Genomic DNA, 57671 nt, shown 5'->3' with positions numbered 1-57671 from the left:
AATGCATGGCAAGTCGTCCTATATTCAAATCAATCAGGAGAGCCCACTATTTGACGGAATTGCCGCACCGATGCAAGTGGCACGATATCATTCTTTAATTGCACAAAAAGAATCAATTCCTGAATGCTTAAAAGTTATCGCAAGTACGAATGAACAAGAAATAATGGCTGTGGCGCATCAAAATTATCCCATCTTTGGGGTCCAATTTCATCCCGAATCAATTCTTACACCCAACGGCCGAAAACAATTAGCGAATTTTATTCAATTTGCGCAAAACTATACACCAAATACAGTATTGGAGGAAATAAAATAATGATTCAAGAAGCGATTAAAAAAATTGTCGATAAACAAGATTTAACTTTTGATGAGGCTTATCAAGTGATGAGTGAAATCATGAATGGTCAAACCTCCCCTACTCAAAATGCAGCCTTTTTAGCAGCTTTGTCCACCAAAAGCAGCCGCAGTGAAACCATTGAAGAAATTTCTGGTTGTGCCAAAGCCATGCGAGACTGTGCAACCTTAATTCATCACCCATTTGAAGTCATGGACATTGTCGGAACAGGTGGCGATGGCTCTAATAGTTTTAATATTTCGACGACCGCTAGCTTTGTTGTTGCAGCTAGTGGCATCAAAGTAGCAAAACACGGCAATCGGGCAGCATCCTCTAAAAGTGGCACGGCCGACTGTTTAGAAGCATTAGGACTCCCCTTAGCCAAAACCCCTGAACAAAATATTGAAATGCTAGAAAAGACTAATTTTTGCTTCTGTTTTGCGCAAAGCTACCATCCTTCCATGAAATATGTGGGGGGTATTCGTAAAGAACTGGGAATTCGTACTGTCTTTAATATCTTAGGACCCTTGACCAACCCAGCCAAGCCAAGCTATCAACTACTTGGTGTCTATGACGAATCCTTACTAGAAATCTTAGCACATACCTTAAATGAACTCAGTCTGAAAAGAGCCATGGTCGTCTATGGGCAAGATAAATTAGACGAAATATCTTTAAGCGCCCCTACTAGCATCTGCGAACTAAATGAGGGACAAGTCACACGTTATACCTTTAACCCTCAATCCATTGGTTTTACCTACTGCACCAAAGAAGATTTACGAGGGGGCACGCCAGAAGAAAATGCGCAAATCACCAAAGATATTTTAGCCGGAAAAATCAAAGGACCAAAACGCCAAGCTGTCTTGTTAAATGCTGGAGCCGCCCTTTATCTTGGTGGTAAAGCAGCAACTTTTGCAGAAGGTATCGCTAAAGCTGGTGAATTGATTGAGTCTGGAGAAGCCTTGGCCACTTTATTAAAAGTCATTGATTTTGCTCAAATACAGGAGGCTCGTCATGACTGATATCTTACAAACAATCGCTACTAAAACGAAAGAACGAATTGAAAAGCAAAAAGCGCTCCACCCTCTAGAAGAATTAAAACAAGCTTGTGCCAAATTACCAATCAATCAAGATTTTCCTTTTGAACAAGCTTTACGCAAAGAGGGATTGAGTTATATTTGTGAATGTAAAAAAGCTTCCCCATCGAAAGGATTAATAGATGAAAATTTTCATTATTTACAGATTGCCAAAGAATACGAAAACGTGGGTGCTCGTGCGATATCTGTCCTAACTGAGCCCGAATTTTTCTTAGGTAGTGATCAATATTTACAAAAAATTGCCCAAGAAGTTAAGATTCCCTGCTTGAGAAAAGATTTTATTATCGATGAATATATGATTTATCAAGCAAAACTATTAGGTGCTCAAGCTATATTATTGATTGTCTCCTTATTAGATACACAAATTTTAAAACAATATCTGGATTTAGCCACTTCACTAGGCTTATCGTGTTTAGTCGAAGCCCATGACGAAGTAGAAATCAAGAAAGCCATTGAAGTCGGCGCAAAAATTATCGGTGTAAATAATCGTAATCTTAGAAATTTCCAAGTCAACGTTGAAAATACCTTAAACTTACGCCAAGCTATTCCTAAAGAGATTCTGATGGTGGCTGAAAGTGGGATACAAAATCGGTTAGACATTGCTTTACTTGAAAAAGCCCAAATCGATGCCGTACTGATTGGTGAGACATTGATGAAAGCCAGTGACAGACAAGCAAAGATGGCCGAGCTTAGAGGTGAAAAGAATGAGCAAAATTAAATTTTGTGGTATCCAACCAGATAGCGACTTAGATTACATCAATCAATTAGCTCCAGATTACATTGGAATGGTTTTTGCGCCCAAAAGTAAACGCGTCGTCACTTTTGAAGAGGCCAAAAAAATCAGCCAAACACTTAAACCTGAAATTACGAGAGTCGGTGTCTTTGTCGATGCACCCGAAAGCCTAATTGCAAAACTTGTAAACAATCAAGTCATTCAGGTCATACAATTACATGGCGCTGAAGATGAAGCAACCATTCGTCACTACCAACAAACGCTTAAAATACCAGTAATCAAAGCCTTTGGGATTCAAACGCCAGACGATGTAAAGAAGGCTATACAATCCTCAGCCGATTATTTACTTTTTGATTACAAGGTAGCTGGTAGTGGCAAAACTTTTGACTGGCGCTATATCCAAGAAGTTAAACGCAATTACTTTCTTGCAGGTGGAATCAATAGTGAAAATCTTAAAGATGCGCTATCCCTTAATCCCTATGCCATTGATTTAAGCTCAGCCATCGAAACAAATGGCCGTAAAGATAATCAAAAAATGACCACTATTATAAATATCATGAGAGGATGAAGACAATGACAAATCCAAATGGACGCTTCGGTATCCATGGCGGTCAATATATTCCCGAAACCTTAATGAATGCCGTCATAGAACTTGAAGAAGCCTATAATCACTTTAAAAATGATCCAACTTTCCAAAAAGAATTAAAAGAATTATTCCATGACTATGCCAATCGTCCAAGTAGACTCTACTACGCCGAAAAACTGACGAAAAAACTAGGTGGCGCAAAAATCTATCTCAAACGCGAGGACTTAAATCATACTGGCGCCCATAAAATTAACAATGTATTAGGACAAGCCTTATTAGCGAAGAAAATGGGCAAAACACGTCTCATCGCCGAAACAGGTGCCGGTCAACACGGAGTTGCCACCGCCACCGCCGCTGCACTTTTAGATATGGAATGTGTGGTATATATGGGGAAAGAAGATACCATTCGTCAAGCCTTAAATGTCTACAAAATGCGCTTATTAGGAGCAGAAGTCGTGCCGGTTACGAGTGGTACAGCAACTTTAAAAGATGCTGTATCTGAAGCGATGCGTGAATGGACGAGCCGCATTGAAGATACGCATTATTGTCTTGGATCCGTGATGGGGCCTCATCCATTCCCAGTAATTGTCCGTGATTTTCAAGCAGTTATCTCTCAAGAAATCAAAGAACAAATGCTAGAAAAAGAAGGCCGGCTCCCTGATATTGTGATGGCTTGTGTAGGTGGCGGCAGTAATGCAATTGGGGCTTTCTACCACTTTATCGCGCATCCTGAAGTCCGTTTAATCGGGTGTGAGGCAGCAGGACGCGGCATTGATACCTTTGATACGGCAGCCACCATTGCAACCGGGAAGCTTGGGATTTTCCACGGGATGAAATCTTATTTTTGCCAAGATGAATACGGACAAATCGCCCCTGTCTACTCTATTTCAGCTGGGCTAGATTATCCCGGAATTGGCCCAGAGCATGCCAATTTACATGACCAAAAACGAGCAGAATACGTCGCTATTACTGATGAAGAAGCTGTCAACGCCTTTGAATTATTAAGTAAAACAGAAGGAATCATCCCAGCAATTGAATCCGCTCATGCAGTAGCTCATGCAATCAAAATCGCCCCTACCCTAGACAAAGATAAAATTATTGTTGTGAATTTATCTGGACGTGGCGATAAAGACTGTGCAGCAATAGCAAGATATCGAGGTGAAAACATCCATGACTAAACAAACCAGACAACAACGAATTCAAAAAGCTTTTCACCACAAAGCTTTTATTCCCTTTATTACTTGTGGTGACCCAGATTTAGCTACTAGTAAAGCCATTATCCGCACATTAGCAGCAAATGGTGCAGATATTATCGAACTAGGTATTCCTTTTTTAGATCCAACCGCAGAAGGACCGGTTATTCAAGAAGCAAATTTACGCGCTTTAAAAAATCAAGTAACCACAGATGATATCTTCCAAATGGTAGCAGATTTACGCCAAGATTTAACCGTACCAATGGTCATTATGACTTATGCCAATGTGGTCTTTTCCTATGGTATCCAACGCTTCATTCAAAAATCCCAAGAAGTCGGCATTGATGGCCTAATTTTGCCAGATGTCCCTTATGAAGAAAAAGAAGAATTCAATCAAGTTTGCCAACAATATGGTTTAGCCTTTATTTCCTTGATTACCCCTACTTCCCATGAGCGTATTGCAAAAATCGCTAAAGAAGCAAATGGTTTCTTATATTGCGTTTCTTCTTTAGGGGTAACTGGGGTTCGTAGCCAAATTAATACGGATCTTGGTAGTATGATTGCTGCTGTACGTAAAGCGAATCCAACTATTTCTGTGGCGATTGGCTTTGGAATTGCCACAAGCGAACAAGCCAAACAAATGAGTCAACTCTCAGACGGGATTATCATCGGATCGGCCATCGTCAAACAAATTGGCCAACACCAACAAAAAGCTCCAGAAATTTTAGCAGAATATGCCAAAAGTATTATCCAAAATATTCGGTGAACATGAAACAATAGAAGCAAAAAATCAGCGTGAAGCAAAAAAACCTCACGCTGATTGATTTTTCATTTCATTTTTCGTCCTAAGTAAAATACGGGAATGCCTAGTAAAGTCAGTCCGATTCCGGTTAAAGCAAGCTGGGTTGAATAAACAATCGTCATCACTAAAATAAACCCACCACCTAATATCGCAATGAGCGGTAAAACTGGATATAACGGAACTTTATATGGTCGCGGTAAGTCCGGTTGTGTCTTGCGCAAAACAAAAACTGCCGCAAAAATCAAAATGCTGAAAAACCACATCACAAAGACTAACATATCCGTTAATAAATCAAAATTTCCTAAACACATCATCACAATGGCAATGGCTAGTTGAAACAAAGCAGCAACATAGGGAATCGCAGTATGTTTAGAAAGACGTTTGAAATAGCGACTCAAAGGCAATTCATCTTCTTTCGCTAAAGCATAAGGCACGCGAATTCCGGTCATTGTATAGCCGTTTAGTGCCCCATATACTGAAATCAAAATCCCAATCGTCACTAATTTTCCTCCAAAACCACCAAACATTTGGATAGCCGCCAAATTCGCTGCATTTAAGTTACCAGCAATCTGCGCAACCGGTAAATTCTTCAAGAAAGCCCAGTTAATCAACACATAAACTAAAGTTACAAAACTAAGTCCTAAGATAATCGCTTTAGGCAAATCTTTTTGCGGATGCTTCATTTCACCTGCGACATTTCCTACATTTAACCAACCATCATAGGCAAATAAAGTAGCTAGTAACGCAGCAGCAAAATTATGGGCAGCATTGGTTTGACCAAAAAAGCTTGCATCCACTAAAGCTATTTGCACCTGACCTTGTGTAAATAGTCCTGCTAGAATAATTAAACTAATCGGTAGCAATTTTACAATAAGTGTTACTGATTGCACATTGGCCGCTACCTTTGTGCCTAACAAGTTAATCCCCGTAACACTCGAACCTACTAAAATCGCTAAGGGTAGTAATATAGAAGAGGACAAATGAAATAGATTGATACACTGGGTAGCAAAGATAATGCTTAATGCGGCAATATTTGCTGGAAAATAAACAATCATTTGCGCCCAACCGAGTAAAAATGAAGGCAACTTACCATAAGCTTCTTCAATATAGCGCACCGCTCCACCCGTTTTAGGAATCGCTGTGGCTAATTCAGCAACCGTCAAGCCCCCACAGATTGTTAATAGACCAGCCAAAGCCCAGGTAAATAAAGTAGTCGAGGCATTTTGCGTATGATTGACGACACTGGCCACTTTGAAAAAGACCCCTGCACCAATTACTGTACCCATCACTGTTGACAAGGCACCTACTAAATTAATTTCCTTTTTTAAATGTTTTTGCTCCATCCATTAACCTCATTTTCTAAATATAATGAAAGTATACAGAAAATAATCACAAAAAACCATAGACTTTTATTTAAAATTTTTTTCATATTAGAAATTCGTTGTATCTGGATCAGTAGCTAAACTCTTAACCCCTTGTAATGCATCCATCGCTGCCATATCTTGGGCATCAATTATGAAATCAAAGACTTGGAAGTTTTGCTCAATCCGTGATGGCGTAACAGATTTTGGTAATGGTAAGAAACCTTTTTGTAAACTCCAACGTAATAACAATTGTGGCACACTCTTTTGATATTTCGCCGCAATCTTTTCTAGCTCTGGTAAACCAATCAAATTCCCTGTGCCTAGTGGACTATAAGCTTCACTTAAGATGTTGTGCGCATTGTTATAGGCTACCACTTCTCTTTGTTGGTCAGATGGGTTAAGGTAAATTTGATTCACAACTGGTCGAATTTTAGCTGTTGCAAGCAAAGCATCTAAATGGTGAGCTCTAAAGTTCGAAACACCGATAGATTTAATCTTGCCTGCTTCAACCGCTTCTTCCATTGCACGCCAAGCTTCACTATTAGCTTCTTGCCAATTTTCACGAAAATGAACTGGATTTGGCCAATGAATCAAATAAAGATCGAAATAATCTAAGCCTAAATTTTGTAAAGACTGATCAATGGCTTTTTTCGCTAATTCATAACTATGATCCGTGTTCCATAATTTTGTCGTTACAAATAAATCTTCACGAGCGACCCCACTTTTTTGAATGGCACGACCAACAGAAACTTCATTGCCGTAAATCATCGCCGTATCAATATGACGATAACCACTTTCTAAAGCTTTCAATACAGATTGTTCGGCCACATCCCCATCAGGAGTTTGCCAAGTACCAAAACCTAGTACCGGAATTTCTTGACCATTTGCTAACTTGTAAGTTGGAATTTTACTCATAATATGTACACCTCTTTAAATATGTATTACACCTTTAATTTTACAACTAATACTGCATTTTTTCATGTATCTTGTTTAAAAAGCTTTAGCAACATCTGCTTTTCAATCGTGCAGAATCTATTTCATAAAAATTATTTTAAATAACTATATATTTATAATTAGTATAAATAAAATAATTTACATATGCACGTTAAATGCAATAATTATAGTACATTATGAAAAAATTAATAATTTATATATTTCCATACAACTATTGAGAAATAATTTTTATCGTGTATAATTTTAAACAAAATAATAATGAAAAGAGAAAAAAATATGACTCGAAATACATCTTATTATGACAAAGAATCCTATAGAGAATTAACCCATATTCAAAAACTACTTTTAGCTGATGAACCATTTACTGTATCAAAAAGAATTCATGCGGCTAGACGTGGTCGCTTACAAGAACCCTTTCTTTCTATCGACCAAAATCGTATGCCTAATTATTTCAAACGATCCATCCGCCTATAAAAAAAGAGAGTCACACCACGACAAATGGTTGACTCTTTTTGATTATCTTCTATGATTTGATTGTTGCATCATCATATAAGCGCGATATTTTTCATCTAATGTAGCAAGATCACTCTCTAGTCTTCCGCGCTCTCTTGCATGAATACGCTTTGAGGCTGTCCATGATTTAGATGCAGCATTCAATGTTAATAATTTTGCAAACTCAAATGGTTGATTCTCAGCCTGTACTAGTGAATTTTCACTATCCAACGTAAAATATTGTATTTCTCGAATAGACCCCATACCATTCCCCTCCAATATTCTTTCATTCCCCATGTTCATTATACAACCACTTACTAGGAAAATACAAGAATAATTATCAATTTTCGACAATTTTTTTAATGAATTATATTTTAATAATCAAACACAAATATGTAAACATTCGTATAAATAAATATTTACATACGTAGACTATTTTAAATTTTATGTTTCCATGTTTGTCTAAATACTATTATTTCAAGCTTATCAAACGAATAACAACTAAACACAAGCTTCTTTTTATAATAATTTTAAATTAAAACAATGATACTAGATACTCTATCTATGAAATCACATATAGAATCCATTGTTTTTTATACAAGTTATAAATAATATAATTTTTTTATTTTATTTTCAAAACTTTATCTAGGACAAGCACTTGCGTAGATATTATTGTTTTATTTCGTATTTTGCTTACAGTTAATATGATTAATCTATTATTCCTTTTCATTATCTACTTCCTTTAAAACATACTCCTTTTCATTCAAAATAATGGATTAAATGTCAAGATAGGCTGTTTTGGTCTATTCCAAAAATAAAAAAATAGCATACTTCATCTTATTCGCAAGATTTTTTTGATTTTTTTTGCATTTACCCCTTTTCATTTTGAGCATTTTATAAGATAATGAAGTATGTAAAGATTGTAAATATATTTTGCCGTTTATCTTTACATATATGTTTACCGTTTCAAGTTAATGTAAATTATCTTTTCCCATATTCCAATGAACGCACATGTCTTTTAGGCATGTGCGTTCATTGTTGTGTTAAAAAAAGGCATTGGAGACAACACTCCAATGCCTTTTGATTATTTCACCCAAGCTTTGACTTTTTCCGGATTGGCTTTGATCCAATCTTTTGCTGCTTGCTTTGGCTCTTTCCCATTTTGAATGTCCAACATCACACTTTCCATGTCTTTGGTACTCCAATGGAAATTATCTAAAATTTGATTGGCTTTTTGATGTTCTTTGGCAAAGTCTTTACTTGTCATTGTATGAATTTCTTCAGCTGAACCCATAATCTTCTTATCATCTTTTAAATATTTCAAATCATATTTGGCAAACATCCAATGCGGAGACCAACCAGTGATAACGATATCTTCCTTATTTTTAATTGCTTTATCTAAGGCCACGACCATTGCACCTGATGAAGAAGTCTCTACTTGCCAATCACTTAAATTATCATAAGCTTTGACTGTTTTCTTAGCACCAGCAACAACTCCAGAACCTGGCTCGATTCCGGTAATCTTCTTACCAGATTCATCGGATAAATCGCTAATGGCATCGACTGTCATATAACTAGGAACAACTAATCCCACTTTTGCCCCTTTTAAATTGGCCCCTAAATCCACCATTTGATCCTTGTATTTTTTATATTGGCTCGCATGTGTGTTTGGTAACCAAGCTGCCACCATCGCATCGGCCCGTTTATTGGCCACGGCTTCCCACATGACAGCATTATCTAAAGGAGTCATCTCTACTTGATACCCTTCATCTTCTAGCACTTGTGCAATCACATTGGTTGAAGCCACCTCAGTATCCCATTGCACATAAGCTAAACGAATGGTTTCTTTGTTTTGCGTACCTAATACCACATTTTGGACAATAGCTCCGATTGCTAAAACAGCTAAAACGGCTGAAGTTAAAGCAATTTTTTGTTTTTTAGGCATTTTTTGATGTGCGTGTTGTTTTTCGCGGTTTGTGTATTGGATAAAGCGGTCAATCATAATCGCTAAAATAACCAGTGCCAAACCACTGACAAATCCACTACCGATATCCGCTTTTTGTAAGGCTGCCAAGACATTGCGCCCAAGACCAGGTGCCCCAATCATTGAAGCTGTAACAACCATTGATAAAGCTAGCATCGTTGTTTGATTGACCCCGGCTAAAATCGTCTTTTTCGCTAAAGGCAATTCTAACTTCAATAATTTTTGCCAAGCGGTGCCCCCAAATGAATCTGAAGCTTCTACTAGTTCTGTTGGAATTTGTTTAATCCCTAAATGTGTGAAACGTACAGTAGGTGGTAAAGCGAAAATTACTGAAGCGAAGACCCCTGGCACCATCCCGATACCAAAGAACGCCACGGCTGGAATTAAATACACAAAACTTGGCATACTTTGCATAAAGTCTAAAATAGGGGTTAATACTTTTCTGACCGTCTCACTTTTTGCCATCCAAATACCTAGTGGCACCCCGATAACAATCGAAATCACACTAGCTACTAACACCAATGTAGTCGTTTGTAAAAGTGCATCCCATAGACCTTGGTTAGCAATAAAAACTAATCCTAAAAAGGTAAAAATCGGTAAACCTTTTTTCTTGTTCGTAATGATATAAGCGATCACTGTCAGTAACACAATCCACACTGGAATAGGTACTAAACCTAATATTCCCGTAATTGTGTCCATCACTTTTTGACCGACAGTTTGTAATAAATTAAATAGCCCAGAAAAATGAACCGTCAACCAGTCCGTCAGCTGCTCAATTACTTTAGCAACGGGCCATGTATTTGTTAAATTATCCATTGACAACTTCCTTTCCTTGCTGTGTTTCTGCTAATGCTTCAATGACCGAACCACGAATGACTACTCCTAAAACTTTACCATTTTCGACAACTGCTAAAGGTGTCTTGGCATCATATAAAACATTAAAAATATCGGTAACCAACATATCTTTATCAATCGTTGGCATCTGTTCATCAAGTACTTCTTGTAAACTTAATTTCTCATTTCTAGCTCTTAATGCGGCGTCGGCAGTAATAATTCCCTTTAATTGACGTTTGCGATCGACTGCGACTAGCATACTAATTTCTTCTTTACGCATACGATTTAAAGCAACATTTGGACCATCTAATTCAATATTGGTCGTAATTGCTGGGACCATAATGTTTTGGGCGGTTAAGACTTTAGTACGGTCCACATCTTCCACAAACTCGCGAACAAATTGATTTGCTGGATTGGTTAAGATTTCTTCACCCGTACCTATTTGCATAATTTGCCCATCTTTCATCAAAGCAATTCGGTCGCCAATTCGTAAAGCCTCATTTAAATCATGAGTGATGAAAATAATCGTACGTTTTTCTCTTGCTTGTAGATCCAACAATTCATCTTGCATTTCGCGACGGATTAATGGGTCTAGCGCAGAGAAAGCTTCATCCATTAATAAAATTTCTGGATCGTTAGCTAAGGCGCGGGCTAGACCTACACGCTGTTGCATCCCACCTGATAATTGTTCTGGATATTGATCAGCAAAATCTAAAAGTCCAGCATTGTCCAACGCTTTTTTTGCTCTTTTTTCGCGTTCTTCTTTAGTAACACCTTTAATTTCCAAACCATACTCGACATTTTCTAAAATCGTACGGTGTGGGAATAATCCAAAACTTTGGAACACCATATTAATTTTGTGACGTCGAACTTCTCGTAAACCTTCTTTATCTAATTTGGCAATATCTTGACCATCAATAAAAATCTGGCCATCTGTTGGTTCAATTAAACGATTCAGCAAACGAATCAACGTAGACTTCCCACTACCAGATAATCCCATGACAACGAAAATCTCACCTTCATTTACTTGAAAGTTTGCATCATAGACCCCGACAGTTGCGCCAGTCTTGGCTAAAATTTCCTTTTTACTTTTATTTTCTGTAATCATATTTAACGCTTGGTGGGTTTTGCGTCCAAATATTTTCGTTAAATGCTTAACTTCTAATTTACTCATTCATTTCCCTTCTTTCTGATTTCTTTAAGTGACTACTTTACAATACCATAATGTTGTCACTTTGTCAAAAAGGATGCTTTCCTAATAAATCGTACAAAAAAAAGACAGTTAGACCATTCTTCTAACTGCCTTTTTCAATGAAATATTTATTGCTTACCATTAAATCTAGCCTCTACTCGATAAATTCTTTGCCCGCGGCTAGAAAATTTCTCTTCGTATTCCGTCATGATATTGCCTTCATAATTACTATGATGCAAATCTAGCCAGACTTGTAAAATCGTCATGCCATACTGTGAAAAACTAGCTAATGAATATTCAAATAAGCCTTGATTATCGGTTTTAAAATGTATTTCTCCAGCTGGTTTTAAGATTTGCTCATCAACAGCTAAGAAACTCTTATAAGTTAAGCGACGTTTTTCATGACGTTTTTTCGGCCATGGATCAGAAAAGTTCAAATAAATTCGATCTACTTCACCATCTGCAAAATATTCTGTCAAGCTTGACCCATCAACATGCAATAATTGTACGTTGGGCAATTCTTCAGCCAAAACTTTATCTAAGGCAAAAGAGACCACACTGACTTGAATTTCCACACCAATATAGTTAATTTCTGGATGTGCCTTAGCCATTTCCGTAATAAATTGACCTTTTCCCATCCCAATTTCAATATGAATCGGATGGTCATTGCCAAAGCGCTCATGCCACTTTCCTTTAAAAGTATGGGCTTGATCCACCACATATTCTGGATGAGATGAAATCAATTCTTCTGCCCCTTTACGTTTTCTAACTCGCATCTTTTTTCCTTTCTTTTTCGCAGCCAACTTTATCTTCCTAAAGAAATAGACGGAAATCTATGTTTTTGAGAATTCCGTCTATTAAGAGCGATATAGTCTTTTTAGTTGGATAATTTCGCGGTTGGTCTGGCGATAATCACTTTTTAATACATTCTTTTTAATTTCTTGTAAAATACTCAATAAAGCATACCAATAGATTTTTTCCATATAGTCACTTTCAGGCTCGATACCATAGCTTAATAACCAAGCACTCCAACTAGCAACTGGTACATAAGAGCCTAGGATGGTCGCGATATCTACTGCTGGATCAGCAAACATAATCGAATCCCAGTCTACCAGATAAAGATAATTTTGGCAGACAATCCAGTTTTTATAATTCACATCTCCGTGGACTACACAGGCATCACGCACATCAAAAAGCGGGATATGCTCATGTAAGTAACGAATCACCATCTGTAAAAATGAATTTTGGGCAATCTCTTTTGGTAACTTCTCACAATAATTTTGCAACATCAATTCAGGTGGGAAAAGTTGCCCTCCCGTTTTTTGGAGCATGGACTTTAAAGAAGGTGAATGGTGTAAATGATATAACACATCAATCACATCATTGCGTTTACCAATTTCATCTGCTTGTAAAATTCGTCCATCTAACCATTCTTGTGCTGTTAAAACATCTCCTGAACCCGTGCGTTTCGTCCATACTAACTTAGGGGCAATTCCCTCTTTTGATAACGCCGCAAGCATCGGAGTGGTATTTCGTTTGATAAAGACTTTTTCTTTTGCACGCATGCCGACAAATGCTTTACCCGTATCGCCTTTTAATGGTTGCATACGCCATTCATTATCAACACGAATCTCCATCAAATTTTACTCCCTTCATTTTAACAGTAACTATAATTGTAGCCCCTTATATAAAAATCGTCAATAGCTGAAAAACAATCAGTTACGCATTTTCATCACAATTTCATTTTACTTGAGAGGCTGATACTATCTCTTTATAACATGGGCAAAGCAACACATGATCATTGATGACACCAATTGCTTGTAAATAGGAATAGATAATCGTTGGACCGACAAAACGAAAGCCTCTTTTTTTCATATCTTTACTAATTTTTTGGGAAAGTGCATCTTGACTAGGAATTTCTTCTTCATTATGCCATTGATGATGAATCACTTGAGAATTCGTAAATGACCAGATATAAGCATCAAAACTACCAAATGTTGCTTGCAATGCTAAATAAGCCCGCGCATTAGCAACGACTGCTTGAATTTTCATGCGATTGCGGATGATTGATGGATTTTGACAAAGAGCAGCAATTTTTTCTTCATTATAGGTAGCGATTTTTTGAACATCAAAATCATCAAATGCCTCTCTAAAGCCTGCTTGTTTTTTCAGGACAATAGCCCACGAAAGACCCGCTTGCATCATTTCCAGTACTAAATATTCGAATAATAGTCGCTCATCATGACAAGCTCTACCCCAACGTTTATCATGATAGTCTTGCATTTGTGGACTCTGCAACGCCCAACTACATTTTTCCATCCTCATTCACCTCAAGTTCATTGTACTAAAAAAACAAAGTCAATACTATTTCTTTTTAAATCAAACAAATCCAAACAATTTCATACATTTGCATAGTCTTTAGGATAAATTTGTTACAATAACTTGAATTTATACCATCCCCTCTCTTTAAAAAGTAAACGTTTTCTAGTATAATGGATGGCGTAAGGAGGAAATCAAGATGCAACTACCCAAATCCACACAAGCGATGACTGATTTTGCGAACTTAGTCACTTATGCTTTTGATAAAACATTATCTGTCTTAAATGAAGAAAAATTTCATTCCCGTTATCAGCACGGATTATGTTTTGGCTCTTATCATAATGACCAGTTAACCAATGGCCTGATGATTAATCTATTTCCAAGTTATCTAAATCATCAAAAACTACAAATGGCGGGTGTAGGTTATGTAGCAAGTGATCCAATTTATCGTGGACAAGGGAGTATCAAAGCCCTTTTTGCCGAAGTTTTGCAATACTTATATGAAAAACAAGTAGCCTATGCGCAACTCGCTCCGTTCTCGGCAGGTTTTTATCGCCAATTTGGTTTTGAAGAAGCCTTTTATCAAAAACAATATCGCTTTAGTTTTGACGCATTTGAACGCACCAATTTTCAGCATGACTTGCACTTAAAACGCGGGAGTTATGATGAACTGTTAGTAGATATCCAAACCGTTTATCAAAAAGCACATCAAGGGGGGCTCTGGCGTGAAGATTGGTGGTGGCAAAGACTACATATTTATTATCCTAATCGCTTTTATGTCGTAATTTATGACGAGACGCATCCAGTAGGCTATCTCATCTATCGTAAAATGGGCAGCACCTTTCAAGTAGAAGAGCTGATTTATCTTCACTTAAATGCTCTGAAAGCAAGCCTGCAATATATCAAGTCCCATCAATCGACCTTTCAAGAAGTGACCATTTGTGCGAGTATCCAAGAAAGATTAGAATGGCTCTTTCCTGAACAAAAGCGCATTGAAATCAAGATTCGTCCTTACATGATGAAACGTATACTCCATATTGAGCAAATTCTCGCTCAATATGAAGCATTAAATTCCCTAGTGATTCAGGTGACGCAAGATGATATCTGTTCACAAAATGTCGGCTATTGGCAATATCATGGTGATAGTTGGCAAAAAACAACAGTTAAGGAAGCGGATTTAAGCGCAGATATCACCACCTTTAGCGCACTCTTACTAGGGGAACTTACCGTGGATGAGGCAATTTTCACCCAGCGTTTACAAGCAAGTGCTAAAGCGCAAAAATTGAAATTACCTTCATTAAATCAGCAATTTTTTGATTATTATTAATTATCAATGTCTCAAGCGTTGATAGAATTTAGCAAAGGAGAAAAAATAGTGGTATCTTAGCAGCTGTGAACTTAGCGGTTTCTACTTTAATCTATGCACCATTTGTCATCATGACAACGATGCAAGAGCACCAAAAAGAACAAAGTGCTAAATAATTAAGGTAAAAAAAGGACGTTGTTTTCACATTTGAAGACAACGTCCTTTCTTATTTAATATTGCATTTTCTTTAAACGCATCGGTACATACGCGCCCTGTAAGATAACTACAATGACAATATTTCCCAATACAACAAAAGGTACTAGGTGTAACTGGATAGTCAGCAAACTAACCAATATGAAAATCAACGCACTCATACTTAATACCCATCGTAAAATCGCATAGAAGTTCTTTTCTTTGATTTCTTTAGCTACTGGATAAAGTCTAGTAAGCACTTGACTTTGATATTGCGTCATCAAAGGAATTATTTGGAAAGTAATTAAGTATAAAAATAAGCCACTAACAACTAGACTAAAGTGCCAATCATCCACTGCCAACAGACAAACGCCTCCTAGGAGTAATAGACGTACAACTTGACCAAAATACTCATCACTACGCATGAAGCGATGGATAAACAAATAGCTATAAGTCTGTGTTTGCTTTTTCGAAACGCGCTCGAACAGCCATTGTGCCCCACGCATCTTGCGCATTTTACTTTCGATAAACGGTACATCAGTAAATAGATTAATAAAGCGATAAATCCGATACATCCGCTTTTGCTCACTATCAATGGTAAATTCCCAATCTATCAAACTCGTTTGTAGGCGTTTTTGTTGACTGAAAAAATGCAAGTTGACTAAAAGAACTATCAAATAAAAGATAAGCCAATGTACAAAAAATAAACCGACTAAAGCCAAAATAGATCCTATCCACCAAACTGTGCGCACCATTTGTCGTTTTTGTTTCGTCAATTGATAAACAGCTTGACGTTTGGCCTGTAAATCGGCAAATTTTAAACCAATTAAGCCAATTAAAATCATCGGATAGCTTGCTAAGTCCCAGCCGAGTGAAACTTTGATTAAGGGCATCAAAAAGCCTAGCCCAAATGCTAAGACAATCGCCGGTAAAATCAGCGAATAATTTCGTGCTTGATCCAAAAAACGATTCATCTCTTGTTCTTTAGGTAAGAGGAAGAGTCGGTCAGCCGGTTTTAATAAAGTAGCTAGCTTGCCGACTAATAATAAAAGGATACAAATCGCTAAAGCCACAAAACGACCTAGAAAAAAAGGTGTAGGCAATTGTTTTAAGATTTGCGAATAGTATAAAGTCGCACCACCAAATAAAAAAGTTAAAATCACGACAAAACTATCATTCAAAATATAGCGTAAATATTTTTGTAGTTGGCGATGATGGTTTGCTAAACGCCTTGAAAACAACTGATTCATCGCGCTTCCTCCAATGTTAAGGCTAGGTACAATTCATCCAACGAAGCATCTGGCATAGAAAATTGTTCTTTGATTTGGGCGAGTGTTCCTTGAGATTTGATTTGTCCCTCATGTAAGAAAATAAAACGATCACAGTATTTTTCAGCTGTGGACAAGACATGAGTAGACATCAAGATGCTTTTGCCTTTTGCTTTTTCTTCTTTTAATAGCTCTAATAAGGCATGAATCGCTAAAGGATCTAATCCTAGAAATGGCTCATCAATAATGTAAAGGCTCGGTTCGATTAAAAAGGCGCAAACAATCATGACTTTTTGCTTCATCCCTTTAGAAAAGTTTGCTGGAAACCAATCCAAACGTTTCTCCAATCGAAAGGTCTTTAGCAATTTATCTGCTCTTTGCATCGCCACATCCATCGGAATATCATAAGCCATGGCCGTCACTTCAATATGCTCTCTTAAAGTTAATTCCTCATATAGCACTGGACTTTCTGGAATAAAACCGATTTTTTGACGATATTGACTCGCTGACTTATTTAAAGATAGACCATCAATTTCGATACTGCCACTAGTTGGCTTCAATAATCCGATAATTTCTTTGATAGTTGTGCTTTTCCCGGCACCATTTAATCCGATTAAAGCAACTAACTCCCCATTTTCAATTTCAAAATTTAAATCTTTTAAAACAGGATGCTGAAAATAGCCCCCTGATAAATGCTTCACAGTTAATGTCATCTTCAATCCTCCAAAATAGACTACCTACATTATAACAAAAATCTTATGAAGAAAATATGAACTTTCAAGCAAGAAAGATATCCAACACGAAATGATTCGCATTGGATACCTGATTACGTCTATTAAGCTAACTCTTCTTGAAACTGACTATTATATAAATCAGCATAGAAACCATTTTTCGCCATTAAAGCGTCATGGTTGCCCGTTTCGACAATCGAACCTTGATTCATCACAATGATATTATGGGCATCGCGAATGGTGGATAGACGGTGCGCCACGACAAAACTTGTACGATTTTCTAGCAGGCGATTCATTGCTTGTTGGATTAAGATTTCAGTACGAGTATCTACACTAGAAGTCGCTTCATCCAAAATCAAAACATCTGGGTTGGCTAAGAAAGCACGGGCAATTGTAATTAATTGACGTTGACCTTGGGAAATATTGCTTGCTTCTTCATTTAAAATCGTATCATATCCTTCTGGCAACTTACGAACAAATTCATCCACGTGGGCTGCCTTGGCTGCGGCGATTACTTGTTCTTTCGTGGCCGATTCATTACCGTAACGAATATTGTCATAGATACTACCCGTAAATAACCAAGTATCTTGTAACACCATCGAGAAGTGACTACGTAATTGTTCACGCGTCATATCACGGGTATCTTGACCTTCATAACGGATACTTCCACCTTTAACATCATAAAAACGTTCAAGCAAGTTAATCAAGGTCGTCTTCCCTGCGCCGGTTGGTCCGACAATCGCCACCATTTCACCCGGTTTCACATCTAAATTAAAGTCTTTCATTAACATTTTATCTTCAGTATAGCCAAATTGGACATGTTCAAAACGGACTTTATAAGGTGAATTTTCTTCTTTAGCTACCCCGCTTGGCACATCTTGCATTTCTTCTTCGTCTAATACTTCAAAGACCCGTTCTGCTGAGGCAATGGTTGATTGAATGGTATTAATTAAACTTGCTAATTGAGTAATTGGTTGTGAAAATTGGTTCGTATATTGTAAGAAGGCTTGGACATCCCCTAATGGTAATTCACCATGAGCCACACGTACGCCACCAAGTACAGCTACAAAGACATAGCCTAAGTTTTTCACGAAATTCATCAATGGCATAATAATCGCTGAAATAAATTGTGCCTTCCAACCAGCTTTATAAAGTTCTTCATTTTCTTTTTCAAAAACTTCTTTATCGCTGGCTTCATGGTTGAACACTTTAACGACTGTATGACCACCATATGTTTCTTCAACTTGGTTATTCAATAAACCCAAACTCTTTTGTTGGGCCGCGAAATACTTTTGAGATTTAGGCGCAACAATCATCACCACAATCAAACTAAGTGGCACAGTAGCTAAGGCAACTAGCGTTAATTGCCAACTAATGGTTAACATCATGTATAAGACCCCAACTAAAGTCACGATACTCGTTACAAATTGAGTTAAGTTTTGTTGTAAAGTCGCTGCGATATTATCCATATCATTGATAACCCGTGACATGATATCACCATTGGTATGCGTATCATAATAAGAAATGGGTAAACGTGACATTTTATGATCTAGATCGCGACGCATTTCATAAACTGTCCGTTGAGAAACCCTGGTCATAATGAATTGTTGTAGAAAACTAAAGACAGCAGAGATAACATACATGCCAATCGCAATCAAAATAATCTTTTCAATCTTATCAAAATTAATTGGGAACTTATCAATTTTTAGTCCCATTTGCATTTGGGCATAACCTTTCATTACACCTTTAAAAATTTCAGTTGTTGCTTTCCCTAAGATTTTTGGTGTTTGGATTTGGAAAATGACCGAAAGAATGGCTAAGACAAAGACCGCACCAATTGCCATTAAACGCTTAGACATGTAGCCAAATAGTCGTTTGGTTGTCTTCCAGAAATTTTTAGGTTTTTCACCTTTTGCCCGAGTGCCATGACCCGGACCGTGACCTGGACCTGGACGGCGTGGCGTTTGTTGTTTTTGTTTTTCTTCACTCATGCCAAATCCTCCTCTCTTAATTGGGAATGAACGATTTCTTGGTAAGTGGTATTATTGGCGAGTAACTCATCATGGGTCCCTTTACCAACTACTTTTCCTTCATCTAAGACTAAAATCATATCCGCATCCATGACTGTACTTACTCGTTGAGCGACAATAACTTTAATCTTATCATGCATTTGTTCTTTCAATGCCTTACGTAATTTGGCATCAGTCTTAAAGTCTAATGCTGAGAAAGAATCATCAAAGACATAGATATCAGCTTGTTTCACTATAGCACGGGCAATGGCTAGACGTTGTTTTTGTCCACCAGAGAAGTTGCCGCCACCTTGTTCGACATGATGATCCAGCCCATCTTCAAATTTTTCAACAAAATCCTTCGCTTGGGCAATTTCTAAGGCTTTCCAAATCACTTCATCACTGGCATTTTGGGCACCATACTGCATATTTTCACGAATCGTACCAGAAAATAGTACGGCTTTTTGTGGAACAAAGCCAATCACTGAACGTAAATCATGTTGTTTCACTTGACTTATATCTTGGCCGTTAATCTTAATCGTACCACTTTCAATATCATATAGACGTGGAATCAAATTAATCAAGGTTGATTTACCTGAGCCTGTTCCACCGATAATAGCTAAAGTTTGGTTCGCACTTACTTTAAAGTCAACATCTTCTAAGGCCAATTTTTCAGCACCGGTATAGCGATAATTCACATGTTCAAAAGCTAGTTCACTCTTTTTACCAGCTAAGGCAATTTCACTAGGTTGCATAACATCTGGCATATCATCTGGTAATTCAAGCACTTCATTGATACGTTCAGCTGAGGCCTGCGCACGTGGCACCAAGACGAAAATCATCGACAACATCATGAAGCTAATTAAAATTTGCATTGCATAAGTCATAAAGGCAATCAAGTTACCGACTTCTAAGCTCTTATCAGCAATCAAATGTCCCCCAAACCATGTGATGGCAATATTCGTCCCACTCATTACTAAAGTCATAAATGGAATCATAAAGGCAACAATCGTATTAACTTTAATCGCGGTTTGAGTGTAATCAGTATTGGCATCATCAAAACGTTTCTTTTCAAAATCATCTTTTCTAAAGGCGCGAATGACACGCACCCCAGTTAAGACTTCACGAAAGACTAAGTTTAGGCGGTCGGTTTTCTTTTGCATGCTCTTAAATAGCGGCACTGCAAAAATCATCAAAAGGGCTATAAAGACGACCACGATTGGAATCACGAATAAGAAAATCTTCGTTAATTCCGCATCTTTTCGATAAGCTAGAAAGCTCGCTCCGACTAAGGTAATCGGTGCATTAATCATCATTCGTAAAAACATTTGTGCCACCAATTGAATTTGGTTCACGTCGTTGGTAGTACGAGTAATTAAAGAAGCAGTCCCGAATTTATCAAATTGGTGTAAAGAAGAACGCTCCACTTTTTCATAAATCGAACTACGTAATTCCTTCCCTAATTTTTGTGATTCACGGGTCGCAAAATACGTATTACAAATCGCGGCAACAATACTGATTAATGAAAAACCAATCATCACAAAACAGTATGCCAAATATAATCAATATCGCCTTTAGCTACCCCGTTATTAATGATATCAGAGGTTAAATTAGGCAGATATAGATCCGCTAAAACTTGGACAATCATGAATAAAAACGCCATAATCGCAGAAATGACTGACACACGTTTCATTAATTTAAACATCTATTATTCCTTTCTGCTAGCACCCATCTCTAGCCAATTTAATTTTTTCTCATAGCGGGTAATGATTTTTTGAACATCCACTTTTTCTTGATCCTTTTGACTACGATACCCTTCCACAACACTCGAGAAGAAAGCATTCATAATCATTTGAATTAATAATTCCAAATCTTCCTGCGAATCAAAAACCAGTAAATCAAAGTTCACATACTGTTGAAAAATCTGATTATGCGATTCTTTATTCGCATGCATTTTTTCGTGATGCTTATGGAAATTTGCCGTAAATTTTTTGGAAGAACGGTAATTCATATTCATAAAGGAAAACTTAAAGAAATTCGCATACTTGCTGTCAAATAAATGCGGAATCGCCTGTTTAAAAAATTCACGATAAGCCGAAAATAAATCGCCTTTTTGTTCAATCAGCATCTCTTTTAAGAAGTCAAATCCAATACTTTGAACCGTTTGAAAACAATAGAAATAGACATCTTCTTTATTTTCAAAATACTGATAAAAACTCCCTCGCGGAATTTCCGCATTTTTCACGATATTAGCAATTGATGCTTCTTCTAATGGGACACGGGAAAACTCTTGAATGGCCGCGTCAGTAATTCTTTTTCGCTTTTCATCAGGTAAATGTAAAAATGTTTCTGTTGGCATAGGCTCACCTCATTTCACTCAATAATGACACTCTGTCACATGACACGTTGTCATAATATACCCAATCTCGAAAAAATGCAAGAAAAAAATTCAATCAATTGATAAAATTTAAGAAAAACAAAAAACATCTGACATTCAATCGTTTTCAGTCAGATGTTTGCTATAATGAAAGAAAAAAGTAGGTGAAAATAATGGAAACACTGATACTGCTGATTATGGGGACGTGTATTTTAGGTATGGTGATACAATTTCTGCAAAAAGAAGTCAATGGCAAAGTGTTTGGCTATGCAGCGATGTTTTTATTTATCCATACTTGCACCTCAATGTTAGCTGGCTTTTTGGTCGACGAAGGATTATTGACTAACCAAAAGTTAATGGGTCTATCACAAATACTTTCAGGGATATTGATTATAGCCATTAGCATCAAATACTACCTACAATTACGGAAAAAAGCCAAAAATGAATAAAAGTCCAGCGATGTAGCAATTTTGCGCATCGCCGGAATTCTTTTATTCCTGTTTATTCTAATAGCAAGAGTTCATCAAATAAAATCTTGCCAATAACGGCAAATAAGCCATCAAAAAGTATTAAGCTCATATTTACTGCTAGAAATAGGGCGCACCGTTCAAAACCATTTTTGATTTTTTTGTGCTTCATAAATAAATAGGTTAAATAATTCGCCAGATAAGTAACAATTGTTAATAGAATAATCATCTTTTCAAATAGTACCATTTTTTAATCCCTCTTTATCGGCTACAACCTACCTATTACAACCCTTAAATTAGCTATAGCCTTTTTCTTTTAACTCAATTGATTGACAATTTTACGCATTAACTCGGCTGTTTCTTGAGGCAATGCATGATAGCCGTCTTTTAGATGATCTTGCGCTCGAATAAAGTCCAAACGAGTTTCCATTCTATCTTTTAAGCGTTCACAATAAGCTTTATCCTCAAAATCAACTGGATAGCCATCAATTGCTAAGTATTCTACATCTTCAATCGTGCCAAATGGTTTGAATTCGCCACTTTCAGCAATAATCTTTTCAATACTTCCTAAAGTGACTTCTTTCGTAACCTTCTTACCATTGAATTCATCCGTGTTTAATACGTAACAAGCTGTATGTTGGTTTGCGAATAATTCACGGAAAGCAAGATAGTCTTCAGATAATTTATAACTTCTGAATGGATTTGCATATGGTTCAATAACCAATTGATCACGGCGAACTTTACCGACTAAGTTTTCTGCCGTTGAACGTTTAGTAGCTAAGGTCAAGCCAAACACAGCGGCTAACGTAGGATTATTGATTTTAATCACTGGTGGCAACGTATTATCTTTCATAATCCAGAAGATGGCATCGATTTTTTCAGATAAATGGTCTACACGATTTGGTGTAACATAACGAGATTTTACTGTACGACCATTACCATTACGCACATCTTCAAGGACTAATACTTTCTTACCCTCTTCGTCTAAGGTAATACCGACATTTTGACAAGTTAAGAAATAATTCACCGCATCATCGGTCAATGGATAATCTTGCACTTTATCAAAATAAGATGGTTCCAAAGCAGTGGTACTTCCTGTCGCACGATTAATGACAAACGCATCATCATGCAATACTTCTACTTTCGAATTTTCATCATGGTGCTTAGCCAAAGTAATGGTTGATTTACCTGAGCCTGATAAACCGAACGCTGCCATCGTAAAGGTCTTATCTGGCAAGTGATATTGCTTCATTCCACCATGGCAAGCCACAAAGCCATTGCGATGTGCCGTTGCCCAAGCTAAAGTTAAAGTTGCTTTCTTCAATTCTCCAAAATAACGTAAACCTAGGATTGCAGCCACATTTGCTTCTGGCATAAATAAAGCAAGTCCATTTGGAAAATCTGGATGAGACCATTCTGGATTGGCAAAAATATAAATATCATTTTCTGGATAAGGTTTGGATTGTTTATACTTGTCTAACCATTCTTGAGTCGCTAACTGGAAGTTCAACATATATGAGTATAGGTTCATTTCAAATCCTTTTGGTAGCATCAAATGGCTACGAACCATAAATTCTTCATCAAGTCCCACCACTACTTCTGTCTTATAGAATTCTTGCTTAGTAGCTTGATAAACGGCTTCTCGTAAAACGCGACGATACCCTTCACGATCAATACCTGGTTCAGTCACAATGACCCGAGCAGCTGCGGTACGACCTACGATAGCACCATCATTATTAACCAAAATCTTCGTATCTTCAGCTAATCCTAAATCTTTGGCATGCTTAATGAGCATATCAGTCACTACAGTACCAGGAGCATTCTTAGCCATTTCATAGGCTTCTTGAATATTTTGAACGCTTCTCACATGATTGCCATAAAAAGCGGACTCTACCAACACTTTAAATGGGGAAAAGCGTGGATTCTCTTTGGTAATTTCGCTACGACTAAATTGTTGAATTGTTGACATACTACAAAACCTCCTACAGAACTTTGATATGAAAACCTTTTCATTTACACTTACTATTATACTATTTTATTTTTAAAATGCACGGAAATTCTAAAAATAATTACAAAAAATAAATATTTTTTACAAATGACACAAATTTCCTAAATACAAAATTCAAGGGTATTAATTTTCATGAACATTCTGCTTTTCTCCTGATAACGAAAAAGTAGGGAATAATACAACGAATATTATTTCACGAAGAGGTTGGTATTTTATTTAAACGTATATGGATATTCTAGGATGAAAGATTTATAATTAATTTGAAAGAAGGCACAACATATGAATAATCTTCATTTTTCAAAATGTTTAATATGGGGTAGTTTCGTTTTATTTCTTGTCGGTTATTATTTTGCTAACCATCAATATTCCAATATATTTGGAATCATTTATATTTTATTTACAATTATTCAGATTTTCATGATTTTAAACAATTGTGTGAAAAGGCCGCTACAATTTATTTTAACTATCATATCTACAGTATTTATTCTTTTGTGTAGCCTAAATACTCAGATTCAACATGACTTATCCTTGTTCTTAATTTGTGCAGGAGTTTTATTTATTGGTAATTTAAGTACAATTCTTGCGTATAACCCTTTTATCGGTATTCGCATTTTTTCTACTAGAAATGATCCTAAAAATTGGCAATCCACTCATCAACTTCTCGCGCTTCTAAGTGTCCCAATTAGTTGTGGCATTCTCCTATTTTGCACTATTTTTAATGGAAATATCATTGTTCCTAGCGCGCTAATTATTTGGGTAGTCTTTCCTATTATCTATTCTGTATGGATTTATCCGAAGAAATTGTTGTGAAAATGCTACTCAAAATTAATAAGCAGCATACTAACTAGCATAGCAACAAGATGTCGACGGTTTATTCTTCTTCATTCTGATGTCTTTTGCTATTAATTAAAACTATCTGTATTATCATATAATTCTACGCAATCATCTCTAGAATTCTTTCCATCCAATTCCTATTAAAAAAACGGTAGCGACCACACTTTTTTTGTGCGGATCACTACCTTTTTTATTGTATTTATTTATTTTGGCTGTCGATGATGATCGTTACGGGGCCATCGTTGACGAGGTGACATTTCATATCAGCACCGAAAATGCCCGTTTCAACCGGAATGCCTGCTTGACGCAATCCTTCATTAAAAGCCTCATATAAAGGAATCGCTGTATCGGGTTTAGCCGCTTGCACAAAGCTTGGTCGATTGCCTTTTTTAGTGTCCGCAAATAAGGTAAATTGAGAAATACTCAAAATTTTCCCATCGACATCAATGATAGAACGATTCATTTTTTGTTGATCATCTTCAAAGACGCGAAGTTTACTGATTTTTCCTACTAAATAATCGACATCAGCTTGTGTATCTTCTTCGTGGACACCAAGTAAAATCATAAAACCTTTACCAATTTGACCTACTGTGTTGTCATCCACAACTACTTTTGCTTGGCTGACTCGTTGAATTACCGCGCGCATGGTCTCATCCTTTCATCCGACGTACAGAATAGACATCGGGAATTTGTTTGATTTTATCGACAATTGATTTCAAATGATTTAAGTTTTGAATACGTAAAGTTAGACGAATGGTGGCTGTTTTTTCCTTATTCGATCTTGCTTCTACGCTACTCAATTGTTTTGTCATAGAGTTAACGGTTTGTAAGATGTCATTCAATAAACCGTTACGATTGAAGCCATGAATTTCCAAATCAACATCGAATTCCATATTCATGACTGCAGTATCTTCCCATTCCACTTCAATCATGCGGTTTTCAAAGTCAACGGCATGACGGACATTTGGACAGTCTGCTCGGTGAATCGACACCCCACGTCCTTTAGTGATATAACCAACGATTTCATCGCCTGGCACCGGATTACAACAACGGCTCAAACGAATAAGTAGATTATTTACCCCTTCAATGACAATGCCGCCTTCATGACGCACTTTCATCTTTTCAGGTTCTTTTTTCACTGGATTGGTCAATAAATCCTCTACTTCTTGCTTTTGTTTTTCTTCTTGTTGTTGCTTGCGTTCTTCTTCGGTCAAACGATTCACAAAAGTCGTGGCACTCATTTCTCCAAAACCGACTGCTGCATATAAGTCTTCTTCGGAATGGTAATTAAAGCGTGACATCGCCTCTTGAATTTTAGCCTTGGTCAAGATTTCTTTTGGTACAAAGCCTAAATCTTGAATGACCTTGCTGACCATTTCACGCCCTTTTTCGATATTTTCATCGCGATCTTGGACTTTAAAGAAGCGTTTAATCTTATTTTTGGCCTTAGATGTCGCCACGAATTTCAACCAGTCACGACTTGGCCCAAATGAATTAGGTGAAGTCAAAATTTCGACAATATCGCCATTTTTCAATTTGTAGTCAAGTTGTACCATCTTCCCATTGATTTTCGCACCGACTGTTTTATTTCCAATATCAGTGTGGATACTATAAGCGAAATCAAGTGGACCAGACCCTTGAGGCAGCTCAGTCACATCGCCTTTAGGAGTGAAGACATAGACCTTATCACTAAAGATATCGCCTTTGACCCCTTCCATAAATTCAGAGGCATCATAGCTTTCATCTTTGAGTTCCAAAATTTCTTTAAACCAACCCACTTGTTTGGTCATGCTGTCTGGTTTGACTTTATCGGTTTTTCCTTGTTTATATGCCCAGTGTGCCGCAACCCCGAATTCAGCAATTTCATGCATTTCATGGGTACGGATTTGCACTTCTAGCGGATTTCCTTTTGGCCCGATGACTGTTGTATGCAAGGATTGGTACATATTGGCTTTAGGCATCGCAATATAATCTTTAAAACGCCCTGGCATTGGTTTCCATTTGGTATGGATACTACCCAACACCGCGTAGCAATCCTTGATGGAATCCACAATCACACGAATCGCTAACAAGTCGTAAATTTCATCAAATTGTTTCTTTTTATCGACCATTTTACGATAAATCGAATAAATATGTTTTGGCCGTCCATAAATTTCGGCATAAATCTCTAGTTCTTCCGTCGCTAAACGAATTTCTTCTACCGCTTCGGCAATATAGGCTTCTCGTTCATCGCGCTTGGTCTGCATCAAATGAACGATACGATAATATTGACTAGGATTAATATAACGTAAGGCCCGGTCTTCTAATTCCCATTTAATGCGGCTAATCCCTAAACGGTGAGCCAACGGAGCATAGATTTCCAATGTTTCTTGTGCAATACGGCGTTGTTTATCTTCTCTTAAATGTTTTAACGTCCGCATATTATGCAAACGGTCCGCTAATTTTACCATGATGACTCGCAAATCTTTGGCCATCGCAATTAACATTTTGCGGTGATTTTCTGCTAATTGTTCTTCATGAGATTTATATTTGATTTTACCTAATTTCGTGACACCATCGACTAACATCGCCACATCTTTACCGAAGTCTCTTTCTAAATCTTCTAAAGTCACATCAGTATCTTCTACAACATCATGTAAAAATCCTGTGGCAACGGTATGTGGATCCATATGTAATTCCGCTAAAAGTCCAGCTACTTGAATCGGATGAATAATGTATGGCTCGCCTGATTTACGAAATTGATGGGCGTGGGCTTTCGTCGCATAATCTAAAGCTTTTTGGACAAAGGCGGTTTCTTCTTCGCTCATATAGTCCGCAACCATTTTGATTACACTTGGCCCTGAAAGTACGATATCTTTTGCCATTTCACTCACCTCGCTTGATTTTCTACTATTATAGCAAAAAATTTCCATCCATTACAATGAAAGACGACTATTCAAACGCTTTTATCTTATTTTTTTCGATTTTAGCTATCTATTTAACCTAAAAAAAGAGCATCTGACACTAAAAAAGCATCAAATACTCAGCGAAAATTATAATAAAAATTCAATAAACTCATCCACAGCTATCTGCAAAGAATTCTTAAATGAAAAGCCACAGTAATGAGCCAAACTAGCCAACAAATCAAACATATCCGTTAACAAAGCTTGATCTAATGGTTCATGCGTTGTCTTACTACGAATGATTTGACTTGAAAGATGATAAATCGCTTCATCCGCCCGATTAAATAACTCAAACATATCATTAATGAAGAAGTAGGTTTCCTTCACTTGATACTCACTTAGAGAAGGCAAGCCTAAAGTATGATTAATCTGAATTAATTCCACCGCCATATCACCAAATGCCGAGGCCATCATCAATTCCTCAGGGTCAAATGCATCTGCTTGCTCCACTTCCTTTTGCACAATTTGGTTTAAATAAAATAAATTTAACGAACCATAGATATAACGGATTTGTGCTACATTCATATTCGGAACAGAGACAAATTCATTTTCTGTCAGTGCTACTTCTAACTTTGTAATTGCTTGTTGCATCTTATTCACTCACTTTTCTTGGTTTATCAATTCAAAAAAGAAACTACTGCTTGCTAAAAGATATAAAGGTGCGGTCTCCGTGCGTAATATTCTTGGCCCTAATCCACAGCATTTGCCACCTAATTGCTTGAATTGCTCGATTTCTGTCGGCGTAATGCCCCCTTCTGGCCCAAAAATCGCTAAAAGTTTCTCATTAGGGGCAAGCTGTTGAAAGACTTTCACCAATTGACTATCTTCGCCTTGTTTGGCCGATTCTTCATAAGCAATAACAATGTGATCATATTCAGCTGCGCGTTTTAATAAATCTGTAAAGTGTTCCAACAAATCAATTTTAGGTACGACTTGACGATGCGATTGTTCCGCAGCTTCTTGGGCAATTTTTTCGAGACGTTCTTGTTTTTTAGCTAGTTTTTTATCATTCCACTTCACAACCGAACTAGCTGCTGGAAAGCCAATCAATTCTGCCATACCTAGTTCTGTCGCTTTTTGGACGATCCACTCTAGCTTATCACCTTTTGGATAGCCACTAGCAATAGTAATATGAACTGGTAATTCTTTTGCTTGTTCTTCTTTAGCCACTTCCACCAGAGTCAAAGTATCTGGGGTTATTTCGCTAATTTGTGCCATAATGACTTGTTGGTCGTTAAAAGCTAGATAGACTTGACTGCCCACTTTCATCCGCATCACGTGCACCATATGATGATACATTTCCTTGGTTGCCTGATAGCTTTCTTGTACTTGATAAGGGGTATCAACAAAATATCTTTGCATTAGTCTTCACCCAAGTCTTTTTTCAAAATTATCGCATACCAGTCTTTTTGGTTCAATTGTTGTTCCACGACAAAGCCTGCTTTTTCACATGCAGCTAAGACCATTTCGCGTTTGGCTTCGATGATTCCAGAGATAATCAAATGCCCAGTATCTTTTAACAAACGATGCGCATCCGCTAACATTAAGACGATAATATCTGCTAAAATATTGGCCACGATGACATCCGCTTGGGTGTCGATTCCTTTTAGCAAATCATTGGCACTTACCTTGACATCACTGGCAATCGGGTTTAAGTCCATATTTTCTTTAGCTGCTCTAACCGCTACTTCATCTAAGTCAAAGGCATGGACCTCTTTTGCCCCTAAATATTTACTTGCAATACTTAACACACCTGAGCCTGTCCCCACATCAAGTACCGTTTCGTCTCCGTGTAGCGTCACTTCTAAAGCTTGTAACGTTAAGCGAGTCGTCGGATGTGTCCCTGTACCAAAGGCCATTCCTGGATCTAAAGTGATAATCTTTTCTTCTGGATGGGTTGCTTGATAGTCTTGCCAACTTGGGACAATCGTTAAAAAGCGACTAATTTGCACAGGATGATAATATTTTTTCCACGCCGTCGCCCAATTTTCCTCAGAGACTTCAGAAATTTCGACTTCGTTTTTACCAATGGCTAAACCAAATTCAGCTAATTGCGCAATTCTGGCTTGAATCGTTGGCATAATTTCAGGTAAGAAGGTTGTTTCAGGAAAATATGCTGTAACAATCGCTCCTTCTGTAATCATTTCATAGTTTTCTTTGTCTAATAATTCGCCATAAGCATCGGTTTTATAATTTTCGATATCTAAACTATCTTCAATCATCACACCACTGGCACCGGCTTCCATTAATATATTAGACACCGCTTCGATGGCTTCACTTTCTGTTGTGACTTTTACTTCATTCCACTTCATCTTTTCACCTTCTTAAAATTTAGGATAAGGAATCCAACGAGCAGATCCTTCATTTTCAATGATTTCTTGTAGTCTTGCTTCATCAAAAGTTAATTCAAACACTTCAGCTTCTTCATCTTCTAAAAAGTCAAAAATATCAGACATCCCTTGGTCTAATACTTCATTTAAATACGTGATAAGACCCGCTAAAGTCGTACTTTCAATCCCTTTTTTACGCTCAAAAGGCATTGTATATAAGTAATCATTTGCATCAAATTGAGATTTTTCAGTGTAAAGTAAAATCCCATCTTCAAATTCTATCGCTTCGACTTCCTCTTCACCAGCTAACTCTTCATTACTTGCTAAATAGAGACGAAAAATGATTTCAATCGTATGGTTTTTAGTATTCCAATCTAGTGCGACATCATAATCGGTCACTTTTTGATCAATTTGTTGGTCTAAAAAAGTTAAAATATCTTCTTTGGCCACTGATTTCCCTCTTTTCTGAATAATTTCCATCACTTTCATCATACACAATTCTTTTACTAAATCATAGCTAAAACCATTAATTAGGGTAAAAAAATGTTTCAACTAGCTTATTTTGCGCGGATAATGCTATACTAGGAGAGCGAAGAATGTTTGAAAAGAGAGGATGTATCATATGAAACCATTAGCTTATCGCATGCGCCCCACTCAATTATCCGAAGTCGTTGGGCAAAAGCATCTCGTGGGACCAGGACAAATTATTGACCGAATGATTACAGCTAAAATGCTATCCTCTATGATTTTATATGGACCCCCAGGCACAGGAAAGACAAGTATTGCCTCAGCCATCGCCGGAACGACCAAATATGCCTTTCGTATGCTAAATGCCGCGACTGACAGCAAAAAAGATTTACAAATCGTTGCAGAAGAAGCCAAAATGAGTGGTACGGTGATTTTACTTTTGGACGAAATTCACCGTTTAGATAAAACCAAACAAGACTTCCTATTGCCTCATCTAGAAAATGGCCGCATTATTATGATTGGCGCAACAACCGAAAATCCTTATATTTCCATCAACCCTGCCATTCGCAGTCGTTGTCAAATTTTTGAGTTAAAACCATTGACTCAAGAAGATATTTTAGCCGCGATTGACCGAGCATTGGCAGATACTGAAAAAGGATTGGGCGAATATCCCGTTCATCTAGCTGAAAATGCCCGACTTCATCTATCACGGGTAACCAATGGCGATTTACGAAGTGCCTTAAATGGATTAGAATTAGCCGTCAAATCCACTCCCGTCGATGAAGCTACCGGAAAGATTGAAATTACCTTAGAGATTATTGAGTCTTGCCTACAAAAGAAAGCATTGACCCATGATAAAGACGGAGATGCCCATTATGATGTGATTTCCGCCTTGCAAAAATCTATCCGAGGGAGCGATGTGGATGCGGCCCTACACTATTTGGCGCGGTTAATTGAAGCAGGAGATTTACCTATTATTTGTCGGCGGTTAATGGTCATTGGCTATGAAGATGTAGGCCTGGCAAATCCGCAAGCCGCTGCCCGTACTGTTTCTGCTATCCAAGCTGCTGAAAAACTAGGATTTCCTGAAGCACGGATTCCATTAGCCAATGCTGTGATTGATTTGTGTCTATCTCCTAAATCCAATTCAGCCATTAGCGCCATTGATGCAGCCTTAGCCGATGTCAGAAGTGGAAAAGCAGGCGATGTGCCAGATCATTTGCGCGACAGTCACTATCAAGGGGCAAAAAAATTAAATCGTGGGATAGACTATAAGTATCCTCATGACTATCCGAATCAATGGGTGAACCAACAGTACTTGCCAAACAATCTGGTGCATCGTCATTACTATCAACCAAAAACAAGTGGCAAATATGAAAAAGCCTTAGCCATGAGATATCAACAAATCCAAGAATGGAAGCAACATTAATAAGTTATCTAATAACGAGTATAGTCCCTTTTAGAAAACGTTCTCAATTTTTAGGTGTTTCACTTGCACTCTTTGAAAAACTATGCTAGTATTAGTTATGGGAAATCTGTGATGTGCGAATTCTCCCTTTAGTGTGTTGACCGAACATTGTTATTGATTTATTGGGATCTAATTGAATCTATGCGGGTAACATGCCTTTTCATTTGGTAGTTCAAAGGATAGATAGAAGAGCCCACCTGCTAGTTTGCGGGATCAATACCTCGGGATAAAAAACGGCATCTACGGATAGTACCCATGATAACCAATATAGGTTGAGCCTGGCTTTATGGTCAGGCTTTTTTTCTTGCCAAAATTGAGTATAATAAAGCTGTGAAAAATATCAAAATCGAAAGGAAAATAATTCATGTTAATCCAAATCTTATTATTTATCATGGCCTCGCTATTATTAGTGATTGGTTATTTCTTAATTTTCAAAACAACGATTGCCTTACAATTTTTAAAACCTAAAGAAGATTTAGCTTCTGTATTAAGTGATTATGGTAAATTTTTTGTAATCGGTGGTATTCTAGGGATTGTCTGCACTTTTATGAATGATCGCTTCTTTAGTGTTTGTTTTATTATTGCTGTTTTTATATTAAGTGGGGTTTTCTCTTCTTTTTTAGCAAAAAACTTAAAAATATAATAGAAATATTGTGACAAATCTCTTTTTTTGTTTTAGAATGTAGATAGATATAACAGAGAGGATGATTCTTATGTTGCAAGAATATAAAAAAATTATGGTCGCTGTAGATGGTTCCAAAGAGGCAGAATTGGCATTTCAAAAGGCGGTGAATGTTGCACGACGGAATGATTCTGAATTGTTATTAGTCCATGTCATTGATACGCGTGCTTTCCAAACAATCTCTTCTTTAGACGGTATGATGATGGAACAAGCAAGTGAAATGGCTAAACAAACCTTGGCTGATTATCAAAAGGCTGCTAGTGAAGCAGGGGTAAATCAAGTCAAAACAATTATCGAATACGGTTCTCCTAAATCAGTGATTGCTAAAGAATTACCTGAGAGCGAAAAAGTAGATTTAATCATGCTAGGCGCTACTGGTTTAAATGCAGTTGAACGTTTATTTATCGGTTCTGTATCTGAATATGTTATCCGTCATGCAATTTGTGATGTCTTAATTGTACGTACCGACTTGGATAATAAAGTGCCAGAAGACGAAGAAGAAAAATAATATAATAAATGAATGAAAAAAGCGGAGGTCACTTTGATGGTGATCTCCGCTTTTTTTTGTTCAAACGTTTATATTGCTGTTAATTATTGATTGTTTGTTTTGCTTGCTGATAAACAGGGGTTTTACGTTGACGCCACTTGCTATAAAGAAATCCAAGCAAGCCCCCAATCACTGCCGGCATAACCCAACTAAAGCCAAGATTACTCAATGGCAAAGCAAGCCAACTTAAGAACTCAAAATGAGGATTTATCGCTTTACAGGCATCATTTAAGCCGATAATTGAAGTGAATAACACAGCCCCCACATACATTCCTTGACTACAGTGGATGACTTTACTTAAAAATCCTAACAAGATTAATACAATCATAATCGGGTAAATGAAATTTAAGACTGGAATCGACACTTTAATGAGTTGATCTAAGCCGATATTTGCGACAACAGCACTAAATAAAGTAAACGCCGTCAGAAATTGCTTATAACTTACTTGTGGGAATAAACGGTTGAAATACCACGAACAAGCAGTTAATACACCTGATGCTGTAGGCAGACAAGCCAATAATACTACCACTCCAAATAAAATGTTTCCAAAATTACCAAAATAATGATGACTAATCGCTGATAAAATGACCGCGCCATTAACATGTTGGCTCATCCCACTTGTTGCCCCAATCATCGCAATACCTGAGTAAATGATTCCTAGACAAGTTGCTGATACTAAGCCAGCTTTTAAGATAATCATTCGCGTTTGCTTGGCACTCTTGATTCCCATCGCTTTGGTCGCATTCATGATTAATGTCGCAAAAATGACCGAAACAATCGTATCCATCGTCAAATAACCTTGTTTAAGTCCTGTGGCAAAAGGCAAAGTCGCATAATTGCCACTTGGCTTAGCTTCTTTAGCAATGGGATGCAAAAAGCTAGTGACAATGAATAATCCTAATATCACTAATAAAAACGGGGTGATTAATTTACCAAAACGATCCACAAAATGATTCGGATAAAGCGCTAAATAATAAACAATCCCAAAAAAGAGAATGCTAAACAAGAATAAAAACAAGGCTTTTGGGCCACTAGGTAAAAACGGCACGACCGCTATCTCAAAGGAAACTAAGCCTGTTCGTGGTGCAGCAAACAAGGGACCAATCGCCAAATATGTCACGCAAGTTAATAATAAGGCAAAAATTGGATGTACCTTGATGGCGATATCTTCAGGTTGACCTTTTTTACTGACAAAAGCAAGCGATAATAAGCCAATCGTCGGTAAGCCAATGCCCGTAATTAAAAATCCGCCCATTGCAGAAAAGACTGATTCGCCGGCTTTAGCTCCTAATTCTGCTGGAAAAATTAGATTTCCCGCCCCGAAGAAAAGCGAAAAAATCATCAATCCAATAAAAAATATTTCTTTAAAACTTAATTTTTTCTCCAATATCTTTCTCCTTTAAATTTGCTTGATTGTTTTTATTTTTCAAACAATTCAATCAATTTTAGTTTAAAAGTAAACCCTCCGCTGATTTTGGAGAGTTGCTTCATTTATGGTTGAAAACGTAAACCCTTAGGATAGAAATTCTTAACGACTCCTTGGACTTGTTTGCCTAAACCTACAGGGATTTGATCAACGACTAGCACGACCCAGCCTTGGTTGCCGTCTTTCAAAATCGTTTCGCCTCGCACATAACGTTGCCAATCTTCCAAAGTAATCTGACAACTAGGGTAAGGCGCAACATCCGCAATTGCCATCGTACAAGCAAATGTTGGCTCAAAACGATTTTTCTTAAATACCCCTAATTGCAAGCCTGGTTTAAGCACTTTTAATTTTTCTAAACTTATCATCTCTTGCGGTAAAAGCCACAAATTATCCTTAAAAGGGACTAGTTTTCCAGCAAAAGGAAGTGGCCAGCGCTTGGTAAAGTCTTGCATCACTTTTTGCTGTTCTTTATTCAAACCATCATTTGACGCATTTTTCCCTTTTTTGGCTTTCTTTGTCTTTTGTTTCGGTACACCATTAGAAATAACGGCTTCTGTTAATCGTAATTTCGCCACAAAATGTCCTTCACCCTCATTTAAATGCGGCCAAATTCGCACCGTATCTTCTAAATGCGGCACACTTCCCCACTCACTACGGCCAGGAGATGTCCCCTCGATGGATAATGGCACAATTTCAAACGGATAATTTTCTACCAAGAAGCTCACCATTTCTTCATTTTCTTCTGGCGCAAAGGTACAAGTCGAATAAACGAGTATGCCGTCTTTCTTTAACATCCGTACCGCTGCGTCCAAGATTTCTTTTTGACGTGTAGCACACATTTCTGGGGTATCTGCTTGCCACTGTTGGATAGCTTCTTCATCTTTACGAAACATGCCTTCACCTGAACAAGGCGCATCAACCACAATCGTATCAAAAAATTGTGGGAAAAAGTCAACCAATTCGGTCGGAGCGTGATTGGTGACTACTGTATTTTGGGCACCCCAACGTTCTAAGTTTTCAGCTAAAATCTTTGCCCGCTTTGGATAGATTTCATTCGCCACTAATAAACCTTGGTTGGCTAGACTTGCAGCGAGCTGTGTCGATTTGCCACCAGGGGCCGCACATAAATCTAATACACACTCACCAGGTTGGACATCTGCGACACTGGCAACAATCATCGCACTAATTTCTTGAGAATAGACATAACCTGCTTGGTGCAAGATAGATTTTCCACTGATTTCGCCTACGTAGCCATCCTTAGCAAAAGGGGCTTGTGGTAAGGTACGACCATCAAACTTGGCCAACATTTCCTTAGCATGGGGCTTTAATGGATTGAGTCGAAATCCTTTTTGCACTTCTTCTTGAGTTAAAGCTGTCAAAAACGCCTCAGCTTCATCACCAAGTAAGTGCTGATATTTATCGATAAAAGCTTGAGGTAAATTCACTTTTATTCTCCTTCGTTATAAACTTTAATAATTATAACAATAGCTAAATTCATCGGTCAACCATTCATTGCATATTTTTTCGAAAAAATAAAATATTTAGATAATTTTGAAAAGTTTAGAAAATTAAAGAAACATTTGTGCGATTGGTAAAAAAAATCAAGCTATGATAGAATACTTATTAGAAAAAAATTGAGGAAGTGAAGCATTTAGATGTTAACAATGAAAGATATTATTCGTGAAGGTAACCCTACTTTGCGTGCTGTCTGTGATGAAGTGCCTGTCCCTTTAACAGCAGAAGATATCCAATTAGGTAAAGATATGTTAGAGTTTTTACATAATAGCCAAGATCCTGAAATGGCTGAAAAATATGAATTACGTGGTGGTGTTGGTTTGGCTGCCCCCCAATTAGACATTAAAAAGCGAATCATCGCGCTTTTAGTGCCTAGTAATAATCCAGAAAAACCAGAACCAATTTTAGAAACCGTCATGTATAATCCTAAAATCGTGAGTCACTCTGTCCAAGATGCATGTCTAGCAGATGGCGAAGGTTGTCTATCCGTTGACCGCGAAGTGCCTGGATATGTCGTTCGTCATGCACGCGTTACTGTGACTTATACCGATATGAATGGTGAGACACAAAAGATTCGTTTAAAAAATTATCCAGCCATCGTCGTGCAACATGAAATCGACCATTTAAACGGCGTCATGTTCTATGATCATATTAATACTAAAAACCCATTTAGCTTAGATAAAGACGTATTAGTTTTAGAGTAAATCAAAAGAGGCGTTCAAACCATATCAGAGTTGAACGTCTCTTTTTTACCGTTATTCATTTTCTTCCAGTAAGATGCCTGCTTGTGATAAGGCTTGTTTAATCTTGACTAAGGTTTCTTCGTCTGAATACTGAATGGTGTGTAAATGGATGCCATCTGTTAAGCTAGAAAGCAAAGTTGCATGTGCTTGTTCTACCTTATTTAAGAAAGCCGTTATCTCAGCATCATTTTTAATATCCACCGTACCTTTGATTTCCCCATATAGTTCATGTTCAATAATCACATCAGCTACGGTCCCGCCATTTTCGACAATCAGGCGCAGTTCTTCTTCTACTTGATCTGGACCATGTTTGACTGCTAATTTCGTTTCTAGCATCCCAGCAGATTTATTGGCTAAGCGATAACCTCTAGAATTAGAAATAATCTCAATACCACTTGCTCGTAACAAAGCAATATCCCCCACTACGATTTGGCGACTGACACCAAACTTTTCAGCTAGTTGAGTCGCATTGACATTTTTAGTGGCTTGAGATAGCTCCTCTAAAATCATTTCTCTTCTTTTTTGACCTTCAATCATTGTCTTTTACCTCCATGCGTTGCATTTGATAATTTCTTGAATGCTTCATTAAATCATCAAAGCTATCACGAATGGCTGCTTGATATTCTTCTTTGTAAACTAACTTAGAAACTTTTTCTAATAAAGCCTTTTCCCTATTCTCATCTAAAACTGGTAATTTTTGTTTTGCTTTATAATCCGCAATTGCCGAAACGACATCCATCCGTTCTTCCAACAATTTTACGATTTGACGGTCAATTTGGTCAATTGTTTTGCGTAAAGACTCAAGGTTTTCAGCACTCTCTTCCACTTTCTTAGGAATTTCTTTAAGTATTTTGGCAGGATTTCCGGCAATCACTACATTATCCGGGAAACTCTTAGTCACCACGCTACCTGAACCGACAACGACATTATCCCCTAGCGTCACTCCTGGTAAAATCACAGAATTGCCACCGATCCACACATTATCACCAATTATAATCGGCGCACCATTTTCATAACCGCTATTTCGTTCAACAGGGTCAATTGGATGATAAGCTGTATATAATTGGACATTTGGCGCTAACATACAATTATCGCCAATCGTTATCGGACAAATATCTAACAACACCGCATTAAAATTGGCATAAAAATTCTCACCCACAGAAATATTATAGCCATAATCAAAATGTACATTAGGTTCCATATATAGATTTTGTGCAGTTTTGCCAAAGGTTTGTTTCAATAATTCGCTGCGTTTTTTTCCATCTGATTCTTGATTAATGGCGCGCATCATTTTTCTTGCGTGTTTGCGATCTGCAACTAACTCGGCATCTCCTGAAAAATAGGACTCGCCAGCAATCATTTTCTCTTTTTCTGTTCTCACAACATCACCTTTTTCTTATAATTTTTCAAATACTGAGGTGACCCCCAAAAGTTAGACTTTTTTACGAGACGACTCCGGTCGTCTCGTTTTCATTATGCAGCTAAAAGATGGAGCCTATATTGAACAGGACTCATCCATCCTAACTTTTCTTTTATTCGTTGTTCATTATAATACTTTATAAATCGTTCTATTTCCATTTTTAATTCCTCATAGCTATAGTAATTAACGCCATAGTATATCTCTTGCTTAAGCAGACCGAAGAAATTCTCCATTACGGAATTATCTAGACAGTTGCCCTTTCGAGACATGCTTTGAAATATTCGTTCTTCTTTTAGCCTGTGAGAGTATGCCTTCATCTGGTATGCCCAACCCTGGTCAGAATGGAATGTTCGTCTATAAGGGCAGTCTGAAGTGATTTCAATGGCTTTATCCAAGGCATTCATTACATTCTTTGCTGAAGGTTTCTTATCGATACCGTAACTTAGTATTTCTCCATTACACATATCCATAAATGGATCTAAATACAGCTTATGCATTGTCATATGTCCTTTGACATCAACTTCATAATACTTAAATTCAGTCGTATCCGTTGTGATTTTTTGATGGGGTATGTGCGTATTAAAGCGTCTGCGAATTCTGTTGGGTGCAATGGTACCAGTCCTGCCCCTATAGGAACTATATTTCCTACTTTTGCGTGTGTAGGATGTCACCTGCAAGCCAAGTTTTTGAACTATTCGCTGAACCTTCTTTTTGTTGATGAGATATCCCTGATTATGAAGCTCTCCATGTATTCTACGATATCCGTAATCCTTATTATTCTTACGGATTTCTTGGATTTTTTCTTCAAGTTCTTTGTCAGGATTTTCTCTATCAAATCGTTTTTGCCAATACATATATGTTGCTTTAGGCATGCCTGTATAAGAGAGAAGGTCTTTTAGTTTGAATTCTCGTCGGAGACTGTTGATGACGAGTGCCGTTCTCTCATTTTTTCCTCGTCCTCTAAACGCAGCCTCCTCAGTTCTTTTAAAAAGGCATTCTCAATTCTCAATTTAAGAAGTTCCTCTTCTAGCTCTTTTACATGTTCTGCACTTGTATCAACAGAAGATTCTTCAACTGGTTTGTTTTGTGTATTGCCATTAGTTGTATTCAATGTTTTCTTTCGTCCCTTCTTGCGTGGTCTTAGGGCATCAGGACCAGCTGCACGAAAGCGACTCACCCAATTTGCGATCATACTTGGATTAGTAATTCCTTCTTGCAGAGCTAAATCTTGATATGAGATTTCACTTGATAAATATAACTCTACTATAGAAAGCTTCTTTTCAAAAGAATAAAAATCTTTTTTTCTAGAACGTTTTAATCCTTCATCGCCAAATGCATTGTAATTATCCACCCATAGTTTAACTTTATTATCAGATGGAATGCCGAACTTATTTGCAAGATAAGTATAACCACCTTCGCCATTAAGATAAGCATTTACAACTTGCTTTTTAAACTCAAAAGAATATTTGGACATAAAAATACCGACCTCCAATTGTTAGATTTTATGGTCTAACTTTTTGGGGTCGGTACATACTTCTACTGCATCCTTTTGTAACATAAATGCTTGAATTGGTAAATAGATATCCGTTTGATTTATCACCAAAACTTTTGCATCGGCACGTTTATAATGGATTAAATCGCAAAATGGGTGTACCTGGAAAGTCGTTCCCACAATCACGATTAAATCCGCATTTCTCACCGCATTGACCGCACTATCCAACACCTCTTGGGTAAAACCTTCTTCATATAGCACAATTCCTGGACGAATTTGCCCCCCACAATCTTGATGCACATCTGATTGCATATAATCTTGATAATCGACCTTTTGATGACATTTTCGACAATAGCAGTCATAAATATTACCATGAAAATTCACACAATGTTGACTACCGGCTTTTTCATGTAGCCCATCAATATTTTGAGAAACCACCCAGCAATCTTTCTCCTTTTCCATCGCGGCAATTTTTTCATGAATGACATTAGGTTTCGCATCAGGATGATATAATTTTTGGACGAATGCATAAAACTTTTCTGGTTCTCGTAGCATACACGTATGACTCAACAAATATTCTGGTTGATCTAATCCATGATACACACCTTTTAACGAGCGATAATCCGGAATCCCTGAAGCCGTCGACACCCCCGCTCCTGTTAGAAAAGTAATGTGTTTGGCTTGTTGCATCATCTTCACTGCATCTTCTATCGTAATTGCTACCATCTTATTCCCTACTTTCTCTTCTTTTTCCTTATTATATCATTGATTATCCATCATGACAGAAATTTCAGAAAATAGTTCGTAAAAATTATTATCTATTATGAAAACGTTTATATGAAAATTCACTTTACATTTCTATTGACAAAACACAACTTTTCAACTACCCTATAAAAGAATTAATTGAATAGTTTCCTTCACTTAAAAAGTAGAGGTCGCAGGATTTATTAAGCTTATGGAGTCAAGCAAGACGTGGAAGTAAGTCTAGGAAATACTGCCGAAACCATTCTTTATTGCTTGAAAGAATGTGTTGGGGTGCAAGTGAATAATTTGCACACTGTCTTAGTTTTCTAAGATGAGCTATGTTTAGTGAAAAGGATTGTAGTCATTTCAGCAGTCGTTTTCTAAGCATAGAAAGGGCTGCTTTTTTGTTTAGCTAAAGAGGTAGTAAATATGCCTTTCATTATGCAAGTACTACTTAATATGTGAAATTATTCAAAAAAAGAAGAAAAGAGGAATTTCAAATGAAAAAACGTGCAGGCTTATTCTTTTTACTGACACTGATTACCTTATTTATCACTAGTTTACCAGTATTTGCCGATGATAAAACTCCTGCCAATGAATTTAGAGTCGGAATGGAGGCTGGATATGCACCATTTAACTGGACACAAACCAACGATAAACATGATGCGGTCGAAATTGCTGGTCAAAAAAATGCCTATGCTGGCGGTTATGATGTCGAAATTGCCAAACGTATTGCAGATGGCTTAGGTAAAAAATTAGTCATTGTCCCTACTTCTTGGGATGGTCTAATTCCTGCCTTACAATCTGGCAAATTAGATGCGATTATTGCAGGGATGAGTCCAACTGCCGAACGTGCCAAACAAATTGATTTTACTGATCCTTACTATGAATCACACTTAGTTATGGTAACACAAAAAAATGGAAAATATGCCAATGCTAAGTCGATTGAAGATTTCAAAGGGGCAAAAATTACTGCCCAATTGAATACTTTCCATTACACAGTTATCGATCAGATCCCTGATGTCCAAAAACAACAAGCTTCAAAAGATTTTTCAAGTATGCGTGTGGCCTTGTCTTCAGGAATTATTGACGGTTATGTGAGCGAAAGACCAGAAGGCGTCACTGCAAGCCATGTCAATAAAGATTTCAAAATGATTGAGTTCGCCGATGATAAAGGCTTCAAAACCAATCCAGAAGATGTACAAGTCGCTGTCGGGATGCGTAAAGGAGATAGCGATGTACAAAAAGTCAACCAAATTTTAGCGACTATTTCTGCTAAAGAGCGCACAAAATTAATGGATGCTGCGATTGAAAACCAACCATCTTCAACTGATGAAAATGAAGACACTGGTTTAATCGCTAATTTCAAACAAATCTTAAGTCAATACGGTACCTTATTCCTTAAAGGGGCGGGCATGACTTTATTAATCGCGATTTTCTCAACCTTTGTAGGAACGATTATTGGTTTATTAATCGGGGTATTTAGAACGCTACCTACTTCAGAAAACCCTGTCGCGCGTTTCTTCCAAAAAGTTTTAAATGCGATTATTACTATTTATGTTGAAGTTTTCCGCGGCACGCCAATGATGGTACAAGCGATGGTTATCTTCTATGGTTTGGCCCTAGCTTTTCATATTGATTTAAACCGTGTCGTTGCCGGTCTATTGATTGTTTCGATTAACACGGGTGCTTATATGACTGAAATCGTGCGTGGGGGTATCTTCGCTGTAGATAAAGGTCAGTTCGAAGCCGCACAAGCTATCGGTATGAACCACCGTCAAACCATGATAAAAGTCGTTTTACCACAAGTATTGCGTAATATCTTACCAGCCATTGGGAATGAAACAGTCATCAACATTAAAGATACTGCGGTGCTAAGTGTTATCAGTGTGCCAGATTTATTCTTTGCAGGTTCTACAAGTGCCGGAACTAACTACATGTTCTTCCAAACGTTCACCATCGTCGCTGTGATTTACCTAGTGATGACCTTAACTTCAACAAGCCTATTACGCTTATTGGAAAAGAAAATTGATGGACCTAGCGCTTATGTACCAATGGACGAAGAAAAATAAGGGAGGATTTAGACATGTCTGCAATTATTCAAATTAACCACTTGAAAAAAAGTTTTGGAAATAATGAAGTCTTAAAAGATGTTAGTTTAGCAGTGAAAAAAGGTGAAATTGTCACGATTATCGGTTCTTCTGGTTCAGGTAAATCCACCCTTTTACGCTGTATCAACTTACTAGAAAAACCAACTGATGGCGAAATTCTTTATAAAGGTGAAAATATCTTAAGTCCAAAATACGATTTACCAAAATATCGTACTCATTTAGGGATGGTTTTTCAATCCTTTAATCTATTCAATAATATGAACGTATTGGAAAATTGTATTGCTGGACAAGTCACGGTATTAAAGAGAAATCGTGAAGAAGCGAAGAAAATTGCCCTTGAAAACCTTGAAAAAGTCGGTATGTCCCGCTTTTTAAATGCAAAACCAGCCCAATTATCAGGGGGGCAAAAACAACGGGTGGCGATTGCGCGTGCGGTCTCTATGAATCCAGATGTGATGCTCTTTGATGAACCAACCTCCGCACTTGACCCTGAGATGGTCGGCGAAGTTTTAAAAACTATGAAAGACTTAACAAAAACTGGTTTAACCATGATTATCGTTACCCACGAAATGGCCTTTGCGAAAGAAGTTTCAGACCGTGTCATCTTCATGGATAAAGGAGTTATCGCTGAAGAAGGTACCCCAGAGGAAATCTTCAATACACCAAAAGAAGAACGTACCAAAGCCTTCTTACATCGTGTACTTAACGATAAATAGTCGGATGTAAAGTAAGACTAGTCGCATTTGGCTAGTCTTTTTTCATTAATTTAATAAATAACTCAGAATATTTAGTTAAGACGTTGTATCATCGTTTGACAAATGAGAATAAAAAATAGTAATACAAATGATATCAACGCATTTTATTAACATTTGATGAAAATATCATTAAAATTAACGATATCTAAAATAAATAGGATTGTCATTTTCCGCAAAATTAGATACAATTTATTCAATTCTTTTTGAAAAGAGGTTTAAAATGGAAAAGAAATTATCATCAAAAGATTATTTGTATCTTGGTTCCATGTTATTCGGATTATTCTTTGGAGCAGGAAACTTAATCTTCCCTGTGCACATGGGACAAGAAGCCGGTGCCAATGTTTGGCCAGCGATTATTGGATTTTTAATTACTGGAATCGGTTTACCATTCTTAGGGATTATTGCTATCGGGATTTCCGGTGAAAATGGTTTATTTGACTTAGCTTCACGCGTACATAAAGGTTATGGGTACTTCTTCACCGTCGCATTATACTTAGTCATTGGACCATTTTTTGCAATGCCACGTCTAGCAGCTACTTCCTTTGAAATCGGCTTAACCCCATTTGTCGCGGAAAGCCAAAAGACCTTATTCTTAGCAATTTTTAGTATTCTATTTTTCGCTTTGTCTTGGTGGTTTTCACGCAATCCAAGTAAGCTATTAGACTATGTGGGTAAATTTTTAAATCCGTTATTCTTAGCACTTTTAGCTATTTTAATCGTAATGTCCTTTGTCAAACCAATGGCTAATATTCATGATATCACAGTGCTTGGAAAATACCGTGATCATGCCTTCTTTACTGGTTTCCAAAATGGATATAACACTTTGGATGTCTTGGCTTCTTTAGCTTTTGGGATTATCGTCGTGAATACCTTAAAAAATAAAGGCGTCACTAAAAAAAGCACCATTACCGCTGATACCTTTAAATCAGGTGCAGTAAGTGTACTATTAATGGGAATTATCTATTCTTTCTTAAGTTTAATGGGAACAATGAGCATGGGTAAATTTGACTTAAGTGAAAATGGGGGTATTGCCTTAGCTCAAATCGCACATTACTACTTAGGAACAGGTGGAAGTATCATCTTGGCTTTAATCGTTGTGGTGGCTTGTTTGAAGACAACCATTGGCTTAACCACCGCCTTTTCTGAAACTTTTGCCGAATTATTCCCAGGCTTAAGTTATTCGACTTTAATTGCTGGTGTTTCGATTATTCCATGTATTATCGCGAATGTCGGTTTAACAAGCATCATTTCTTATAGTACGCCAGTGTTAATGTTCCTATATCCTTTAGCCATTATCTTAGTACTATTAGGCGTTAGTGGCCCCTTATTCAAAAATAATCCAATTGTTTATCAAACAGTGACGATATTTACGATTATTCCCGCATTAATCGATGGCCTACAAAGTTCGCCAGCGTGGATTCAAAATGCTAGCATAACCCAAAAAATTATTGAATTTGCTAAAAATACTTTGCCATTCTTTGGTATTGGTATGGGCTGGATTGTGCCTGCAGTATTTGGTTTGATTCTTGGTTTAGGCATCTATCTTATCAAAGAAAAATTATAAAACGCAAAAAGGTTGGGATTTCCCAGCCTTTTTACCTTTCCTTTAATAAAAGTCAAAAATTTCTTAGCGTTTTGTTCATATATTTTTCACAACTCTTACCTATAATAAAAGCATCCCAATAAAACAACCCTTAAACATTTTTTCGTTTTAACTCCTTTCTATGAGCTAGTTGGTACGTCCGACTAGCTTTTTTTTCTATAGGAAGATATAGTTATTCGTAGACGCTTTTTTTCATTCTTTTTAAAATCGTCTTATTCTCTTCACAAAAAATTCACGACTTCTAGGTATAGTATAAATATCCCAACAAACAACCCTATAAAAACACTTTTTCATTTTTAACTCCTTGTAAAAACGGACGAGCCTATCCAATGGATAAACTCGTCCGTTTTTCTTATTTTATCTTTTCATACCAAGGTTTTAACCCTAGTGATAATAATCGATACGTCTCTTCAAAATTACCCGTATACCACGGATCAGGTATCTCTTTTCCTTGATAGCCATCCACGACATCTAAGTACAAATAGACCTTGTCCTTACAATCTTGAGGGGCTCTAGCGGATAAATCTGCCACATTTTGATGATCCATCCCAATGATATAATCATATTCATAAAAATCTTGTGTCGTAATCGGCGTAGAAAACATCGCTGAAGTATCAATTCCTAAGTGAGTAAGAACCTTTTTCGTTCCTGGATGTACTGGATTGCCATGCTCCCAAGTACTCGTCGCTGCAGAAGCCACTTCAATATCTGAACGGTGATTTTTAGCTAAATAATCACGCATCAAACCCTCAGCCATCGGAGAACGACAAATATTTCCTAAACAAACCATTAATACTTTTGTCATAACGGCCTCCTATTCTTTTTCCTGATAAATACGATAGGCAAAAAATTCAATATCCGTTGCTAAGCGATACAGTTGGACCGCAATTTCAAAAGCTGATTGCGGAAAATCATCGCGAATCCACGTTTCTAAAATGCCCGTACAACCATAAGAAAAGAAGCGGGAATAAAACTCCATATCCTCGTGTGACAACTCTTTATTCACATCCATCTGAATAAATAAGCGCACAAAAGCAGGCTGTACTGTCTGCATAAAATTTTCTAAAAACAAGTGATGATGTGTCTTTAAAATTGTTTGATAAAAACGTCCATCCGCTTGAATTACTTTCAGCATTTTTAAAGCCTGTTCTTCCCAATTATCCAAAGACAGTGAATCAATCCTTAAATGAACCAATGCCTCATTCACATAAACCCAACTAAATAATTCCTCAATATTTTTAAAGTGATAATAAAAAGTTTGGCGGTTAATGCCTGCCATTTGTGTTAAATTTTGAATTTTAATTTGATCTAATTTTTGTGTCTGACAAGCTTCCTTTAAGGCCTGTGCTAATTTTTCTTTCGTATTCACTGTTTGTTCCTCTAATCTTCTTTTATCGGATAGCCAAAATGCTCATAAGCTAAATGCGTTGCCATCCGTCCACGTGAAGTGCGTTTCATCAAGCCACATTGAATCAAATAAGGCTCATACATATCCTCTACCGTATCAGGCTCTTCACCGATATTCACCGCTAAAGTATTCAAGCCAACCGGACCCCCGTGATAGACTTCGATTAAGGTTTTTAATAATTTTTGGTCAATATAGTCTAGCCCAATTTTATCTACTTGGAGCAAAGTCAAAGCCTGATCAGCAATTTGACGTTTGATTACGCCGTCTGACTGAACTTGCGCAAAATCACGGACTCGCTTTAGTAAACGATTGGCAATTCTCGGTGTCCCCCGTGAGCGTCTAGCAATCTCTAACGCTCCTTCTTCCACGATTTCAGCTTGGAAAATGTCTGCCGAACGCAAGACAATCTCTTTTAATTCTCTTTCTTGATAATACTCCATATGCGCAATAATTCCAAAACGATCACGCAATGGTGCCGATAACATCCCCGCTCTAGTCGTTGCCCCAATCAAGGTAAATGGCGGTAGTGGAAAATGGACAGGATGAGCTGTGGTGCCTTGTCCGACCATAATATCAATATAGAAATCTTCCATCGCCGAATACAAGACCTCTTCAGCAACTCGCGGTAAACGATGAATTTCATCAATAAATAAGACATCGCCAGGCTCTAATTCATTCAATACCGCCACTAAATCCCCAGGCTTTTCAATGGTAGGACCACTTGTCGTCTTGATATTTACACCCATCTCATTGGCTATGACCATCGCCATGGTTGTTTTCCCTAAGCCAGGCGGACCATATAACAAACAATGATCTAAGGCTTCTTCTCGCTGTTTAGCCGCTTGAATATAAATTTGTAATTGTGATTTCACCTTTTCTTGGCCGATATACTGTGTAAAATACTGCGGCCTTAAAGATTTTTCCAGATACATTTCATCATCCATCATTTCCGGTGATATCATTCTTTCGTCCACATCTTCACCCCTTTACCTTTATTTTTTCATTAATAATTTCAATGCACGGCGTAAATATTCATCCGTTGTCAACTGTTCATCTGCCAATGCTTTTTTCGCTTTCTGCGCATCTTTTTCTTTATATCCTAAGGCAATTAATGCTTGCAAGGCATCTTCTAGTGCTTGATTGCCATCTACAGTTTGGACTACTTCTGGCGTAAATAGCGTGATTTCTTGATTTAACTCGCCTAGCTTGCCTTTTAAATCGAGCACCATTTGAGAAGCGGTCTTTTTACCCACACCCGGAAATTTCGTCAAGTAGGTCACATCACCTTGCTCAACAGCCTGAATCAATCCATGCATATCATCGCCTGCCATAATCGCCAAGGCACTCTTAGGACCAATCCCTGAGACTTTGATTAATTGTAAGAATAAATTTTTCTCTTCAATCGTTTGAAAAGCAAAAAGCAGGTGTCCATCTTCGCGAATAATTTGTTGGACATAAACCTTTACCTCTTCTTCGCTCACATGGTAACGATACGGATTGCTAGATAACAATTGATAGCCGATACCATTCACTTCTAAAACGATATATGCCGGATAAATACCTGTCACCCGACCAATAAAATACTCGTACATAAACATTCCTTTCTTGTACATATGTTCTTATCCATTTTAGCACAACGCCCATTTAAAAAAAAGATTGGTGCCCATATTTCAAAGTGCTATAATGGAAAAAAGTGAGGTGACAGCAATGGAATTAGTCGAAGTGAAAAATGAAAAGGATTTAGCTGTTTTGATGCCGCTATTAAAGGAAATTTGGGCAGAAGTCTTTACACCCATTATCGGGGCGGATCAAGTCGCTTATATGTTGGCTAATTACCAATCTCAAGACAATATTGAAGATGAAATGAAAAAAGGTGCCCACTACCTTTTGCTCGTTTACGACTCAAAACCAGTGGGATATACAGCCTATGAAGAAAATGAAGAAGGAGTCTATCTTAGCAAACTCTATCTCCATGCTAATACGCGCGGAAAAGGATTCTCTAGCCAAGTATTTGACTGGTATGAACAATTAGCAAAAGGTAAACGACTATACCTCAATGTCAACCAAGGAAATGCCCTAGCTATCCGCATTTATGAACATCGTGGCTTTACCCTTGCTGGTGAGAGATATGTAGATATTGGTCAAGGCTTTATCATGAATGACTATATTTACGAAAAACTTTGCTAAAAAAATGGACAAACCCCTTTACAAGACAAGAGTTTTTTAATAAAATAGTTCTTGTCTTAGGCCAGCTTAGCTCAGTTGGTAGAGCAACGCACTCGTAACGCGTAGGTCACAGGTTCGAACCCTGCAGCTGGCATATCAATAAAAGCGTTGAGCCTCATGAGGTTCAGCGGCTTTTTTATAACGTTTTTCCATTAAAATATCTATCGTTTTGTTTGATGTTGCCAAAAAAGTTGCCAAAACCAATTGTGAATTGTGCACAAGTTTATGATTGGAGTTATTTTAAAAAGCAAAGCATTCTTAGAGGATTTAGAAGAACTCGAAGAATTAATTGCAACACGCAAAAAAAGCCCTAGCGAAAAACTAGGGCTTAATTCGTTAAATGCCTACTTTTTTGGCGATTTTGTCAACCTTGTCAGCCAACTCTTGTAAATTAACAACAGGTTGTTGTAATCTAATCCACCATGGTGCTTTGTTATCCCAGGTATATTCTGGAATTTCTTTTCCATTATTTTTACGATAAACTTCCTTCAAAATATTAATTACATCAGGATGACTAATGTATTCATAAGTTACTCCATTGAAATAATATGCATCCTTTCCATTGCCTTTTTTATTTGGAATCCAATAAATTGCGTACATAGTTACTGTACCTCCTTGATTTGTATTTTGATTATTAATATTTTGAGCAACCCCTTGCTCGACATCCTTTTTAAATTGCTCCTTGCTAATACCCCACTTAGCTAAGTATGGATATGGGTCCGTATGATCAGACCCATTATTTGGCTGATTAGCAGTGCAGTATGCGTGTGTTTTAATGCCTTCAAGCGCGCCGCTGTCTAACGTGGTAGGAATACCACCTTCCGTCGCTAATCGACGTAGTAAATCGACATAAATCTTATAGTCAACCATAAACTCTTCTTTGGTCTTGTGACTCTCGATTAACTCAACCGCTGCGTAGGTCTCGTAATTCCAATCGCCACCGACATCGTATGCTCCTCGGTTAGTTAGCGCTGTTTGAATCGCTCGTCCGTTTCCTACAACGTGTGTAAAATAACCACTATTAAGGTCTTTGCGCTGCATGTAGTCAGCCTCGTTCTGCGCGGTACTATTAGGATTCGCCGTACTATGTGCGTGCACTTGTCGATAAGGTGGATACCCAACTCGTGGTGTATCTGTTCTCATTTTCCGTCATCTCCCTTGTCTGCTGCATTTTTTAATTTTTCCAAATGGTCAACTACAAATTTAGGCAACGGTAATCCTAATTGTCCTAAATTTTCTGTTACTGAGATTCCGTATACTGCGATGTAGAAGATTACAAACGCATTCGCCATCATGGTCAAATCCATAATACGTAAATATGGATAAGCAACCACTACCAATAACACGACTAGTAAGTGTTTGACGATACCGAGTAAGCCTTTAGTCGAGTTGCCTTGTTTTCCAAGTAACCCCTTAGAAATACCTGTAAATACATCAAACAATACTAGCCAAATAAATACCTGGATAAACACGTTGTCTGCTAAATGTCTAAATTCTGCCAATAATTTCAAATTGTCTATTATCATCATTTTTAACCACCATTCTTTCTAAATTAAAAGGATGTGGAAATATCCACACCCATAGCTATTATTCTTCGTTTTCCGATTCCACGTTATCCGCTTTTAGCTTTTCAATTTCCGCTTTCAGATTCTCAATCTCTCTATCCTTATCATCAATCGTAGCTACTAGCTGTAATCGTTCTAATTCGAGCTGTCCTAATCGTTCTTGTACTAGCTGATTCAACATTAGTTAATCCCTCCAGTTAATTCTTTGACAAACTCTTCTTTTGCTTTATCAAACCATTGGTTAGGCGTTAGCTCGTTTAAATTATAGCCACTTTCGTTATTCAAAGGCACGTTCGCCGCTAAACTGATAAAGCCGATATTCGCATTCATAAATACTGTAGCATTCGTGATTTGTCCTTCTTCCACTTGTAAATTGACATTCGTTACATTTGTTGTAATCATAATAAATTACTTCCTTTCGTGTTATATATTATATTTTCCAAAAGATTTACTTTATTTGATAATTTTTGCACTGCACCAATTAGGACTGGGATTAAGCCACTATCTTTAATCTGATAGTAACCTCCTACCTTGAATACCGCGTTGGGCAATATTTCTTCGACTTCTTGAGCAACTAAACCAAAATCCTCGTGTACATTATCTGATTTCCAGTCAAACTGTCTTACAGCTAGCTGATTGATTTTATCTAGCGAATCTAATATAGAAGGTTTGATATTATTTTTTAAACGTTGATCGGACAACCACATTGATATGCCCCATGCTTTTCCTGCTCTACTTCTGACTTCGGTGTATGTACCAGAAGCATTTGGATTAGCTATAGTCATCTGTTTTATAGCCGAATCATTATTCATTGTGGTTTGTGGAATATAATTAGCATTGACTACTAGCTGCTCTTGATTCTTCGTATAAATTTCCAACCTACCTTGTGTACTTTCAACAACCGACTTTCCGTCTTCGTTGGCTATTATTCTTAGGTAGTAAGGAGTTTTATCAGTACGGCTAACGGTGTTAGCAACCAAATCAAGATACGCTTTCTTTCCGACAAGATGTATTCCAGAATTTAAATTCGTACCTACGTTTGTAGATTCTGGCTCTATCTTAAAACCTTCTGCATGAAATTCGATTTTTCGTTTGGCAAATACACCATCACTATTTTTCATCTCGTTCAAAAATCCACTATATGTTAGTTTGGTGGAACCGGCATATCCATTAGTATCAAATATTGTCATGTTAACAGATTGTGCTCCATAATACCCGATAGAATTGTTTTGCGTCGAAATGAACCAACCATCCATTAATTGAGTTGTGCCATTAGATCCAGTAGACTTGACAATTGTTCCGTCAATCGTTCCACCTTTGATATAATTTCCGCTGATCTCAGTCGACTTAATCTTGTTGGTAATAATGCTGTTAGCCACCAAATTATTAATAAACGCGTCATCCATTTTAGTGGAGCCATTTAATCTGATTAATTTTGCGTTAATCTCGGCTGTAGATGTGTTTGCGTTTAGGTTAAGCGACGCTAATATATCGCCAGCGCTATTTAAAGCTGTTATGGCATATTTGTTAGCCAGTTGATTGACCTTAGTTGTGAGCCCTGTACTGCTATCGTACACGGTTGATGAAATGCGGTCAGCAAGCTGCTTGACTTCTGTGTATTGCGTTAGGGTTGCCATGTCTTCTGGCGCCGGGTACCAGTCTGTCATCATATTTCCAATCTCTAACTTTTCGTGTCTAGATTGAATATTTGTTTCCAGTTCTGTGATGTTTGTGTTCGTAGAATTTATTAAAAAATCAATTCTTTGATAACCTACTAATGTCGAATCAATACGCACGGTCAACTTTATTTTTTTTCTTCACCGATATTACAAATTTCTCCATAATAATTTAGCCTGTCTGCATCGCTGTTAAAAAACTGGACTCTAATTCTTCCACCTTTGATAGCGTTTGACGGTACTTTTAAATCGCAAGATGCAGTAATATAATCTCCAACTTTTAAATTCAAATCAGATAAATTCCTAGAAAATAAAATAGCCACCCACTGACCCAAATCGAATTTTTTATAGTCTTTGTGCGTTCCTGTTAGATAATTCCTACCGCCGACTTGTAAATTATCCAACTTACTCTTTGTACTCTTCACATAACTAGCAATTCCTTGACCATCTATCGTCAATTTGCTATCAATTGTTGACTTGTCATAGTAATTGCCCAACTTAGTATTAATATCTTGCGTATACTGTGCTGTTATCCCACTGACTGCTGTGGATAATTTGCTGTCAACCGTCGTTTTTTGGTAGTAGTTGTTAGATAGGTTGTTGTTAATACCGTCGATTTGTGACTGTTGGTCTTCTGGCGCTGGGGACCAGGGTGTAGCTGTGTTTCCTTCTTCTAACATAAAACCGTATACGCAAATTTCTACTCCTGCCGTTACAAACCAAATATATGGTATAAAAAATGCATCTAGCGTTGTATCAAATTCGATTGTGACTTTTGTCCATTTGTTTGCTATTAGTCTACTCACACTATATTTAAGATTAGTTTCTGTATGGATGTTTGTACCATTGGCAACTTGATGATGACCAATACTATCAAAAGCAAATCTGTGATCTACGTTCGTTTTTATCCAATAGCTAAATATATAATGTTTACCTTTTGATAGATTATAGTATCCGTAATTATTTGTAATTCTAATCCCATGAGAATTACCGCTTACTCCATCATTTATTTTAATTTTGTAATATTTTAATGAGCCTTCCGTTATCACTTCGGCGGTCGATTCGCCATATTCAAAATATTTCATATTACTTTCGCTGACTTCTGAGTGTAGTAGTAAGTTTCGTCCACCGACTTGCAAATTATCCAACTTATTCCCAACTTCAGTAATCCCACTAGCCACCTGTTCAATACGGTTGCTTGTTTGGTCTATCCTAGTCGACTGAGTGGTTACCGTCTTAGTCAAGCTAGCTACATCAGCGATTGCCTTATCAGCGTTAGATTTCGCTGTGTTAGCTGTGCTGACTGCACTATTTGCACTCGCTACAGCATTAGTCGCATTTTGGCTAGCACTGTTTGCTACGTTTGTTGCATTTGAGGCTTTATCTAGTGCACTGTTTGCTGTGCTACTTGCGTTCGTAGCGCTAGTCACTGCACTGTTAGCTTTGCTGTAAGCGTCGTTGGCTAACTTCTGCGCTTCGGTCGTATTTGTTTGTATCGTTTCAATACTGGACACTTGCTGACTTATTTTCTTTGCGGTTTCTTCCTTAAATGAGTTGTATTCGCCTTGTAATGTCGTCAAGTCAGATTTAACTGCGTATTTTTCCGACATTTCCTGTTTCACGCTTGCCACTGAGTCGGATATTGTCTTATTTAACGTTAACTGTGTCTCAGACAAATTCGTCTTGGTGGCATAATTTTGAGTGAGCGTAGTCTTGACGGTCTCAATTTTACTAGCTAAATCAGTTTCAGCGCTTGCTAAATCAGACCTTACGTTATCCACATTCGTATTTAACTTACTGATTTCTGTGTTTGTCAATCCGATTAATCTATTTGCTTCGGCCGCATCTGCATTAGCTTTATCGGCTAACTCCTTAGCTGCATTTGCTAGTCCGTTAACTAAGGCGGTCTGTTTGCTTGCTTCGTCAGCTGTATCTTTAGCACTATTCGCTGTATCTATAGCGCTATCTGCTTTACTATCGGCCGCGTCTGCTTTATCCTTTGCTTCATCTGCCACTTTAGCAGCGTCGTCTGGGTTGCGTTCCCATTTGTATACTTTAGGGTTTGTGCTTGCCTCTGTCGAATAGTCAACATAATAACCACGGTATTTAGGTATTTTCGTTGTAGGCAATTCTAAGCTAAATCCTACGCTACCATCTGCTGAGTCTGCCCATGCTAGATGCACGACTGGCGTTTTACCTGGCGAGCCGTCTTTTACGTTAAATACCGTTAATTCATTTCGCCCACGTTCTCGGCCATCTTTTTCTGCAATTATCAGATAAGTTGCCAATTCGTCGATACTACCGGCTCTCACGATAATACTTGCGTCGTGGCTGTACTCGGTCGAATTTTTAAACCAGGTAAGGTTAAACTCATTCGTGACGTCTTTAGGGCCGTCCATGACGCGTGCAGTGAGTGTTGTTTCACCAAAACCGTTTTTAAAGCTGTAACCGTTAGATGTCAGTATTTGGACATCAAAGACTTTATTCGCTTCAATCAGCGCGTTCATACGTGTGATTAATTCGTCGGCTATCTCGCTATATACACGTACATAGTTTGATAATTCTGTCCGATTGTTACCTTGTAGTTTATCGATTAGACTCCATTTTTGCTTAGTAACTCTAGCAGTTAGCATTAAATCATCCGTCGTGTATTTGTCATCGATCAGCAATACTTTATCGTTCACGTCTGCGTCGATATAGCCATCAATTGTGTAGTCAATCTGTGGCTCGCAATGTTTTTTCAACTCTCCCAACATATACGCATATAATGCTTCTTTAGTCGCGTGTTCGGTATTGTCAAATTCTCGCACAATATAGCCATCGGAAGTCTTTTTATTGGTAATAGATATAAACTTATCTCTTGCCTGTGGCGCATAGATTGTTCCACCTGACGTGTAAAATAGTAGTTTCTTTTCGTCGTCATAAACTTTCTTATCGAGTCCACTGATGGTTAATCCATCTTTACCAGTCCCACGTATAGCCGAGTAAAATTCGTCGATGGATGATTTAAATTTAATCAATTTTAGTTGGCTGTTACTAATTCTAAAAGGCGTTCCAGTTCTGTCTTTCCCTAACTCATTCAGCGCATGGACGTTTAATCTAAATTCTTTCAGCGAGTAATCGTCATTGAGTTCTGTTTCAAATTCGATTTCTGCATCAAATTTTGTGGCTATACTTAAAATTCTAGCTAAAATCGTATCTTCGCCAGTCCATTCTAACTTACGAGAGCGGTTGGATATCGTATTGACGTTTAAACGTATCGAATGTTCTGGGTCAAAGACATTTAAATATTCTGCAAAAGTCATATTCCGACTAGCCTTATACGACGAGCGTACTTCTCGCAACGCTTCTAGTGACAAGCTGCGCGCTTCGACTTGATATTCATATTCAGATTCCCTAGATACTGATGTAACGGTCATCCAATAGTCTTTTCCACGAAAAATAAACGCTAAACGCATTCCCACATCGACTATCTGCGTCTTACTATAATATTTAAGGTCTAAAAAAGCCGACCCTTGAGCGTATACCTCTAAGTCGGCTGAATGATATTTAATTCCGTTCGCGTTGTCGAAAAAACCGATATTATAGCTATCCGTGGAATCTCTAATTGCAATTCTTGTCAAATGTTATACCCACCTTTCTACGATTTCCGCTGTGGCTGATTTAATTTCTCCAAAGCTAGATGTAGTTAAAATGATTTCCGTCTCGCCTGGCGGTACTAAGAAATACTTACTACCTTTGATTTCGTCTTTCTCAGCGACCTTATTGTTGACGTATAATTTGCCTTGCTGACCATCGATTTTTAATTTCGTACCGCTTGGATATCTGTTAGGTACGTCCTTCCAATAGGTCGCATTTAATTTCGTGAAAGAAAAATCAGACAACCCCATCTCAGTTGCCAATCTGTCTGTGGAGTTTAGACCTGCCATTTGCCCTAGGAAAAATTGGACTTTTTTCGCTTTGAGATTTTTTAAAGCGTTTGATTGGTAGCTAAAATAACTGCCATACCAATAAAACGTGACTTTATCAGCTTCTTTTTTCAAATCAAACATATTGCTGTTTTTGGTAATGCCCTCGCCACCGTAAGGATTGTCTCTTAACCAAACAGATGTAGTGAACGGTATAGTTTTTTTAATTCCTTGACCACCAATCGTAAAACATACTTGGCCTTTGTTTCCACTTCGGTCATATTTTTCGATAATCATGCCAGCAATCAATTGATTGTTTTCATCGACTACACATAAGGCCCATTCGCCAGTTTGCCCCATCAATCCAGCTTCAAATCTTGCTCTCGCCCAAATATACCAATCTGTACACGTTTCAGACAAAGGTAATTCTTGGATTGCGCCAAAATAGCCACCGTTAGCCGTGTTTGTAAATCCTTTATTAGCTAATTTTAGCCAGCCGTTTTGGATAGACATATCGGTTACATCTTTTTTGTTTTGATTTTCATAAAAAGTTGTACCCGCTGTCCATTGAGCAAAGCCTGTATGCAATTTGACATTCTTCTTCGCTTGCTCCATGTCTGCTTCATCGACTTTGCCAAATTGTAGGATTCCGTGTTCGGACACTAAGCCGATATAGCCAGTTTCCCTTGCGATATCAATGTTGTAATTCACATACGCCCATTCGCTACCGTTGTTAACAATTGTCGTTTTCCAAGAGGCGTCTGACTGTTTGGTAAATGTAAAGGGAGTGATGGTTTTAGATTTTGATACGCCGTCAACAACTAAAAACGAAATACTTCCTGTGGCTTTATGATTGCCACGTTTCATTTCTATTTTTCCTGTTGGCACCGCGTCAAAATAGCGATTATCTCCAAATTCTAATTTCTTAGGTTCTTTAACGTTTAAAATTTCTTGTAGCCAATCATGGACTAGTCGTGGATTTCCATCTGTTATAAACGGCAAATTAATGATTTTTGATTTACGATCTAAATAAAAAAAGGTTAAATCATCACTAACAATAGGTTCATAATCTGCTCCGATGAACGGACTATATTCGTTTAAAATCGTAATTCGTGATGTTAAATCCACACCATTAAATTTTACTATCATCTATCTAATCACCTCCCATTTACTAAATCTGCACGCATCTTATCGCGATTTTGCAAATTGTCTACAAATTGATAAGACTTATTGGCGATGTCTTGCGCTGAGATAGACCATTGCTTGCTAGCCAACAGATTGAGTAACTTAATAATTTGTTCGTTCTGACTACGATTATCGTCAAGTAATTTAGCTAAATTACTAAAATCTACCACATTGCTTTCAGTAGTTGAATTGTCATTTAACAGATTAAATATCCGTGCGTTCTTCGGAATGCCCACACCTTCTGCATAATGTGGAAATAGCCGTTTGGTTTGACGTGCTGTTAAGACTTTAGAACCTCGCGGCAAGTTAGGAAGAAATACATCGCGTCCTTCTGGGATGAATGGCATTCCGCCTTTTGGAATGACTAACTCTTTATAAGTTGGTCCA

General features: G+C 37.5%; 56 protein-coding genes, 1 tRNA gene, 1 other RNA gene, 1 pseudogene and 1 riboswitch (2 of these 60 only partly in view). Of the genes and pseudogenes, 20 read left to right on the top strand and 39 right to left on the bottom strand.

The features are described 5' to 3' along the window. The 6 genes in view from I567_RS04080 to trpA are tightly spaced (at most 5 nt apart) and all read left to right on the top strand, a layout consistent with a single transcriptional unit that may run on beyond the window. On the top strand, positions 1-313 hold the 3' portion of the coding sequence (locus tag I567_RS04080; RefSeq protein WP_016250981.1) for an anthranilate synthase component II. 296 nt of this gene lie to the left of the window's left edge; only the last 313 of its 609 coding nucleotides appear in the window; its start codon lies off the left edge, out of view; its stop codon occupies positions 311-313. Further along, entirely contained in the window at positions 313-1350 is a 1038-nt protein-coding gene (gene trpD, locus I567_RS04075) for an anthranilate phosphoribosyltransferase (protein ID WP_016250980.1), read from the top strand. The genes I567_RS04080 and trpD overlap by 1 nt, the downstream gene beginning before the upstream one ends. After that, on the top strand, positions 1343-2143 hold the full coding sequence (gene trpC, locus I567_RS04070) for an indole-3-glycerol phosphate synthase TrpC (protein WP_016250979.1): 801 nt from the start codon (positions 1343-1345) through the stop codon (positions 2141-2143). The genes trpD and trpC overlap by 8 nt, the downstream gene beginning before the upstream one ends. After that, complete coding sequence (locus I567_RS04065) at positions 2130-2726, top strand: phosphoribosylanthranilate isomerase (protein WP_016250978.1); 597 nt, start codon at positions 2130-2132, stop codon at positions 2724-2726. The genes trpC and I567_RS04065 overlap by 14 nt, the downstream gene beginning before the upstream one ends. A 5-nt stretch (positions 2727-2731) precedes the next feature. Continuing rightward, positions 2732-3922: a tryptophan synthase subunit beta gene (gene trpB, locus I567_RS04060; RefSeq protein WP_016250977.1), complete on the top strand. Its 1191-nt coding sequence runs from the start codon at positions 2732-2734 to the stop codon at positions 3920-3922. After that, positions 3915-4703, top strand: coding sequence for a tryptophan synthase subunit alpha (gene trpA / locus I567_RS04055; RefSeq protein WP_016250976.1), 789 nt, complete (start codon positions 3915-3917; stop codon positions 4701-4703). Before trpB ends, trpA begins: the two co-directional genes overlap by 8 nt. A gap of 62 nt (positions 4704-4765) precedes the next feature. Here the strand turns inward: trpA and I567_RS04050 are convergent, their stop codons facing one another. Next, positions 4766-6082, bottom strand: a complete 1317-nt coding sequence (locus I567_RS04050) for an APC family permease (RefSeq protein ID WP_016250975.1) — start codon at positions 6080-6082, stop codon at positions 4766-4768. Positions 6083-6169: 87 nt separating this feature from the next. Then, positions 6170-7018, bottom strand: coding sequence for an aldo/keto reductase (locus I567_RS04045; RefSeq protein ID WP_016250974.1), 849 nt, complete (start codon positions 7016-7018; stop codon positions 6170-6172). A 315-nt stretch (positions 7019-7333) separates the two neighbouring features. On the opposite strand from I567_RS04045, the gene I567_RS04040 reads away from it, so the two are divergent. Further along, positions 7334-7531 (top strand): hypothetical protein, encoded by a 198-nt coding sequence (locus I567_RS04040; protein ID WP_016250973.1) that lies wholly within the window; start codon positions 7334-7336, stop codon positions 7529-7531. Between the two features lie 42 nt (positions 7532-7573). Here I567_RS04040 and I567_RS04035 read toward each other — a convergent pair whose 3' ends face one another. The 6 genes from I567_RS04035 to I567_RS04010 all read right to left on the bottom strand — a co-directional run bounded on the left by I567_RS04035 (position 7574) and on the right by I567_RS04010 (position 13878). Continuing rightward, positions 7574-7813, bottom strand: coding sequence for a hypothetical protein (locus I567_RS04035; RefSeq protein ID WP_016250972.1), 240 nt, complete (start codon positions 7811-7813; stop codon positions 7574-7576). An 820-nt stretch (positions 7814-8633) separates the two neighbouring features. Further along, complete coding sequence (locus I567_RS04030) at positions 8634-10349, bottom strand: ABC transporter permease/substrate binding protein (protein WP_016250971.1); 1716 nt, start codon at positions 10347-10349, stop codon at positions 8634-8636. Beyond that, positions 10342-11541 carry a quaternary amine ABC transporter ATP-binding protein gene (locus tag I567_RS04025; RefSeq protein ID WP_016250970.1) on the bottom strand — a complete coding sequence of 400 codons (1200 nt, stop codon included), beginning with the start codon at positions 11539-11541 and terminating at the stop codon, positions 10342-10344. The genes I567_RS04030 and I567_RS04025 overlap by 8 nt, the downstream gene beginning before the upstream one ends. Positions 11542-11687: 146 nt before the next feature. Beyond that, positions 11688-12335: a tRNA (guanosine(46)-N7)-methyltransferase TrmB gene (gene trmB, locus I567_RS04020; RefSeq protein WP_016250969.1), complete on the bottom strand. Its 648-nt coding sequence runs from the start codon at positions 12333-12335 to the stop codon at positions 11688-11690. Positions 12336-12416: 81 nt separating this feature from the next. Then, positions 12417-13196, bottom strand: coding sequence for a phosphotransferase family protein (locus tag I567_RS04015; RefSeq protein ID WP_016250968.1), 780 nt, complete (start codon positions 13194-13196; stop codon positions 12417-12419). A 103-nt stretch (positions 13197-13299) separates the two neighbouring features. Further along, the gene (locus I567_RS04010) at positions 13300-13878 is read right to left on the bottom strand and encodes a DNA-3-methyladenine glycosylase I (protein WP_016250967.1); all 579 of its coding nucleotides are present in this window, start codon (positions 13876-13878) and stop codon (positions 13300-13302) included. Positions 13879-14077: 199 nt separating this feature from the next. On the opposite strand from I567_RS04010, the gene I567_RS04005 reads away from it, so the two are divergent. Then, entirely contained in the window at positions 14078-15205 is a 1128-nt protein-coding gene (locus I567_RS04005) for a GNAT family N-acetyltransferase (protein WP_016250966.1), read from the top strand. 209 nt (positions 15206-15414) lie between these two features. Here I567_RS04005 and I567_RS04000 read toward each other — a convergent pair whose 3' ends face one another. From I567_RS04000 to I567_RS03980, 5 genes and pseudogenes are all read right to left on the bottom strand, one after another. Beyond that, the gene (locus tag I567_RS04000) at positions 15415-16626 is read right to left on the bottom strand and encodes an ABC transporter permease (protein WP_016250965.1); all 1212 of its coding nucleotides are present in this window, start codon (positions 16624-16626) and stop codon (positions 15415-15417) included. Then, the gene (locus I567_RS03995; RefSeq protein ID WP_016250964.1) at positions 16623-17357 is read right to left on the bottom strand and encodes an ABC transporter ATP-binding protein; all 735 of its coding nucleotides are present in this window, start codon (positions 17355-17357) and stop codon (positions 16623-16625) included. The genes I567_RS04000 and I567_RS03995 overlap by 4 nt, the downstream gene beginning before the upstream one ends. Before the next feature lie 122 nt (positions 17358-17479). Beyond that, positions 17480-19366, bottom strand: coding sequence for an ABC transporter ATP-binding protein (locus I567_RS03990; protein ID WP_016250963.1), 1887 nt, complete (start codon positions 19364-19366; stop codon positions 17480-17482). Further along, a pseudogene (locus I567_RS03985) lies at positions 19363-21089 on the bottom strand (ABC transporter ATP-binding protein). The gene I567_RS03990 and the pseudogene I567_RS03985 overlap by 4 nt, the downstream one beginning before the upstream one ends. A 3-nt stretch (positions 21090-21092) precedes the next feature. Beyond that, entirely contained in the window at positions 21093-21743 is a 651-nt protein-coding gene (locus I567_RS03980; RefSeq protein ID WP_016250960.1) for a TetR/AcrR family transcriptional regulator, read from the bottom strand. A 191-nt stretch (positions 21744-21934) separates the two neighbouring features. Between I567_RS03980 and I567_RS03975 the strand changes: the two genes are divergently transcribed. Then, entirely contained in the window at positions 21935-22210 is a 276-nt protein-coding gene (locus tag I567_RS03975; RefSeq protein ID WP_016250959.1) for a hypothetical protein, read from the top strand. 52 nt (positions 22211-22262) lie between these two features. On the opposite strand, the gene I567_RS03970 is transcribed toward I567_RS03975, so the two are convergent. After that, complete coding sequence (locus tag I567_RS03970; RefSeq protein WP_016250958.1) at positions 22263-22475, bottom strand: hypothetical protein; 213 nt, start codon at positions 22473-22475, stop codon at positions 22263-22265. Positions 22476-22544: 69 nt separating this feature from the next. Next, a complete protein-coding gene (locus I567_RS03965; RefSeq protein WP_016250957.1) occupies positions 22545-24197 on the bottom strand; it encodes a phosphoenolpyruvate carboxykinase (ATP) in 1653 nt (550 codons plus the stop codon). A gap of 318 nt (positions 24198-24515) precedes the next feature. Between I567_RS03965 and I567_RS03960 the strand changes: the two genes are divergently transcribed. After that, on the top strand, positions 24516-25046 hold the full coding sequence (locus I567_RS03960) for an SdpI family protein (RefSeq protein ID WP_016250956.1): 531 nt from the start codon (positions 24516-24518) through the stop codon (positions 25044-25046). A 223-nt stretch (positions 25047-25269) separates the two neighbouring features. Here the strand turns inward: I567_RS03960 and dtd are convergent, their stop codons facing one another. The 6 genes from dtd to I567_RS03930 all read right to left on the bottom strand — a co-directional run bounded on the left by dtd (position 25270) and on the right by I567_RS03930 (position 30792). Then, positions 25270-25716: a D-aminoacyl-tRNA deacylase gene (dtd, locus tag I567_RS03955; RefSeq protein WP_016250955.1), complete on the bottom strand. Its 447-nt coding sequence runs from the start codon at positions 25714-25716 to the stop codon at positions 25270-25272. 4 nt (positions 25717-25720) lie between these two features. Then, the gene (locus I567_RS03950; RefSeq protein ID WP_016250954.1) at positions 25721-27934 is read right to left on the bottom strand and encodes a RelA/SpoT family protein; all 2214 of its coding nucleotides are present in this window, start codon (positions 27932-27934) and stop codon (positions 25721-25723) included. Between the two features lie 168 nt (positions 27935-28102). Next, complete coding sequence (locus I567_RS03945) at positions 28103-28603, bottom strand: hypothetical protein (RefSeq protein WP_016250953.1); 501 nt, start codon at positions 28601-28603, stop codon at positions 28103-28105. A gap of 9 nt (positions 28604-28612) precedes the next feature. Then, positions 28613-29374 (bottom strand): 16S rRNA (uracil(1498)-N(3))-methyltransferase, encoded by a 762-nt coding sequence (locus I567_RS03940; protein WP_016250952.1) that lies wholly within the window; start codon positions 29372-29374, stop codon positions 28613-28615. Continuing rightward, positions 29374-30324 carry a 50S ribosomal protein L11 methyltransferase gene (prmA, locus tag I567_RS03935; protein WP_016250951.1) on the bottom strand — a complete coding sequence of 317 codons (951 nt, stop codon included), beginning with the start codon at positions 30322-30324 and terminating at the stop codon, positions 29374-29376. The genes I567_RS03940 and prmA overlap by 1 nt, the downstream gene beginning before the upstream one ends. Positions 30325-30336: 12 nt before the next feature. Further along, positions 30337-30792 (bottom strand): DUF3013 family protein, encoded by a 456-nt coding sequence (locus I567_RS03930; RefSeq protein WP_016250950.1) that lies wholly within the window; start codon positions 30790-30792, stop codon positions 30337-30339. Between the two features lie 172 nt (positions 30793-30964). Between I567_RS03930 and I567_RS03925 the strand changes: the two genes are divergently transcribed. The 4 genes from I567_RS03925 to I567_RS03915 all read left to right on the top strand — a co-directional run bounded on the left by I567_RS03925 (position 30965) and on the right by I567_RS03915 (position 33468). Beyond that, entirely contained in the window at positions 30965-32239 is a 1275-nt protein-coding gene (locus I567_RS03925) for a replication-associated recombination protein A (protein ID WP_016250949.1), read from the top strand. A gap of 100 nt (positions 32240-32339) precedes the next feature. Then, positions 32340-32531: non-coding RNA, 6S RNA (gene ssrS / locus I567_RS12360), on the top strand. A 111-nt stretch (positions 32532-32642) separates the two neighbouring features. After that, on the top strand, positions 32643-32921 hold the full coding sequence (locus I567_RS03920) for a hypothetical protein (protein ID WP_016250948.1): 279 nt from the start codon (positions 32643-32645) through the stop codon (positions 32919-32921). A gap of 70 nt (positions 32922-32991) precedes the next feature. Beyond that, positions 32992-33468: a universal stress protein gene (locus I567_RS03915; protein ID WP_016250947.1), complete on the top strand. Its 477-nt coding sequence runs from the start codon at positions 32992-32994 to the stop codon at positions 33466-33468. Between the two features lie 79 nt (positions 33469-33547). Here the strand turns inward: I567_RS03915 and brnQ (I567_RS03910) are convergent, their stop codons facing one another. Next, on the bottom strand, positions 33548-34894 hold the full coding sequence (brnQ, locus tag I567_RS03910; RefSeq protein ID WP_016250946.1) for a branched-chain amino acid transport system II carrier protein: 1347 nt from the start codon (positions 34892-34894) through the stop codon (positions 33548-33550). Between the two features lie 104 nt (positions 34895-34998). Further along, on the bottom strand, positions 34999-36378 hold the full coding sequence (locus tag I567_RS03905) for an RsmB/NOP family class I SAM-dependent RNA methyltransferase (RefSeq protein ID WP_016250945.1): 1380 nt from the start codon (positions 36376-36378) through the stop codon (positions 34999-35001). Positions 36379-36588: 210 nt separating this feature from the next. Here I567_RS03905 and def point away from each other — a divergent pair, with 210 nt between their 5' ends. Then, positions 36589-37152 carry a peptide deformylase gene (def, locus tag I567_RS03900; protein ID WP_016250944.1) on the top strand — a complete coding sequence of 188 codons (564 nt, stop codon included), beginning with the start codon at positions 36589-36591 and terminating at the stop codon, positions 37150-37152. Between the two features lie 51 nt (positions 37153-37203). Here def and I567_RS03895 read toward each other — a convergent pair whose 3' ends face one another. From I567_RS03895 to I567_RS03875, 4 genes are all read right to left on the bottom strand, one after another. After that, on the bottom strand, positions 37204-37728 hold the full coding sequence (locus tag I567_RS03895; protein ID WP_016250943.1) for a transcription repressor NadR: 525 nt from the start codon (positions 37726-37728) through the stop codon (positions 37204-37206). Beyond that, entirely contained in the window at positions 37721-38572 is an 852-nt protein-coding gene (locus tag I567_RS03890) for a chorismate mutase (RefSeq protein ID WP_016250942.1), read from the bottom strand. The genes I567_RS03895 and I567_RS03890 overlap by 8 nt, the downstream gene beginning before the upstream one ends. A gap of 92 nt (positions 38573-38664) precedes the next feature. Beyond that, a protein-coding gene (locus I567_RS12355; RefSeq protein WP_111736135.1) for an IS3 family transposase occupies positions 38665-40085 on the bottom strand; the annotation gives its coding sequence in 2 pieces (ribosomal slippage) (positions 38665-39518 and positions 39518-40085; 1422 coding nt in all). 21 nt (positions 40086-40106) lie between these two features. After that, a complete protein-coding gene (locus I567_RS03875; RefSeq protein ID WP_016250941.1) occupies positions 40107-40829 on the bottom strand; it encodes an NAD-dependent protein deacylase in 723 nt (240 codons plus the stop codon). A 195-nt stretch (positions 40830-41024) separates the two neighbouring features. Beyond that, a riboswitch (Lysine riboswitch) is annotated at positions 41025-41194 on the top strand. Between the two features lie 153 nt (positions 41195-41347). Between I567_RS03875 and I567_RS03870 the strand changes: the two genes are divergently transcribed. The 3 genes from I567_RS03870 (at position 41348) to brnQ (I567_RS03860) (ending at position 45277) form a co-directional block, all read left to right on the top strand. Next, the gene (locus tag I567_RS03870) at positions 41348-42919 is read left to right on the top strand and encodes an ABC transporter permease subunit (RefSeq protein WP_016250940.1); all 1572 of its coding nucleotides are present in this window, start codon (positions 41348-41350) and stop codon (positions 42917-42919) included. Positions 42920-42933: 14 nt separating this feature from the next. Then, the gene (locus tag I567_RS03865) at positions 42934-43674 is read left to right on the top strand and encodes an amino acid ABC transporter ATP-binding protein (RefSeq protein WP_016250939.1); all 741 of its coding nucleotides are present in this window, start codon (positions 42934-42936) and stop codon (positions 43672-43674) included. 259 nt (positions 43675-43933) lie between these two features. Then, entirely contained in the window at positions 43934-45277 is a 1344-nt protein-coding gene (gene brnQ, locus I567_RS03860; RefSeq protein WP_016250938.1) for a branched-chain amino acid transport system II carrier protein, read from the top strand. A gap of 391 nt (positions 45278-45668) precedes the next feature. Here the strand turns inward: brnQ (I567_RS03860) and I567_RS03855 are convergent, their stop codons facing one another. From I567_RS03855 to ruvA, 4 genes are read right to left on the bottom strand one after another with little or no spacing between them, the layout of a single operon-like run. Further along, positions 45669-46121 carry a low molecular weight protein-tyrosine-phosphatase gene (locus I567_RS03855; protein WP_016250937.1) on the bottom strand — a complete coding sequence of 151 codons (453 nt, stop codon included), beginning with the start codon at positions 46119-46121 and terminating at the stop codon, positions 45669-45671. A 9-nt stretch (positions 46122-46130) separates the two neighbouring features. After that, positions 46131-46685: a TetR/AcrR family transcriptional regulator gene (locus tag I567_RS03850; RefSeq protein ID WP_016250936.1), complete on the bottom strand. Its 555-nt coding sequence runs from the start codon at positions 46683-46685 to the stop codon at positions 46131-46133. Between the two features lie 11 nt (positions 46686-46696). Continuing rightward, the gene (gene ruvB / locus I567_RS03845) at positions 46697-47686 is read right to left on the bottom strand and encodes a Holliday junction branch migration DNA helicase RuvB (RefSeq protein ID WP_016250935.1); all 990 of its coding nucleotides are present in this window, start codon (positions 47684-47686) and stop codon (positions 46697-46699) included. 30 nt (positions 47687-47716) lie between these two features. Continuing rightward, positions 47717-48316, bottom strand: coding sequence for a Holliday junction branch migration protein RuvA (ruvA, locus tag I567_RS03840; protein WP_016250934.1), 600 nt, complete (start codon positions 48314-48316; stop codon positions 47717-47719). 115 nt (positions 48317-48431) lie between these two features. On the opposite strand from ruvA, the gene I567_RS03835 reads away from it, so the two are divergent. Beyond that, a complete protein-coding gene (locus I567_RS03835) occupies positions 48432-48911 on the top strand; it encodes a GNAT family N-acetyltransferase (RefSeq protein ID WP_016250933.1) in 480 nt (159 codons plus the stop codon). Positions 48912-48971: 60 nt separating this feature from the next. Next, a tRNA-Thr gene (locus I567_RS03830) sits at positions 48972-49044 on the top strand. A 242-nt stretch (positions 49045-49286) separates the two neighbouring features. On the opposite strand, the gene I567_RS12350 is transcribed toward I567_RS03830, so the two are convergent. The 8 genes from I567_RS12350 to I567_RS03790 all read right to left on the bottom strand — a co-directional run. Continuing rightward, a complete protein-coding gene (locus I567_RS12350; protein WP_016250932.1) occupies positions 49287-50093 on the bottom strand; it encodes a peptidoglycan recognition protein family protein in 807 nt (268 codons plus the stop codon). After that, positions 50090-50479 carry a phage holin family protein gene (locus tag I567_RS03815; protein WP_016250931.1) on the bottom strand — a complete coding sequence of 130 codons (390 nt, stop codon included), beginning with the start codon at positions 50477-50479 and terminating at the stop codon, positions 50090-50092. Before I567_RS03815 ends, I567_RS12350 begins: the two co-directional genes overlap by 4 nt. Before the next feature lie 58 nt (positions 50480-50537). Beyond that, a complete protein-coding gene (locus I567_RS12735; RefSeq protein WP_016250930.1) occupies positions 50538-50696 on the bottom strand; it encodes a hypothetical protein in 159 nt (52 codons plus the stop codon). Then, positions 50696-50917 (bottom strand): hypothetical protein, encoded by a 222-nt coding sequence (locus I567_RS03810; protein ID WP_016250929.1) that lies wholly within the window; start codon positions 50915-50917, stop codon positions 50696-50698. Before I567_RS03810 ends, I567_RS12735 begins: the two co-directional genes overlap by 1 nt. Beyond that, complete coding sequence (locus I567_RS03805) at positions 50914-52185, bottom strand: tail fiber domain-containing protein (protein ID WP_154656934.1); 1272 nt, start codon at positions 52183-52185, stop codon at positions 50914-50916. Before I567_RS03805 ends, I567_RS03810 begins: the two co-directional genes overlap by 4 nt. 134 nt (positions 52186-52319) lie before the next feature. Next, entirely contained in the window at positions 52320-55814 is a 3495-nt protein-coding gene (locus I567_RS03800; protein WP_016250927.1) for a hypothetical protein, read from the bottom strand. A gap of 3 nt (positions 55815-55817) precedes the next feature. Continuing rightward, the gene (locus I567_RS03795) at positions 55818-57248 is read right to left on the bottom strand and encodes a distal tail protein Dit (RefSeq protein ID WP_016250926.1); all 1431 of its coding nucleotides are present in this window, start codon (positions 57246-57248) and stop codon (positions 55818-55820) included. 8 nt (positions 57249-57256) lie between these two features. Next, on the bottom strand, positions 57257-57671 hold the 3' end of the coding sequence (locus I567_RS03790) for a phage tail tape measure protein (protein WP_016250925.1). Its footprint extends 3917 nt past the window's final position; 415 of the gene's 4332 nt are visible here — the last part of the coding sequence; the start codon falls outside the window, past its right edge; the stop codon is at positions 57257-57259.

The sequence above is a fragment of the Enterococcus cecorum DSM 20682 = ATCC 43198 genome, from assembly GCF_000407565.1.
In the GTDB taxonomy this organism is placed as follows: domain Bacteria; phylum Bacillota; class Bacilli; order Lactobacillales; family Enterococcaceae; genus Enterococcus_E; species Enterococcus_E cecorum.
Note: the sequence above shows the minus strand (reverse complement) of the source record. Positions and strands in the feature narration are given on the sequence as shown.

Bases quoted from the DNA above. Each gene is read 5' to 3' on its own strand.
- trpD (WP_016250980.1), top strand. From the start codon at position 313: ATGATTCAAGAAGCGATTAAAAAAATTGTCGATAAACAAGATTTAACT.
- trpC (WP_016250979.1), top strand. From the start codon at position 1,343: ATGACTGATATCTTACAAACAATCGCTACTAAAACGAAAGAACGAATT.
- I567_RS04065 (WP_016250978.1), top strand. From the start codon at position 2,130: ATGAGCAAAATTAAATTTTGTGGTATCCAACCAGATAGCGACTTAGAT.
- trpB (WP_016250977.1), top strand. From the start codon at position 2,732: ATGACAAATCCAAATGGACGCTTCGGTATCCATGGCGGTCAATATATT.
- trpA (WP_016250976.1), top strand. From the start codon at position 3,915: ATGACTAAACAAACCAGACAACAACGAATTCAAAAAGCTTTTCACCAC.
- I567_RS04050 (WP_016250975.1), bottom strand. From the start codon at position 6,082: ATGGAGCAAAAACATTTAAAAAAGGAAATTAATTTAGTAGGTGCCTTG.
- I567_RS04045 (WP_016250974.1), bottom strand. From the start codon at position 7,018: ATGAGTAAAATTCCAACTTACAAGTTAGCAAATGGTCAAGAAATTCCG.
- I567_RS04040 (WP_016250973.1), top strand. From the start codon at position 7,334: ATGACTCGAAATACATCTTATTATGACAAAGAATCCTATAGAGAATTA.
- I567_RS04035 (WP_016250972.1), bottom strand. From the start codon at position 7,813: ATGGGGTCTATTCGAGAAATACAATATTTTACGTTGGATAGTGAAAAT.
- I567_RS04030 (WP_016250971.1), bottom strand. From the start codon at position 10,349: ATGGATAATTTAACAAATACATGGCCCGTTGCTAAAGTAATTGAGCAG.
- I567_RS04025 (WP_016250970.1), bottom strand. From the start codon at position 11,541: ATGAGTAAATTAGAAGTTAAGCATTTAACGAAAATATTTGGACGCAAA.
- trmB (WP_016250969.1), bottom strand. From the start codon at position 12,335: ATGCGAGTTAGAAAACGTAAAGGGGCAGAAGAATTGATTTCATCTCAT.
- I567_RS04015 (WP_016250968.1), bottom strand. From the start codon at position 13,196: ATGGAGATTCGTGTTGATAATGAATGGCGTATGCAACCATTAAAAGGC.
- I567_RS04010 (WP_016250967.1), bottom strand. From the start codon at position 13,878: ATGGAAAAATGTAGTTGGGCGTTGCAGAGTCCACAAATGCAAGACTAT.
- I567_RS04005 (WP_016250966.1), top strand. From the start codon at position 14,078: ATGCAACTACCCAAATCCACACAAGCGATGACTGATTTTGCGAACTTA.
- I567_RS04000 (WP_016250965.1), bottom strand. From the start codon at position 16,626: ATGAATCAGTTGTTTTCAAGGCGTTTAGCAAACCATCATCGCCAACTA.
- I567_RS03995 (WP_016250964.1), bottom strand. From the start codon at position 17,357: ATGACATTAACTGTGAAGCATTTATCAGGGGGCTATTTTCAGCATCCT.
- I567_RS03990 (WP_016250963.1), bottom strand. From the start codon at position 19,366: ATGAGTGAAGAAAAACAAAAACAACAAACGCCACGCCGTCCAGGTCCA.
- I567_RS03980 (WP_016250960.1), bottom strand. From the start codon at position 21,743: ATGCCAACAGAAACATTTTTACATTTACCTGATGAAAAGCGAAAAAGA.
- I567_RS03975 (WP_016250959.1), top strand. From the start codon at position 21,935: ATGGAAACACTGATACTGCTGATTATGGGGACGTGTATTTTAGGTATG.
- I567_RS03970 (WP_016250958.1), bottom strand. From the start codon at position 22,475: ATGGTACTATTTGAAAAGATGATTATTCTATTAACAATTGTTACTTAT.
- I567_RS03965 (WP_016250957.1), bottom strand. From the start codon at position 24,197: ATGTCAACAATTCAACAATTTAGTCGTAGCGAAATTACCAAAGAGAAT.
- I567_RS03960 (WP_016250956.1), top strand. From the start codon at position 24,516: ATGAATAATCTTCATTTTTCAAAATGTTTAATATGGGGTAGTTTCGTT.
- dtd (WP_016250955.1), bottom strand. From the start codon at position 25,716: ATGCGCGCGGTAATTCAACGAGTCAGCCAAGCAAAAGTAGTTGTGGAT.
- I567_RS03950 (WP_016250954.1), bottom strand. From the start codon at position 27,934: ATGGCAAAAGATATCGTACTTTCAGGGCCAAGTGTAATCAAAATGGTT.
- I567_RS03945 (WP_016250953.1), bottom strand. From the start codon at position 28,603: ATGCAACAAGCAATTACAAAGTTAGAAGTAGCACTGACAGAAAATGAA.
- I567_RS03940 (WP_016250952.1), bottom strand. From the start codon at position 29,374: ATGCAAAGATATTTTGTTGATACCCCTTATCAAGTACAAGAAAGCTAT.
- prmA (WP_016250951.1), bottom strand. From the start codon at position 30,324: ATGAAGTGGAATGAAGTAAAAGTCACAACAGAAAGTGAAGCCATCGAA.
- I567_RS03925 (WP_016250949.1), top strand. From the start codon at position 30,965: ATGAAACCATTAGCTTATCGCATGCGCCCCACTCAATTATCCGAAGTC.
- I567_RS03920 (WP_016250948.1), top strand. From the start codon at position 32,643: ATGTTAATCCAAATCTTATTATTTATCATGGCCTCGCTATTATTAGTG.
- I567_RS03915 (WP_016250947.1), top strand. From the start codon at position 32,992: ATGTTGCAAGAATATAAAAAAATTATGGTCGCTGTAGATGGTTCCAAA.
- def (WP_016250944.1), top strand. From the start codon at position 36,589: ATGTTAACAATGAAAGATATTATTCGTGAAGGTAACCCTACTTTGCGT.
- I567_RS03895 (WP_016250943.1), bottom strand. From the start codon at position 37,728: ATGATTGAAGGTCAAAAAAGAAGAGAAATGATTTTAGAGGAGCTATCT.
- I567_RS03875 (WP_016250941.1), bottom strand. From the start codon at position 40,829: ATGGTAGCAATTACGATAGAAGATGCAGTGAAGATGATGCAACAAGCC.
- I567_RS03870 (WP_016250940.1), top strand. From the start codon at position 41,348: ATGAAAAAACGTGCAGGCTTATTCTTTTTACTGACACTGATTACCTTA.
- I567_RS03865 (WP_016250939.1), top strand. From the start codon at position 42,934: ATGTCTGCAATTATTCAAATTAACCACTTGAAAAAAAGTTTTGGAAAT.
- brnQ (WP_016250938.1), top strand. From the start codon at position 43,934: ATGGAAAAGAAATTATCATCAAAAGATTATTTGTATCTTGGTTCCATG.
- I567_RS03855 (WP_016250937.1), bottom strand. From the start codon at position 46,121: ATGACAAAAGTATTAATGGTTTGTTTAGGAAATATTTGTCGTTCTCCG.
- ruvB (WP_016250935.1), bottom strand. From the start codon at position 47,686: ATGATATCACCGGAAATGATGGATGATGAAATGTATCTGGAAAAATCT.
- ruvA (WP_016250934.1), bottom strand. From the start codon at position 48,316: ATGTACGAGTATTTTATTGGTCGGGTGACAGGTATTTATCCGGCATAT.
- I567_RS03835 (WP_016250933.1), top strand. From the start codon at position 48,432: ATGGAATTAGTCGAAGTGAAAAATGAAAAGGATTTAGCTGTTTTGATG.
- I567_RS12350 (WP_016250932.1), bottom strand. From the start codon at position 50,093: ATGAGAACAGATACACCACGAGTTGGGTATCCACCTTATCGACAAGTG.
- I567_RS03815 (WP_016250931.1), bottom strand. From the start codon at position 50,479: ATGATGATAATAGACAATTTGAAATTATTGGCAGAATTTAGACATTTA.
- I567_RS12735 (WP_016250930.1), bottom strand. From the start codon at position 50,696: ATGTTGAATCAGCTAGTACAAGAACGATTAGGACAGCTCGAATTAGAA.
- I567_RS03810 (WP_016250929.1), bottom strand. From the start codon at position 50,917: ATGATTACAACAAATGTAACGAATGTCAATTTACAAGTGGAAGAAGGA.
- I567_RS03805 (WP_154656934.1), bottom strand. From the start codon at position 52,185: ATGATGACAGACTGGTACCCGGCGCCAGAAGACATGGCAACCCTAACG.
- I567_RS03795 (WP_016250926.1), bottom strand. From the start codon at position 57,248: ATGATAGTAAAATTTAATGGTGTGGATTTAACATCACGAATTACGATT.